Source organism: Enterococcus thailandicus (assembly GCF_001886265.1).
In the GTDB taxonomy this organism is placed as follows: Bacteria; Bacillota; Bacilli; order Lactobacillales; family Enterococcaceae; genus Enterococcus_B; species Enterococcus_B thailandicus.
In genome coordinates this window covers 57,672-112,075 of the sequence record NZ_JXLE01000009.1, presented here as the reverse complement: position 1 = coordinate 112,075, position 54,404 = coordinate 57,672, and the positions used below count along the sequence as shown (strand labels likewise).

At 37.2% G+C, this 54,404-nt stretch carries 51 protein-coding genes, 1 tRNA gene and 1 other annotated feature (1 of these 53 only partly in view); of the genes, 17 read left to right on the top strand and 35 right to left on the bottom strand.

Annotation, left to right across the window (positions count from 1 at the left end; translation table 11 throughout):
• Positions 1-106 precede the first annotated feature (106 nt).
• The 4 genes from RV17_RS08065 to RV17_RS08050 all read right to left on the bottom strand — a co-directional run bounded on the left by RV17_RS08065 (position 107) and on the right by RV17_RS08050 (position 3,456).
• The gene (locus tag RV17_RS08065; protein ID WP_067482903.1) at positions 107-787 is read right to left on the bottom strand and encodes an MIP/aquaporin family protein; all 681 of its coding nucleotides are present in this window, start codon (positions 785-787) and stop codon (positions 107-109) included.
• 84 nt (positions 788-871) lie between these two features.
• A complete protein-coding gene (locus RV17_RS08060; RefSeq protein WP_071868949.1) occupies positions 872-1,732 on the bottom strand; it encodes a DegV family protein in 861 nt (286 codons plus the stop codon).
• Positions 1,725-2,291, bottom strand: coding sequence for a DUF1836 domain-containing protein (locus tag RV17_RS08055; protein ID WP_071868948.1), 567 nt, complete (start codon positions 2,289-2,291; stop codon positions 1,725-1,727). Before RV17_RS08055 ends, RV17_RS08060 begins: the two co-directional genes overlap by 8 nt.
• A gap of 472 nt (positions 2,292-2,763) precedes the next feature.
• Positions 2,764-3,456, bottom strand: coding sequence for a MurR/RpiR family transcriptional regulator (locus RV17_RS08050; protein ID WP_067482909.1), 693 nt, complete (start codon positions 3,454-3,456; stop codon positions 2,764-2,766).
• 44 nt (positions 3,457-3,500) lie between these two features.
• Here RV17_RS08050 and RV17_RS08045 point away from each other — a divergent pair, with 44 nt between their 5' ends.
• The 4 genes from RV17_RS08045 to RV17_RS08030 all read left to right on the top strand — a co-directional run bounded on the left by RV17_RS08045 (position 3,501) and on the right by RV17_RS08030 (position 7,173).
• Positions 3,501-4,118, top strand: a complete 618-nt coding sequence (locus tag RV17_RS08045; protein WP_067482911.1) for an AAA family ATPase — start codon at positions 3,501-3,503, stop codon at positions 4,116-4,118.
• A 12-nt stretch (positions 4,119-4,130) separates the two neighbouring features.
• Entirely contained in the window at positions 4,131-5,429 is a 1,299-nt protein-coding gene (locus tag RV17_RS08040; protein WP_067482912.1) for a PTS sugar transporter subunit IIC, read from the top strand.
• 586 nt (positions 5,430-6,015) lie between these two features.
• Positions 6,016-6,088, top strand: a tRNA-Lys gene (locus RV17_RS08035).
• A gap of 662 nt (positions 6,089-6,750) precedes the next feature.
• Positions 6,751-7,173 carry a VOC family protein gene (locus tag RV17_RS08030; RefSeq protein ID WP_067482913.1) on the top strand — a complete coding sequence of 141 codons (423 nt, stop codon included), beginning with the start codon at positions 6,751-6,753 and terminating at the stop codon, positions 7,171-7,173.
• 109 nt (positions 7,174-7,282) lie between these two features.
• On the opposite strand, the gene RV17_RS08025 is transcribed toward RV17_RS08030, so the two are convergent.
• The 6 genes from RV17_RS08025 to RV17_RS08005 all read right to left on the bottom strand — a co-directional run bounded on the left by RV17_RS08025 (position 7,283) and on the right by RV17_RS08005 (position 13,848).
• The gene (locus RV17_RS08025) at positions 7,283-9,010 is read right to left on the bottom strand and encodes an ABC transporter permease/substrate binding protein (RefSeq protein ID WP_071868947.1); all 1,728 of its coding nucleotides are present in this window, start codon (positions 9,008-9,010) and stop codon (positions 7,283-7,285) included.
• Positions 9,003-10,196 (bottom strand): quaternary amine ABC transporter ATP-binding protein, encoded by a 1,194-nt coding sequence (locus tag RV17_RS08020; protein ID WP_071868952.1) that lies wholly within the window; start codon positions 10,194-10,196, stop codon positions 9,003-9,005. Before RV17_RS08020 ends, RV17_RS08025 begins: the two co-directional genes overlap by 8 nt.
• 141 nt (positions 10,197-10,337) lie before the next feature.
• Positions 10,338-10,970 carry a GntR family transcriptional regulator gene (locus RV17_RS08015; protein WP_067482918.1) on the bottom strand — a complete coding sequence of 211 codons (633 nt, stop codon included), beginning with the start codon at positions 10,968-10,970 and terminating at the stop codon, positions 10,338-10,340.
• 127 nt (positions 10,971-11,097) lie between these two features.
• The gene (locus RV17_RS13260; RefSeq protein WP_095803826.1) at positions 11,098-11,235 is read right to left on the bottom strand and encodes a FeoB-associated Cys-rich membrane protein; all 138 of its coding nucleotides are present in this window, start codon (positions 11,233-11,235) and stop codon (positions 11,098-11,100) included.
• 1 nt (position 11,236) lies between these two features.
• The gene (gene feoB / locus RV17_RS08010; RefSeq protein ID WP_071868946.1) at positions 11,237-13,378 is read right to left on the bottom strand and encodes a ferrous iron transport protein B; all 2,142 of its coding nucleotides are present in this window, start codon (positions 13,376-13,378) and stop codon (positions 11,237-11,239) included.
• Positions 13,375-13,848, bottom strand: a complete 474-nt coding sequence (locus RV17_RS08005) for a FeoA family protein (RefSeq protein WP_067482922.1) — start codon at positions 13,846-13,848, stop codon at positions 13,375-13,377. Before RV17_RS08005 ends, feoB begins: the two co-directional genes overlap by 4 nt.
• 410 nt (positions 13,849-14,258) lie before the next feature.
• On the opposite strand from RV17_RS08005, the gene nrdH reads away from it, so the two are divergent.
• The 3 genes from nrdH (at position 14,259) to nrdF (ending at position 17,778) form a co-directional block, all read left to right on the top strand.
• A complete protein-coding gene (gene nrdH, locus RV17_RS08000) occupies positions 14,259-14,483 on the top strand; it encodes a glutaredoxin-like protein NrdH (protein WP_067482923.1) in 225 nt (74 codons plus the stop codon).
• A gap of 124 nt (positions 14,484-14,607) precedes the next feature.
• On the top strand, positions 14,608-16,767 hold the full coding sequence (gene nrdE, locus RV17_RS07995; RefSeq protein ID WP_067482924.1) for a class 1b ribonucleoside-diphosphate reductase subunit alpha: 2,160 nt from the start codon (positions 14,608-14,610) through the stop codon (positions 16,765-16,767).
• Between the two features lie 45 nt (positions 16,768-16,812).
• Positions 16,813-17,778 (top strand): class 1b ribonucleoside-diphosphate reductase subunit beta, encoded by a 966-nt coding sequence (nrdF, locus tag RV17_RS07990; RefSeq protein WP_067482926.1) that lies wholly within the window; start codon positions 16,813-16,815, stop codon positions 17,776-17,778.
• Positions 17,779-18,392: 614 nt separating this feature from the next.
• On the opposite strand, the gene RV17_RS07980 is transcribed toward nrdF, so the two are convergent.
• The 4 genes from RV17_RS07980 to RV17_RS13130 all read right to left on the bottom strand — a co-directional run bounded on the left by RV17_RS07980 (position 18,393) and on the right by RV17_RS13130 (position 21,749).
• On the bottom strand, positions 18,393-19,103 hold the full coding sequence (locus tag RV17_RS07980; RefSeq protein ID WP_067482927.1) for an MgtC/SapB family protein: 711 nt from the start codon (positions 19,101-19,103) through the stop codon (positions 18,393-18,395).
• Between the two features lie 112 nt (positions 19,104-19,215).
• A complete protein-coding gene (locus tag RV17_RS07975; protein WP_067482929.1) occupies positions 19,216-20,022 on the bottom strand; it encodes a PTS system mannose/fructose/sorbose family transporter subunit IID in 807 nt (268 codons plus the stop codon).
• Positions 20,009-20,803, bottom strand: coding sequence for a PTS mannose/fructose/sorbose/N-acetylgalactosamine transporter subunit IIC (locus tag RV17_RS07970; RefSeq protein WP_067482931.1), 795 nt, complete (start codon positions 20,801-20,803; stop codon positions 20,009-20,011). The genes RV17_RS07975 and RV17_RS07970 overlap by 14 nt, the downstream gene beginning before the upstream one ends.
• A gap of 19 nt (positions 20,804-20,822) precedes the next feature.
• Entirely contained in the window at positions 20,823-21,749 is a 927-nt protein-coding gene (locus tag RV17_RS13130; RefSeq protein WP_075491273.1) for a PTS sugar transporter subunit IIAB, read from the bottom strand.
• Positions 21,750-21,978: 229 nt separating this feature from the next.
• Here RV17_RS13130 and RV17_RS07955 point away from each other — a divergent pair, with 229 nt between their 5' ends.
• The 3 genes from RV17_RS07955 to RV17_RS07945 all read left to right on the top strand — a co-directional run bounded on the left by RV17_RS07955 (position 21,979) and on the right by RV17_RS07945 (position 25,832).
• On the top strand, positions 21,979-22,686 hold the full coding sequence (locus RV17_RS07955; protein ID WP_067482933.1) for a GntR family transcriptional regulator: 708 nt from the start codon (positions 21,979-21,981) through the stop codon (positions 22,684-22,686).
• Between the two features lie 128 nt (positions 22,687-22,814).
• On the top strand, positions 22,815-24,020 hold the full coding sequence (locus tag RV17_RS07950) for a glycoside hydrolase family 88 protein (RefSeq protein WP_071868944.1): 1,206 nt from the start codon (positions 22,815-22,817) through the stop codon (positions 24,018-24,020).
• Positions 24,021-24,032: 12 nt separating this feature from the next.
• Complete coding sequence (locus tag RV17_RS07945; RefSeq protein WP_071868943.1) at positions 24,033-25,832, top strand: glycoside hydrolase family 35 protein; 1,800 nt, start codon at positions 24,033-24,035, stop codon at positions 25,830-25,832.
• Positions 25,833-26,376: 544 nt separating this feature from the next.
• Here the strand turns inward: RV17_RS07945 and RV17_RS07940 are convergent.
• From RV17_RS07940 to nagB, 3 genes are all read right to left on the bottom strand, one after another.
• Positions 26,377-27,210, bottom strand: a complete 834-nt coding sequence (locus RV17_RS07940; protein WP_067482936.1) for a hypothetical protein — start codon at positions 27,208-27,210, stop codon at positions 26,377-26,379.
• Complete coding sequence (locus RV17_RS07935) at positions 27,197-28,939, bottom strand: DUF2264 domain-containing protein (protein WP_071868942.1); 1,743 nt, start codon at positions 28,937-28,939, stop codon at positions 27,197-27,199. Before RV17_RS07935 ends, RV17_RS07940 begins: the two co-directional genes overlap by 14 nt.
• A 692-nt stretch (positions 28,940-29,631) precedes the next feature.
• Positions 29,632-30,333 carry a glucosamine-6-phosphate deaminase gene (gene nagB / locus RV17_RS07930; RefSeq protein WP_071868941.1) on the bottom strand — a complete coding sequence of 234 codons (702 nt, stop codon included), beginning with the start codon at positions 30,331-30,333 and terminating at the stop codon, positions 29,632-29,634.
• Positions 30,334-30,569: 236 nt separating this feature from the next.
• Here nagB and RV17_RS07925 point away from each other — a divergent pair, with 236 nt between their 5' ends.
• The gene (locus tag RV17_RS07925) at positions 30,570-32,126 is read left to right on the top strand and encodes an ABC-F family ATP-binding cassette domain-containing protein (protein ID WP_071868940.1); all 1,557 of its coding nucleotides are present in this window, start codon (positions 30,570-30,572) and stop codon (positions 32,124-32,126) included.
• Between the two features lie 89 nt (positions 32,127-32,215).
• Here RV17_RS07925 and RV17_RS07920 read toward each other — a convergent pair whose 3' ends face one another.
• The 6 genes from RV17_RS07920 to rplK all read right to left on the bottom strand — a co-directional run bounded on the left by RV17_RS07920 (position 32,216) and on the right by rplK (position 37,341).
• Positions 32,216-33,397, bottom strand: coding sequence for an MFS transporter (locus RV17_RS07920; RefSeq protein WP_071868939.1), 1,182 nt, complete (start codon positions 33,395-33,397; stop codon positions 32,216-32,218).
• Positions 33,398-33,465: 68 nt separating this feature from the next.
• The gene (locus RV17_RS07915) at positions 33,466-34,161 is read right to left on the bottom strand and encodes a TVP38/TMEM64 family protein (RefSeq protein WP_071868938.1); all 696 of its coding nucleotides are present in this window, start codon (positions 34,159-34,161) and stop codon (positions 33,466-33,468) included.
• 710 nt (positions 34,162-34,871) lie between these two features.
• The gene (gene rplL, locus RV17_RS07910) at positions 34,872-35,240 is read right to left on the bottom strand and encodes a 50S ribosomal protein L7/L12 (protein WP_067482950.1); all 369 of its coding nucleotides are present in this window, start codon (positions 35,238-35,240) and stop codon (positions 34,872-34,874) included.
• A gap of 50 nt (positions 35,241-35,290) precedes the next feature.
• The gene (gene rplJ, locus RV17_RS07905) at positions 35,291-35,794 is read right to left on the bottom strand and encodes a 50S ribosomal protein L10 (RefSeq protein ID WP_067482952.1); all 504 of its coding nucleotides are present in this window, start codon (positions 35,792-35,794) and stop codon (positions 35,291-35,293) included.
• Between the two features lie 118 nt (positions 35,795-35,912).
• Positions 35,913-36,038 (bottom strand) — a sequence feature (ribosomal protein L10 leader region).
• Positions 36,039-36,120: 82 nt separating this feature from the next.
• Positions 36,121-36,810: a 50S ribosomal protein L1 gene (gene rplA, locus RV17_RS07900; RefSeq protein WP_067482954.1), complete on the bottom strand. Its 690-nt coding sequence runs from the start codon at positions 36,808-36,810 to the stop codon at positions 36,121-36,123.
• A 108-nt stretch (positions 36,811-36,918) separates the two neighbouring features.
• Entirely contained in the window at positions 36,919-37,341 is a 423-nt protein-coding gene (gene rplK / locus RV17_RS07895) for a 50S ribosomal protein L11 (RefSeq protein WP_067482956.1), read from the bottom strand.
• A 326-nt stretch (positions 37,342-37,667) separates the two neighbouring features.
• On the opposite strand from rplK, the gene sdaAB reads away from it, so the two are divergent.
• Together sdaAB and sdaAA are read left to right on the top strand one after the other, a co-directional pair.
• A complete protein-coding gene (gene sdaAB, locus RV17_RS07890; RefSeq protein WP_067482958.1) occupies positions 37,668-38,336 on the top strand; it encodes an L-serine ammonia-lyase, iron-sulfur-dependent subunit beta in 669 nt (222 codons plus the stop codon).
• Positions 38,337-38,353: 17 nt separating this feature from the next.
• Positions 38,354-39,226: an L-serine ammonia-lyase, iron-sulfur-dependent, subunit alpha gene (gene sdaAA / locus RV17_RS07885; RefSeq protein WP_067482964.1), complete on the top strand. Its 873-nt coding sequence runs from the start codon at positions 38,354-38,356 to the stop codon at positions 39,224-39,226.
• Positions 39,227-39,468: 242 nt separating this feature from the next.
• Here sdaAA and RV17_RS07880 read toward each other — a convergent pair whose 3' ends face one another.
• The gene (locus RV17_RS07880) at positions 39,469-39,936 is read right to left on the bottom strand and encodes a helix-turn-helix transcriptional regulator (protein WP_071868937.1); all 468 of its coding nucleotides are present in this window, start codon (positions 39,934-39,936) and stop codon (positions 39,469-39,471) included.
• 134 nt (positions 39,937-40,070) lie between these two features.
• On the opposite strand from RV17_RS07880, the gene RV17_RS07875 reads away from it, so the two are divergent.
• Positions 40,071-40,616 (top strand): hypothetical protein, encoded by a 546-nt coding sequence (locus tag RV17_RS07875; protein ID WP_071868936.1) that lies wholly within the window; start codon positions 40,071-40,073, stop codon positions 40,614-40,616.
• Between the two features lie 480 nt (positions 40,617-41,096).
• On the opposite strand, the gene RV17_RS07865 is transcribed toward RV17_RS07875, so the two are convergent.
• The 5 genes from RV17_RS07865 to rpmG all read right to left on the bottom strand — a co-directional run bounded on the left by RV17_RS07865 (position 41,097) and on the right by rpmG (position 44,340).
• Complete coding sequence (locus RV17_RS07865; protein WP_067482971.1) at positions 41,097-42,197, bottom strand: lactate oxidase; 1,101 nt, start codon at positions 42,195-42,197, stop codon at positions 41,097-41,099.
• A 151-nt stretch (positions 42,198-42,348) separates the two neighbouring features.
• The gene (locus RV17_RS07860) at positions 42,349-43,182 is read right to left on the bottom strand and encodes an alpha/beta fold hydrolase (RefSeq protein ID WP_083571973.1); all 834 of its coding nucleotides are present in this window, start codon (positions 43,180-43,182) and stop codon (positions 42,349-42,351) included.
• Positions 43,183-43,350: 168 nt separating this feature from the next.
• Positions 43,351-43,896 (bottom strand): transcription termination/antitermination protein NusG, encoded by a 546-nt coding sequence (gene nusG / locus RV17_RS07855; RefSeq protein ID WP_067482980.1) that lies wholly within the window; start codon positions 43,894-43,896, stop codon positions 43,351-43,353.
• Positions 43,897-43,995: 99 nt separating this feature from the next.
• Positions 43,996-44,166, bottom strand: coding sequence for a preprotein translocase subunit SecE (gene secE / locus RV17_RS07850; RefSeq protein ID WP_067482982.1), 171 nt, complete (start codon positions 44,164-44,166; stop codon positions 43,996-43,998).
• Positions 44,167-44,187: 21 nt separating this feature from the next.
• A complete protein-coding gene (gene rpmG, locus RV17_RS07845) occupies positions 44,188-44,340 on the bottom strand; it encodes a 50S ribosomal protein L33 (RefSeq protein ID WP_067482984.1) in 153 nt (50 codons plus the stop codon).
• Positions 44,341-44,499: 159 nt separating this feature from the next.
• Between rpmG and cbpA the strand changes: the two genes are divergently transcribed.
• Positions 44,500-45,138: a cyclic di-AMP binding protein CbpA gene (gene cbpA / locus RV17_RS07840; RefSeq protein ID WP_067482986.1), complete on the top strand. Its 639-nt coding sequence runs from the start codon at positions 44,500-44,502 to the stop codon at positions 45,136-45,138.
• Positions 45,139-45,424: 286 nt separating this feature from the next.
• On the opposite strand, the gene RV17_RS07835 is transcribed toward cbpA, so the two are convergent.
• Positions 45,425-45,922 carry a QueT transporter family protein gene (locus tag RV17_RS07835; protein ID WP_067482987.1) on the bottom strand — a complete coding sequence of 166 codons (498 nt, stop codon included), beginning with the start codon at positions 45,920-45,922 and terminating at the stop codon, positions 45,425-45,427.
• A 488-nt stretch (positions 45,923-46,410) separates the two neighbouring features.
• Between RV17_RS07835 and RV17_RS07830 the strand changes: the two genes are divergently transcribed.
• Positions 46,411-47,388, top strand: coding sequence for a diacylglycerol/lipid kinase family protein (locus RV17_RS07830; protein WP_071868933.1), 978 nt, complete (start codon positions 46,411-46,413; stop codon positions 47,386-47,388).
• Between the two features lie 93 nt (positions 47,389-47,481).
• On the opposite strand, the gene recD2 is transcribed toward RV17_RS07830, so the two are convergent.
• The 4 genes from recD2 to RV17_RS07810 all read right to left on the bottom strand — a co-directional run bounded on the left by recD2 (position 47,482) and on the right by RV17_RS07810 (position 52,377).
• Positions 47,482-50,052, bottom strand: a complete 2,571-nt coding sequence (recD2, locus tag RV17_RS07825) for an SF1B family DNA helicase RecD2 (protein ID WP_071868932.1) — start codon at positions 50,050-50,052, stop codon at positions 47,482-47,484.
• 18 nt (positions 50,053-50,070) lie between these two features.
• Positions 50,071-50,727, bottom strand: coding sequence for a histidine phosphatase family protein (locus RV17_RS07820; protein WP_071868931.1), 657 nt, complete (start codon positions 50,725-50,727; stop codon positions 50,071-50,073).
• Between the two features lie 57 nt (positions 50,728-50,784).
• The gene (locus RV17_RS07815) at positions 50,785-51,288 is read right to left on the bottom strand and encodes a tRNA (cytidine(34)-2'-O)-methyltransferase (protein WP_067482996.1); all 504 of its coding nucleotides are present in this window, start codon (positions 51,286-51,288) and stop codon (positions 50,785-50,787) included.
• A 231-nt stretch (positions 51,289-51,519) separates the two neighbouring features.
• A complete protein-coding gene (locus RV17_RS07810; RefSeq protein WP_071868930.1) occupies positions 51,520-52,377 on the bottom strand; it encodes a methyltransferase domain-containing protein in 858 nt (285 codons plus the stop codon).
• A 103-nt stretch (positions 52,378-52,480) separates the two neighbouring features.
• On the opposite strand from RV17_RS07810, the gene RV17_RS07805 reads away from it, so the two are divergent.
• Positions 52,481-53,119: a copper homeostasis protein CutC gene (locus RV17_RS07805; protein WP_071868929.1), complete on the top strand. Its 639-nt coding sequence runs from the start codon at positions 52,481-52,483 to the stop codon at positions 53,117-53,119.
• Positions 53,120-53,339: 220 nt separating this feature from the next.
• Here the strand turns inward: RV17_RS07805 and mgtE are convergent, their stop codons facing one another.
• Positions 53,340-54,404: the 3' portion of a magnesium transporter gene (mgtE, locus tag RV17_RS07800; protein WP_071868928.1), read on the bottom strand. Its footprint extends 297 nt past the window's final position; only the last 1,065 of its 1,362 coding nucleotides appear in the window; its start codon lies beyond the right edge, outside the window — the gene reads right to left on this strand; the stop codon is at positions 53,340-53,342.

Sequence of the window (54,404 nt, the reverse complement as noted above, 5' to 3'; positions counted from 1 at the left end):
AACACCCTACGAAATATTTTTTGGAGTAACGCTGCACTTAATTTGACAATTCAAGCTACTAAAAAAAGCCAGAACATTTCTGTCCTGACTTTTCTTTTAAGAAGGCTTAAGCTTCTACGCTATCGTTTTCAGTATTTAATAGATATTTTGCAACAAGTGCTGCAAGAATCCCACCTACGATTGGCGCAACGATAAATACCCAAACTTGTTCTAACGCTTGACCACCAACTAAAACAGCTGGTGCTAAACTACGTGCTGGGTTAGCTGACATTCCTGTTAATGGAATCCCAACGAAGTGAATCAATGTTAATGACAAACCAATCACTAGACCAGCTAAGCTGCTGTTTCCTTTTGTTTGGCTGGTAACAGTCATGATAACTAATACAAAGATAAAAGTTAAAATAATTTCAACTGATAATGCACCTACTGTACCCATTTCAAAAACATTTTGTCCTAAGTTTTCAACACTTTTACCTGCTGAGTCAAGCAAACCAGATAATGTTAATGAAGCTGCAAATGCCCCAACAACTTGACCTACGATATAATAAACTAATTCAGTAACTGAAATTCTTTTATTCATCCACATTGCAATCGAAACAGCTGGATTCAAATGAGCGCCAGACACAGTACCAATACTGTAAGCTGCTGCAACAATTGTTAAACCAAATGCTAACGCGATGCCAGCAATCCCAACAATCCCTTCTGCTCCTCCGCCTAGTACAGCTGCGCCAGTCCCAACAAAGACTAGAATATAAGTGCCAATAAATTCTGCGATACCTTTTTTCATAAAAAAATACATCCCCTCTCCTTGCAATTATATCATTTTCTTGAAAATTTCCAAGGATTTACATTTCTGAGACATATTTTTCAATCAGGCTCCCAAAATTTGAACACCTACACCTAATAAACCAGGTCCAGTATGAACTACGAGAGCCGGTGAAATTTGGCCAAAATACATTTGTTGCACTTGTGGAAACTCTTGGCGCAACCTTGCTTCCATTGCATGTGCTTCCTCTTCCGCAGCTCCATGTGCGACAGCCAAATTGAAAACTTTTGCATCTCCTACTCGCTCTTTAATTAACGCTACAGTTTTATCCAGACTTTTTTTGCGACCTCTGGCTTTAGCAACCGTGTAATAGATTCCTTCCTCGTTACATGAAATGATTGGATTCAATTTCAAAGCTGTTCCTAAAATGGATGCAACTAAACCAATTCGACCACCTTTTTGTAAGTATTCAAGTGTCGCTACATTGAAAAACACTTTCGTTTGCTTCACTAGAGTTTCCAATTTGTTAATCAATGTTTGCCAGTTCACTCCCTCTTCAAGCCATTTTGCTGCCTGAATAGCTGAGAAACCCGCACCAATTCCAATATTTTTTGTATCAAGGATATACGTTTCTAACGCCGTTTGTTGTTCAGCAATCAATCGCACAACATTATAGGTGCCAGATAAGCCACTAGAAATTGTAATTGCTAGCACTTTTTCGTACCCATCTGCTTTGATTTGATCAAAAATAGCAGTAATCGTTTCACCATCAGGTAGTGAAGTTCCTGGAATTTCTGTTGGTAACTTTTCATAAATCTCTTCTGGGGTAATGTCTACCTTATCAATATATTCACGATCTGAATAAATAATTTTCAAAGGAATCATATACATCTGATATTGTTCCATCAATTCTGCCGGAACATCTGTACCTGAATCGACTAAAATTGCAATTTTTTCTTTATTCATTTGATTTCTCCCCTTTTAGATAATCTGTTTCTAACATAATTGTTTTTTCTGCAAGTAATTTTAAGGCAAAAGATAATGTCGCCGTTTTGACAGCAATCATTTCGACTGCCATTGTTTGATTTAAAATGAGTGGTGCTTGCTCTTTTCCTTGTGCTTGTTGACTGATTAAATGAATCGCTGCTTCTTGTTCTTCACAAAATAAATTATAGGCTTCACGAATACCAATCACTTTTCCTTGAAACAAAATTCCATCTTTGATTTCTGGAATCGTCAAAACTTGTTTCAAAGTTGTAATCGCGATTAAAAAAGCAACATGTCGCTTATTGTAACGTTTTTTGATTGGCGCTGGAATCAAGCCTTGCTTGACGTAATTATTGACCATTGAGGACGTCAATAATGGATGCTTTTCGCCTTGGATAATCGGTGATAGATAACGATCAATCAGAGTGATTACCTGATCCATGTATAATTCTAAATCGGGTAATTCTTCCCAACGCGGCAAACGAAAGGTTTCAATATCTGTTCCCCACGCAACTAATTGTTCACGCATTTTTTCCATTAGTTCGTCTCCTTTTCTAATTTCATCCACATCATATCAAAGTTATCAAAAACATTCAATCTAGTTTTTAAAACTAGATACTTTCTTAATTTTCATTACACAAAAAATTTGAACAACGTGAACCATCGTCTCGAACAGCAAAAATGATTGACCCAAAATCCTTTTCAGAATTTTAGGTCAATCATTTTTATTAATATAGAAAACTTCTAGCCGGACTTCATTGATACTTTCACCAAAATGCGCGAAGAAAGAACATTTTTTTACAAAATATATTTTTAACAGTTGTACATTAAGCACAGTAAATGTATCCGATTTTCATCTATATTAAGCAAATGGACTTTTTGTGATCTACCCGCTTCCTCTAAACACGTTTATAAATTAACAAACATGTTCACAACTCAAGGAAACCCCTTACAATTTCAAGCCCAATATTTATACTAAGAAATGAAGAAACAGTGGCCACCTCGTTCTTCTACTCAAAGATCGATTTTAACGCTTCACTAAGTAATTGTTCGAATTGATTTAATGCTGTTCCAAAGAAAAGATTAGGTTGATATTCTGACAAAACCTGTGCTGTATATGTCTCTGTACTAATTGTTAACGTTGCTAACTGTCCAATTCGAGAATTTTTTTCGCCAACAAAGGCAATTACATCGATTCGATGATTTTTTGCCATTTCTGCAAGTTCTGTTAAACGAAAAGTATCGCCAGAATTCGAAATAATAATAATCAGAACATCTTTTTCAACATTTTCGCGAAGAAATTCTAAGTGACTGTTAGCTGTTGCACGAAATCCATAAAGATTAAATGTTTCAGAAAAATGATTGGCGATATTTTGAGAAAAACCTGATCCTAAAATCATGATTCTTTTTTCGCGATAGGCGGATAGCAAGTGGACGAACGTATCTCTGTCGGCACTTGAGAAAGTACTTGAGAAATTGTTTGAAGACTGCTTGTTTCCATAAGCAAAAACTAGTTCACTATAACCAGAATAACCAATCTTTTTTGCCATATTAACAATCGTTGCAGTTGAGACATACGTTTCTTTTGCTACGTCACGAATACCTAAATTTTTTAATGTTTCACGGTTTTTATCCATAAATCGCAAAACAGCAGCTTCTGAATCATTCAACTGATATTTTTCAATTAGCGTTTCCGTATTCAACAGGTTCACCTCAAATTCAATTCTTTAGTTAGGAGTATTATATTATGACAGAAAAACAGTTTATTCAAGACCCTTGGGCGAAAATGGTTACTAGAAATGGTTTGCGAGGGGACGAAGTTATTTCCGCGTTACAAAAATCTATTCGTAGAGGAAAAGAAAAAGAAGCCTGCGAATTTGCCTATGAGATGTACATCACTTCACCGCAATTTGAAGAAAAATTATGGCGTCGATTATTAGCTATCAGTGTGGAAGATGTTGGAATGGGAAATTCAATGGCTGCAATCATGATTAATAACTTGAACATGATGCGTAAAGAGTTTCAATATAATGAATCAGATCGTGCAATGTTTTTCTTTCATGCCATTCGTTACTTGTGCGAGTCAGAAAAAGATCGTTCATCTGATTTACTCAAAAATATTGTGATAAAGAGTTTTGCCATGGGTTATGTACCTGAAATTCCAGACATCGCACTCGACAAGCATACGACTCGTGGCCAAGAAATGGGACGAGGTTCAGAACATTTCTTACATGAAGCCAGTAAAGTGGTTCCACAAGCAAAAGTAACTAACAACTACAAAGAACAATATGAAGCAATCATAGAGAAATATGATCCAACGCACGTGGTTCCAAGTACCTTTGTTTTTAATCCTTGGCAAGTATAAGGGGGAAATGTTATGGAAAATTCTACGATCATTACAAAACTCAACGACATGCTTAGCCCTATCGCTGCAAAAATTGGGAATCAGCGACATCTTAAAGCAATTTCTAGTGGTATGATGTTTGGTTTACCGTTTATTGTAATTGGTTCTTTTTTTCTGATTTTTGCTAACCCACCTATCAACTTAGATCAATATACTCCCGAAACAGCCAATTTTTTTCTGAAATTTATGGCAGGCTGGAAGGATTTCGCAGTTGCAAATTATGATTTGATTACTGCACCGTACAATTTAACTATGGGACTTATCGGACTAATTAGTGTTTTTGGGATTGCTTTTTCTCTTGCTAGTGAATACAAAATCAATCCATCTATGAACGGTATGGTCGCAACAGTTATTTTTCTAATGGTATGCACACCTGTGACAGACGGAACGATAAATTTAAATTATTTAGGAACAAATGGATTATTTGTGGCTATTATCATTGGACTTCTGGTTGTTGAAATCAATCGATTATTTGAAGTAAAAGATATTAAATTAAAATTACCAGATACCGTACCACCCATGGTAGCAACCTTTATCAACACCTTGGTCCCGCTATTGACGAATATCATTCTTTTTTATGGAATTAACTTACTCTTCTTGAGTACAACTAAAAAGATTTTCCCAGAAACAATTATGAGCGTGCTAACACCTGCAACTGACATTGCTGGGAGTCTTGGCGGGTTCCTGTTAATAGTTACTTTAGGAAATATCTTATGGTTATTTGGAATTAACGGTTCATCAATTATTTTTCCAATCGTCTTTACTTTGGGGATGGCACAAACTGGACTGAATGCCGAGCAAATGTCTAATGGCGAAACGATGACCCATCTTATGAATCTACAAATGTTCCGCATCTCTGTTTTAGGTGGTGCTGGCGGAACACTTGGTTTAGTCATTTTAATGATGCGTAGCAAAGTTTCAGAATATCGTACGATTGGAAAACTATCGATTATTCCTGGAATTTGTTCCATAAATGAACCAATTATTTTCGGTTTACCCATTGTTTTCAATCCAATTTTGGCAATTCCATTTTTAGTTACGCCAATCGTCTCTTTATTACTAACCTATTTTGCTCAAAAACTGGGATTGATTGGTCTAGGATTTATCGTAGATCCGTCCTTCACACCGTTTTTTGCACAGGCGTATCTTTCAAGTATGGATTGGCGAAATATTGTCTTTTGTCTCGTACTAATTCTTATCAGTGCTGTCATCTATTACCCATTTTTCAAAGTGATGGAAAATAACAAGACGAAACTGGTGAATGAAGAATAATAAACAACTTTGTTTACCCGATTTGCTTAACCCTAAAAGATTTCTTTGTATCTTTTGAAATCGAAAATTTATTATGAATTTTACGAGCTATCCTTCCAAACATTCTTTTGAGAGAGGATAGCTCGTGTCACAAAATGAATAACTGCCTTTTTTAGCGTAACTGCTGATGCTGCAGACAAAATGATCTAAGTTTAGGATCTACTGAAGATTAGCATGCCTCAGCTATACTGTTAATTTTGCTAAAATAAGTTTAAAAAAAACTAGCAAATTGGCAGTAATAGTCCAGACTCTTGCTTATTTTCCACAAAAAAACAAGCACGCCAGCCAAAGCATGCTTGTTTTTATTCTCGTTAAGAAATAAGAGGCCCGCCGAAAAATCGGCGGGAAAGGAGTAAAAATGAAAAAGTGTTAGGGTTCGTTCTTTTATTAAGAACTTTCTTTTGTTGGTATGCTTATATAATAGCCAGAAATTATGAATAAACTATGAAAAAAATTCTCTAACCTTGTAAACTTTTCTTTGATTTTTTTCTATGTCTTCTTGCATTTTAAAACGCTTAGTGCTAATATTATTAAGTACTTTTGGTACGGGCCGTTAGCTCAGTTGGTAGAGCAGCTGACTCTTAATCAGCGGGTCGCGGGTTCGAGCCCCTCACGGCCCATTGGGTGCCAAACCCACGAGAATGGTAGTTTGTCGGCGTCTTCGGACGTTTGGAAGACAGACTACGCATTCTCTTTTTTTGTTTTCGAGCATAAAAATCAGATAAGCTACTTACTTTTTTCAACTTAATACTACGCAAAGAATCTAATTCATTAAAACTTCTATTCCTAATTTTCTGCTTATCCTTCCTCATTTTCGCTTTAACTGCTATTCTCATTTTCCAAATAAATACATATTTATAGTAGAAACACCCTGTTCAGCGTTATATTTCTAGCTAATGAAATGACTCTTAATCATCGATCTCAATAAGTATTGATATTTTTCACAGGCCGTTACTAAAGCAATTGTCTTCCAGCGGTTTTCTACTAATTTAAACTGAGTATAGGATAAGAAGATGCGGCATTGATTTAGCGCTCAATTGGTTAATTCTTTTCGTTCCCCAAAAGACTTACCTTCATTTGAATCACTACTGTTTTAAACTAGTTGTTCCTTTTCTTTTTCAGCAGACAGCGTAACGTTTGCTTTCCATTAATAACTCATTTAAGCTTTGAAGTATGAAATACAGACTGTCGCTTTGTCAGCTGTTCGTTGTCACGTAGGCATCCACTTTAAGTAACTCAAACTAGATTTTACTCTGCAGAAAAACCTTTAGGAGGAACCAACATGGACATCTATTTAACCTTTACTAATCAAGCAAAAGAAGTAATCCATTTTTACGAAGAAATCTTCTCAGTGACTTGTACCGACCTGACAACTTTTGGAGATATGCCTAGTTCACCTGATTTTTCTATCCCGGAAGAACAGAAACAGCTTGTTTTAAATGCTAGTCTGATGATTTATGGAACACGAGTTATGTTTTCTGACACACCAGAAGGAATGTCCGCTCCTGTTGTTAACGGTAATAATGTAGCTTTAGTCATTCAGACAACAACCCCAGCAGAAACCAAGCAGCTTTTCCAACAATTAAGTGAGGCCGGAGAAGTCACTATGCCTTTAGAGCCCACCTTTTGGGCAAAACTTTATGGAACATTCACCGACCGCTACGGAATTAACTGGATGGTCAATCTTCCATTAGAGGAGGACTAGTCCATCCATTCAACTAGGTAACTTTCTCTTTGTACGGCAAAAATAACAAAAAGGAGTACAGCCAGACTGGCTGTACTCCTTTTTTGATAAACTCACAAACCAACTTCTGTTAAGCTTTCCAGCTAGCTACCTTGTCTTGGTTATTTTCAATCCAAGTTTTAGCAGCTTCTTGTGGATCTTTTCCATTGTTGATTTCTAGCATAACTTCTTCCATATCTTCTTTGGTCCAATTAAATTGGTCCAATACTTTATATGCTTCAGCTTGATCCTCTTTCAATCCTTTACGAACCATTGTATGGATCTGTTCTTCACTACCCATTCCATTTTTAGGATCTTCTAAATATTTCAACTCATATTTTGCGAACATCCAGTGAGGTGACCACCCAGTGATTACAATAGGTTCTTGCTTTTTAATTGCTTGCCCTAGTGCAACGGTCATTGCCCCTGACGAAGATGTTTCGACTGTCCAGTCCGCTAGATTATCATACGTATTGATTGTATTTTCTGCGGCGTTGACTACACCAGCACCGGGTTCGATCCCAATGATTTTTTTATTTGCTTGATTCGTTAAATCAGCAATTGAATCAACATCCATATAGTCTGGAACAACTAAACCAACTTTTGCGCCTTTTAAATTTGCTCCTAGATCAACGATTTGATCTTTATATTGAGCGTATTGAGAACCATGTGTTTTTGGCAACCAAGCAGAAACCATTCCATCTGATTCACCTTTTGCAATTGATTCCCACATGATTGAATTATCGAGGGGCGTCATCGTCACATCATACCCCATTTGACGTAGCACTTCGCCAACTACATTCGTTGATGCTACTTCTGTATCCCATTCGACATAAGATAAGTTGATTTTTTTCGTTTCTTTACTTGAAAAGACGCTACCGATACCTAATGCACCCAGCAAGATAACTGCTGTTGCAATAATGATGGCTCCACGACGTTTTTTACTTTTAGCTCCTGCTACATCACTTACTTTTTTGGTACGTGGTTGATTCAAGTGTTGTGTGAAACGGTCAATGATAATCGCCAAAATAACTAAAGCAACACCATTAACGAATCCATTCCCAACTTGCGCTCGTTGTAAAGCAGACAGTACTCCACGACCCAGCCCAGGTGCACCAATCATTGAAGCAATAACAACCATAGATAATGAAAGCATCGTTGTTTGGTTGATCCCAGCCATAATAGTATTTTTTGCTAAAGGTAATTCTAGTTTAAATAATTTTTGCCAACCTGTGCTCCCAAATGAATCCGATGCTTCTACTAACTCTTTCGGTACTTGGCGAATGCCTAAATTCGTAAAACGAACAGTTGGCGGTAAAGCAAAAATAACAGAAGCGAACACACCAGGTACCATTCCAATTCCGAAAAAGGCAACTGCTGGAATTAAATAAACAAAACCAGGCATTGTTTGCATAAAGTCAAGAATCGGTTTGATTACACTCTGTGCTTTATCACTTTTTGCCATCAAGATTCCTAAAGGCACACCAATGATAATTGAAATCACACTCGATAATAAAACAAGAGTAACTGTGTTCATCAAATCAGTCCATAAACCTTGATTATAGATAAACCATAAACCAATCAGTGTAAATAAAGTCAAACCTAGACGTTTTTTAGAAATAAAGAAAGCTACTATTGTTAATAGTAAAATGAAAATTGGTGCTGGTATAACCAACAAAATGTTTGTTATACCAGTCATGATTGCTTGCCCGATTGTCTGTAGGAAAGAAAACAAGCCAGAGAATGTCGTTGTGAACCATTCCGTCATTGTTTCGACCCAATCAGCAACGGGAATTTGATAGTTTAATAAATTATTCATGTTCACTCACCTCACTTGTTTCTGCCAACGCTTCAATCACACTTCCACGAATGACGACTCCTCGTAGCTTGCCATTATCAACAACTGCTAGTGGTGTTGGTGAATCATAAATAATATTAAAAATATCATTGACTAGCATATCTTTATCAATTGTTGTCACATTTTCATCTAAGAAATCAGTCAACGGTCGTTTTTGACGACGAGCTTCCAAAGCATTTTCAGCTGTAATGATTCCTTTCAAGTGACGCTTTTTATCCACGGCCATCAGCATACTTACTTCTTCGCTACGCATGCGTGTCAATGCGACATTTGGTCCATCCACTTCAATATTTGTTGTTAAAGCTGGCACCATGATGTTTTGGGCGGTTAAGACTTTCGAACGATCGACTTCTTCCACGAATTCACGGACATATTCATTCGCAGGGTTTGTCAAAATTTCTTCTCCTGTTCCGATCTGCATAATTTCTCCGTCTTTCATTAGTGCAATTCGATCCCCAATGCGTAAAGCTTCATTTAAATCATGAGTGATAAAAATAATTGTTTTTTGAACAGAAGCTTGTAATTCAAGCAGCTCATCTTGCATCTCACGACGAATCAATGGATCCAACGCAGAAAAAGCCTCGTCCATCAACAAAATTTCCGGATCATTTGCTAGCGCTCGTGCTAGACCGACGCGTTGCTGCATCCCGCCAGATAATTGGTTGGGGTATTGATCTTTAAATGAAAGTAAGCCAGAATTTTCTAACGCTTGTTCCGCTTTCTTCTGACGCTCTTCTTTAGGTACGCCACGTACTTCTAATCCATACTCCGTGTTTTCTAAAATTGTTCGTTGTGGAAACAACCCAAAGTTTTGAAAAACCATGTTGATTTTATGACGACGAACTTCACGTAATTCTTCTTTATTTAATTGGGATACATCTTCCCCATCAATATAAATATTTCCAGCTGTTGGCTCAATCAGACGATTCAATAATCGAATCAATGTGGACTTTCCACTTCCTGAAAGTCCCATGATGACGAAAATTTCGCCTTCTTTCACATCGAAATTAACATCATATACGCCAACTGTTGCACCAGTTTTCTTTAAAATTTCTGTTTTTGGTTGATGCTGTTGCATCATTTCTAATGCGGTTTGTGTCTTTTTACCAAAAATCTTTGTTAATTTTTTTACTTCAACTTTTGTCAAACCAATTCTCCTTTTTTTCGCAAGTTTCAAATTTTTTTCATGAAAAAAGTGACCACACAATAGTAACATCATGTAGTCACTTTGTCAAAAAAGAAAAAAAGAGCGAACAATCGCTTGTCCGCTCTGCGTTTTACTCAATTTTTATTCTTCTGGATAGAAAAAATTCATCATTCGTTGCAAGGTATATTCGTTTCCAATAAAGTGAACCGTATCACCTTCGCTAAATTTTGCATACGGCCCCGGGGAAACAAGTAGCTCTTCTTCATGCGAGATAGCAATGACTGTCGCACCAGTGACTTGCCAAATGTTTAATTCACTAATTGATTGATCCAAATGTTCCGCATTTTTGCTTAATTGCAGTTCAAACGGTAACAATGGATTCATTTTGTGGATGCGTTTTGTTTGGTTAACTAATTGATCCAGAAGTTGCGAAAAGTGATCCAACTCTTCTTTTTGTTTCTCAACACTAGCCATAATATCTGCTTTCGTTTCCTGAATGGATTGTACATCTTGATATTGTAATAAAAATTCTTTCGCTTTTTCTTTGGAAGCGACAAATGCACCACTACCATGACGAACTTCCATAATTCCCAAATCGACTAAAACATTGATTGCTTTACGTGTCGTTTCTGGTGAAGCATTATATGTGCTTGCTAAGGTTGAACGGGCATGGATTTTTTCGCCAACTTTGTAACGATTTTCCACAATTCGCTCCGCTAAGTCCACTGCAATTTGCTGGTAACGTGGACGAACAACTTTTTTCTTTTCCGCCATAGCTTATTCCTCTTCCCTTTCAAATCTTGTCAAAATCATCTTACTATGCTCCGTTAAAATAAGCAAAAAAAGCTGAAGTAAAGTGTTGCTCTTACCTCAGCTTTTTATTCGTTCTTACTCAATTTTCTTATTTTTCAGTGTTTGATGCTTTTTTCACTGGACAAGTAGTATGACAATCATCACAATTCTTGCCTTTCTTCACGCGAGAATAAACAATATATCCTGCACTTCCAAAAATCAACACACTTAATAAAAATGTTGCCATCTTACCTTTCTCCTTCCAATGAAAGTGACACAACTGATTCTTTTCGTACCATCGGTTTTTTTATGATGCCATACACTAAAGCAATCAATACTAAGCCAGCTAAATAAGTCATGATTGACAAGTTGCCACCTTCAAAGATCACATGCCCAATTTGATAAATGATAAAGCTGACTAAGTAAGCTAAACCACACTGATAGCCAATCGCAATCCAAGTCCATTTTTTCGAACCCATTTCGCGATGAATTGCACCAATTGCAGCAAAACATGGCGCACACAACAAATTAAATGCAAGCAATGAATAGGCAGCAACTGGTGTATACGTTCCACGGAGCACTTGCCAGATTTCTTGTCCATTTTCGGAAACTTCTGCATTTCCAAACAGAATTCCAAATGTTCCAATCACATTTTCTTTTGCCACTAATCCAGTAATCGTTGCAACGGCACCTTGCCAGTTTCCCCAGCCAAGTGGCTGAAAAACAGGTGCAATGATTCTTCCAAGCCAAGCTAAAATACTGTGGGTTTCTGCTACTGATTGACCACGGAAATTGTAAGAAGATAAAAACCAAACAGCAATACTTGAAACAAAAATAATTGTTCCTGCTTTTTTCACAAATGATTTACAACGATCATACGTTTGTCGTAAAATCGTCTGAAGTTGTGGAAAATGATACATTGGCAACTCCATAATAAACGGAGCTGTTTCACCAGCAAATAAGCGCGTTTTTTTCAACGCAATCCCAGATAAAATAATGGCACTCATTCCTAAAAAGTAGGCAGACGGTGCCACCCATGAAGAACGTGGGAAAAAAGCACCTGCGATCAATGCAATAATTGGTAATTTTGCGGAACAAGGCATGAATGTCGTGACCATAATCGTTAAACGACGATCTTGTTCATTTTCAATTGTTCGGCTCGCCATCACGCCCGGCACACCACAACCCGTTGCAATCAGCATCGGAATGAACGATTTTCCTGACAAGCCAAATTTGCGGAATAAACGGTCCATCACAAAAGCAATCCGTGCCATGTACCCACAATCTTCCAAAAAACTTAAACAGAGAAACAAAACCATCAGTTGCGGTAAAAAGCCTAACACTGCACCAACACCAGCAATGATTCCATTTAAGATAAGTTGCTGCATCCAGTCCGCGACTTGAGCGGCCTGTAACCAGCTTCCAACCGTTTCCGGTACCCATGAGCCAAAGAACGTATCATTGATCCAGTCCGTTCCCATCGTTCCAATTGTTTGAATGGCTAAATAATAGATAAACCACATCACTAACGCAAAGATTGGTAACGCCAACCAACGATTCGTTACGATGCGATCAATTTTGTCACTTAACGAATATTGGAAAGAATCAACAACTACCACACTCAAAGCTGTTAGTTGTGTGATAAATTCATATCTTTCATTGACTAGAATAGTTTCACTTTCTTCTGCAAAAATTTTTTCTGTTAACTGAATCAACTCTTCAATTTCTTTTGTTTGTTGCGTTGTTAGCTCTAATTCAGAACTAGCTAATGTTTCTCGTTCAAAGTACTTTAGAGCATACCAACGCTGATTTTTTATTGTGAAATCAAAATGCAAGACATCTTCAATTTCATTTAATGCTGCTTCCAATCGTGGATCGTATTCGCATGGTTCTGGTACGGTAAAGGTTTCTTGATTGGTTAACAACTTTGAGACACGTTCAAGTCCTTGGTTTTTGACAACGCTCATTGGAATAACTGGCACGCCTAACCCATAAGACAATTTATCAAGGTTGATTGTCTTTCCTTCTTTTTTGACCACATCCATCATGTTTAAGCAGACAACAACCGGAATACCTAAATCAAGTAACTGCGTAGTGAGATAAAGGTTTCTTTCCAAATTAGTCGCATCTACGATATTCAACACAACATCTGGGCGTTCATGAATCAAATATTCTCTAGCAACCATTTCTTCAGGTGTATATGGAGAGAGAGAATAAATGCCGGGTAAATCTTGAATGTGGATTGCTGGATGTTTTTTTAGGTTACCTGATTTTTTTTCGACTGTAACCCCTGGCCAATTTCCAACATATTGATTGGCTCCCGTCAACGCATTGAATAAACTCGTCTTCCCACTGTTGGGATTACCAACTAACGCAACTTCAATACTCATTCACTTCGCTCCTTTTGAACAAGAATCAATTCAGCTTCTTTTTTTCGCAATGTTAATTCATATCCACGTAAAGTAATCTCGATTGGATCGCCTAACGGTGCTAACTTTCGAATCGCTACTCGAACATTTTTCGTCACGCCCATATCCATTAAGCGTCGTTTCACTGCACCTTGTCCATGAAGAGCTACCACTGTCGCGCTTTCGCCAACAGTCAGCTGATCAAGAGATGTCCAGCTTTCTGCTATAGAATCTGGCTTCTTCACAAAAATCTGCGCTAGTAATTCTCGATTTACAGCAATTCGATTGTTCTTTAATAGAAGAATTGCGTTTTCCCCTGACAAATTCACAACCACAATTTTGGTCCCTGGGATGATTCCTAAATTTTGCAAATGATTTTTGACAGACTCTTTTGTCTGGATTTTGACAATTTGGTAAACTAAATTCTGTTTTGCTTGTGCTAAAGTTTCCATCCGAAATCCTTTCTTGTGAAAAAAATCATGTGGGGAAATGATTTCATTCCTTTTTGTTTCTATTTATTTTTGTTGAACAGAACAACGATTGATAATCATTCTCAACAAGAATAACTCCATCAATTGAGAAAGTCAATTAGCATTGTGAAAGATTACACTTTTGTTATAGATTCTTTTAATTTGATGAGAAAAAAAATCTTTTTAAGTGGTTATCCACAGCTTATTTTTACTTAATTATGGGATTTCCCTTACTGATACTTGCTTTCAATTGTTTTTCAAAAAACACAAAACTTAGTATTCCACAGTTTCCACAACACAATATATAGTGTTTCCTGTTTGACTTTTTTACTAAGAGTTTTATACTATTGATTATAGATAACGATGAAATGTGTTACGAGGAGGCACAAACGATGAACGTAAAAATTTTTTCTAAAAACAACTGTATGCAATGTAAAATGGTCAAACGTTTTTTAGCTGATAACGAAATTGATTTTGAAGAAGTAAATATTGACGAAAAACCAGAAGCAATTGATTGGTTGAAAGAACAAGGATTCCAAAGCGTCCCTGTGACAACTTCTGAGATTGAAACGGTTATTGGTTTCCGTCCAGATCAATTACGCAGATTAGCTAGCTAATTTGTTTATCAACTAAAAATAGGTAGTACACTTGGATTTGACGGCTCGACCAAAAGCCCCAAATCCTTTTTTAAAGCACGATTCTCCAAAACTAAACAAAAAGAAAAGAAGGTTGGGCGTACTTATGAGTCTTAAAAATTTAAAAGATGTCAGTTACTTTAAGTTAAACAACGAGATTAACCGACCAGTTAACGGTCAAATTCCTTTGAATAAGGATAAAGAAGCTCTTGCAGCTTTTTTTGAGGAAAATGTACAACCAAATACGATGACATTTCCAACAATCAAAGAAAAAATCGATTATCTGATTGAAAATCAATATATCGAAGCAGAATTTATCCAATTATATTCTGATGAATTTATTGAAAAGTTGTATCAATTTTTAGCAGACCAACACTTTACCTTTAAGTCATTTATGGCAGCTTATAAATTTTATTCTCAATATGCGTTAAAAACAAATGATGGCTCTGCTTACCTTGAATCTTACGAAGACCGCGTAGCTTTTAATGCCTTATATTTTGCAAATGGTGACGAAGCACTTGCGTTGGCTTTAGCTGATGAAATGATCCATCAACGTTACCAACCTGCAACTCCTTCATTCTTGAATGCTGGACGTAAACGCCGTGGCGAATTAGTTTCTTGTTTCTTAACACAAGTTACTGACGATATGAACTCGATTGGGCGCTCAATCAACTCTGCTCTACAACTATCTCGCATTGGTGGCGGTGTCGGAATCACTCTTTCCAACTTGCGTGAAGCAGGGGCTCCTATCAAAGGCTACGAGGGCGCAGCCAGCGGTGTCGTTCCTGTCATGAAATTATTCGAAGATAGCTTTAGTTATTCAAATCAATTAGGTCAGCGTCAAGGTGCTGGTGTTGTTTATCTGAACGTTTTCCATCCAGATATCATTGCCTTTTTATCTGCAAAAAAAGAAAATGCTGATGAAAAAATCCGTGTAAAAACACTTTCTCTTGGGATTGTTGTTCCTGATAAGTTCTATGAATTGACTCGTAAAAACGAAGAAATGTATTTATTTAGTCCTTATAGTGTAGAAAAAGAATATGGTGTTCCGTTCTCTTATGTTGACATCACGAAAGAATATGACAACTTAGTAGCCAACCCTAATATTCGTAAACAAAAAATCAAAGCACGCGATTTAGAAAATGAAATCTCAAAATTGCAACAAGAATCTGGTTATCCTTATATCATCAACATTGATACAGCGAACCGCGAAAACCCAATCGACGGTAAAATCATTATGAGTAACCTATGTTCTGAAATCTTACAAGTTCAAACGCCTTCTGTCATCAATGGCAAACAAGAATACGAAGTGTTAGGAACAGACATTTCATGTAACTTAGGTTCAACAAATATTGTTAACTTGATGGACAGTCCCGACTTTGGAAAATCCATTCGAACAATGACTCGTGCCTTAACCTACATCACTGATGCTTCTGATATTGATGTTGTGCCACCAATTCAAAATGGAAATCAACTAAATCATACCATTGGATTAGGTGCGATGGGCTTACACACTTACTTTGCAAAAGAACAAATGGAATATGGCTCTGAAGATTCTTTGGACTTTACCAATATCTATTTCATGTTACTGAACTATTGGACATTAGTTGAAAGTAATCAAATTGCTCGTGAACGTAAGGAAGTTTTCCATAACTTTGAAAAATCAGACTATGCGAATGGCTCTTACTTTGACAAATATATCACTGGCGAGTTCCAACCAAAATCTGAAAAAGTAAAAGCATTATTTGAAGGTATCTTCGTCCCAACTGCACAAGATTGGGAAGAGTTAAAACAAGCGATTATGAAAGATGGTCTATATCATCAAAATCGTCTGGCTGTAGCGCCAAACGGTTCAATTTCTTACATTAATGATACAAGTGCAAGTATTCATCCGATTACGCGAATGATTGAAGAACGTCAAGAAAAGAAAATCGGTAAAATCTACTATCCTGCACCTTATCTTTCAAATGAAACGATTCCTTATTACACTTCTGCTTACGATATGGATATGCGCAAAGTCATCGACATTTATGCAACTGCACAAAAGCATGTCGATCAAGGAATGAGTTTAACTTTATTTATGCGTTCAGAAATTCCAGAAGGCTTATATGAATGGAAAACAAGTAGCAAACAATCGACACGTGATTTAAACATTTTACGTCACTATGCTTTCCATAAAGGCGTGAAATCAATTTATTATGTACGTACCTTTACCGATGATGCAGAAGAAATCGGTAGCAACCAATGTGAAAGTTGTGTCATTTAACAAGCAAACGAATTTAGAAACGACAATCAATAAAGGAGCAAACTCATGTCAGAAACTTATTATGAAGCAATTAACTGGAATGAAATCGAAGATATTATTGACAAGTCTACCTGGGAAAAGTTAACGGAACAGTTTTGGTTAGATACTCGTATCCCACTTTCAAATGACTTAGATGACTGGCGGACACTTTCTGAACTAGAAAAAGAAACCGTTGGTCATGTATTCGGTGGTTTGACATTGCTTGATACGGTCCAATCAGAAAGCGGAATGGATCAGCTACGAAATGATGTCCGTACACCACATGAAGAAGCTGTTTTAAACAATATTCAGTTTATGGAATCTGTTCATGCGAAAAGCTATTCTTCTATTTTCAGTACATTAAATACCAAAAAAGAAATCGAAGAAATTTTTGAGTGGACCAATACAAACATCTATTTACAACGCAAAGCGGAACGCATCAATGAGATTTATAAAAATGGTACACCTTTAGAGAAAAAAGTAGCGAGTGTTTTCTTAGAAACATTCCTCTTCTATTCTGGTTTTTATACACCTCTTTATTATTTAGGAAATAATAAACTAGCAAACGTTGCTGAAATCATCAAATTGATTATCCGCGATGAATCTGTTCATGGAACGTATATTGGTTACAAATTCCAACTCGGCTACAACGAGTTACCTGAAGCAGAACAAGAACAATTGAAAGATTGGATGTACAATTTACTTTATGAATTGTATGAAAATGAAGAACGTTATACAGAAGAGTTATATGATGAAATGGGTTGGACAGAGGAAGTAAAAACTTTCTTGCGTTACAATGCAAATAAAGCATTGATGAATTTGGGGATGGATCCACTTTTCCCAGATACCGCAAATGATGTCAATCCAATCGTCATGAATGGAATCTCAACTGGTACAAGCAACCATGATTTCTTCTCTCAAGTAGGGAACGGCTATTTACTAGGTCACGTGGAAGCAATGAAAGATGATGACTATTTGATTGGATTAGAATAAGAAAACTTGATAATCTTTGAGAGAAAATTATCAAGACTTTCTCTCAGCAAACAAAGGTTTCCCAAATAGAAAAAACCGCCTAAAATTCGTTTTAAAAAACGGTGATTTTAGGTGGTTTTTTTATTTAATCATGTGTTAAAAATGACTGGGTCTTTCGTTTTGTCCCCGTCTCTTTTTGTAAGTAAACGGTGTTCCCAAAGCAACTTCTTCGGCAATAAGTCTTTTTTCATAAAAATATGCGAAACTATTTTCAGAAAAATTTCCTTATTGCTTGAAGCTAAACGCTTTGCGCCACAACCTCTTTCCACGGTGTTCTCAAAATAATTCCTCACAATAACGCCCAATTGTCCCAAAAATATGGACAGCTATNTTCCCAAAGCAACTTCTTCGGCAATAAGTCTTTTTTCATAAAAATATGCGAAACTATTTTCAGAAAAATTTCCTTATTGCTTGAAGCTAAACGCTTTGCGCCACAACCTCTTTCCACGGTGTTCTCAAAATAATTCCTCACAATAACGCCCAATTGTCCCAAAAATATGGACAGCTATTTTTTGTCAGTTGCTCATTATTTTGTCAGAGCTGAACGCTTTGCGCCACAACCTCTTTCCTGCTCATCAAGAAAGACTAACTAGTCGCAACTTAGTAATATTTTTATACGTGGAAAGTTCCTCAATCACGTCCGTGTAAGTCATTCCTTTTGGTAAATCAATCGTGTAAATATTCGTGTAAATGCGATAATCTTCGACAAATTTAACATCAAAATTCACATCTTCAATTTTAATTTTTCTCGCTTCAAAATAATCAGACAAAAAATCTTTGGTCTCCTGTCGGTGAATAAATTGGATCTCTAATTTTTTTGTCGTTGGAACGTGAATAATTCGCTTAACCATTGTCAAAGCAATCATCACACCAATGAAACTAATAATCGCAATCGAATAAAAACCCATCCCGATTGCAATCCCTAGGCCGGCTCCTGCCCAAAGAGAGGCCGCCGTTGTCAATCCAGTCACCGAGCGCTTTGTTACAATAATTGTCCCAGCACCTAAAAAACCAATCCCACTAACAACTTGAGCAATCAATCTCGCTTCATCTGAACGAATCACACCTGAAAGATCTGGATGTTGCATTGCGTCTTGCACTGCCCCACCAGCTATTTCCACTTGGATCAAAGCAATAATACATGCACCCATGCAAACTAAAATATGTGTGCGCATTCCCGCTGGACGATTTTTATATTGTCTTTCAAAACCAATCGCGCCCCCAAATAACATCGCCAAGCCTAAACGCAAGGTAATCTCTGGAATCGTTAATACCATATCTGCCATTTCAACATCTCCTCCCATTCAATATAGCACATTTTTTATGGGTAAGAAAAAAGAAGACAGCCAAATACTCATTGATTTGGTCGTCTTCTTTTCAATCATGTCTTCTTTACGATTAGCCCAAAATTCCTAGTGCACTTAACGCAATCGATAAAATCAAGATAATCCAGATAACGCGTGTGGAATTCAATTTCTTATGGCCTAACATCCAGTAAGTTAATAAAACTAGCAACACTGGTACTAGTGCAGGTAAAATAGCATCCAATGTATCTTGAATCACTAGTTCTACGCCATCTTTTTTATAGACAAACGGTACAGTTGCTTTCACAACGGAAGGAATCAATGCCCCGATAACCGTAACTCCTAAGACAGTCGCTGCATTCGTAAAAGCAGATAACTTATCTTTTAAGGTCGTAACTAACTTCACCCCTTGTTTATATCCCAATGGCAATAAAGCCGCTCGACCAAATAACAAAGCAATATTGGCTATAATCCAGATGACACATCCCACAATTGAACCACTCTGAGCTAAGGTACCCGCAATTGAGCCAAAAATTGTTCCCCAAATCACGTGGAATAACGAGTCCCCAACACCTGCAAGTGAGCCCATCAACGCTGTTTTTAACGCAACGATTGTATCTTTTGCTCGATAGCCATCTTCTTCTTCAATTGCGACATCAATCCCCATAATCAAATTCCCAAAAATCGCGTTTGTGTTAAAAAACTGATTATGTGTTCGTAACATATCTTGCAATTCCAATGGATCTTCACCATAAAACTTTTTCAAGACAGGCAACATTCCGTATAAATATCCGGAACTCATCATCCGTTCATAGTTCCAGTTCAATTGACTTCCTAAAATGTAACGCCAACTAATTGCGTTTAATTCTTTTTTTGTTAGTTTTTGATTATTCATCACCATCAAATCCTCCCTCGAAAGTTCCAGTATTTGCTACTGTTTGAACACTTGCTGCTTTTTCGCTATCACGTTTAAAGACAATCATTGCTGCAATCACACCCACAATTGAAATACCTAACATTGGGACTTGCAAATAAGCAGCTAAAAAGAAACCTAAAAGCAAATATGGAATATATTGTTTTGTAGGAAGATAATGTAGCAAGATTCCGATACCAACTACTGGCAATACACCACCAGCTGTTTTTAGTCCATCCATCAACCAAGCAGGCGTATTTTCAGTAATTGTTGAAACAGCAGCATCACCGACAAGTAACATCAACAAGATTGGAATCGCACGTGATAATCCCCATAGGAAAGAACCTGATAACACAAGCCGAGGGATTCGACTAATCTTCATATCATCAATTGCACGATCAATGCGGTGTAGCAAGAAAACATTACAAAAGCGGGCTACTACATCAAGCTGCAGCATCAGTAAAGAAACTGGAACAGCTAACCCAATTCCATACTCTGCCCCTTTACCTGAAATCACCGCAAAAGCAGTTCCTAGCACGGCTCCCGTAAAGTAATCAGGAACTGAAGCGCCACCAAATGCTGCGATACCTAAACGCATCAATTGTAGCGTCCCACCGACCATTAATCCGGTTTTTAAATCGCCCATAATCATTCCGGAAATCATTCCGGCAATTGCCGGTTGCGTTAGTGTATTTGAAATAAGTGAATCATTAATGGCAATAAAAGCATAAACAGTAATAAGAATAATTTGATATATTTCTAAATGCATAGCTGTCTTCCTCCTAATATTAGCTTCTTAATTTTTCCATAAAGTCGATAACTGGATCATTTGGTACCAATTGCGCAGTTACTTTCACTTTTTTTGCGGCAATCGCTTCAAAAACTATTTCTTCTTCTTTCAATACTTTGATACTCTTCGTTACATCTCTTGCGCCTTCCTTATAACTCATGTTTCCAACATTGACCGTTTCCAATTGACCACCAGCTTCTAAGTATCTCAATACATCAGTTGGATTTTTAAAGACCAAGAATATTCTTTGCTTACCGTACTTACCTGATTGGATATTTTTAGCTGCAGTAGCAACATCTAAAACTGAAAGTCGCATAGATGTAGGCGCTGCCATTCTTAGTGAAGATTTTTGTAAAGAATCTGTAGCTGCTTCATCGTTAATCACAATGATTCGCTGTGTATTCAAGCTAGGTGACCAGATACCTGCAACCTGTCCATGAATCAATCGTTCGTCGATGCGGACATTCACGATGTTGGCTTTGCCTTCATATTCTTTGTATTTTTCTAAATCTTCATTGGAAACAACCGGATCTTTTTCTACTTCGGCTTCCAGCATTTTCTTTTTAACATTTGTAATCCCACTTATCGATAGCTGAATCAACTCACTAACACTAGCATGGCTATTCAATGTAGCTTCAATGACTAATGGTAAAGACATTCCCGCAATGATTTCTACCTCGTCATTTTCAAGATAGTTAGTCAATGCAACATTGCACGGTGTTCCACCCAATAAATCGGCAATGATCAAAGTCTCGCCGTTAAGGGCTTTCATTTTTTCTTCTAATTCATTTTCAAATTGTAGATTATCCCCGTCTGGTTTCAAAGAAGCTGTGTGAACATGTGCCTGCTTACCGACAATCATCTCCAAACTTGCTTTGACTCCTTCCGCCATATTCCCATGGCTAATCAATAGGATATTTCTCATCTGTCTTCCTCCCCCAAAATTGAATATTCAACTTAACATATTATGTTTTGCTTACCCATACTATATCACACCACTTTCTCCACGTAAACCTAACATCTTAACATATTATATTTTTTTCGATAAAAATCACATTTTGTGAATTGGCCTAGCGATAATCAATTGCTAAACTAAAGTTAACATGTTATGCTACTAGTTAGTATTTACCGCAGAGAATGGAGGGTATAATCGAATGATTCCCAAATATGAACAAATTAAGCAAGATTTATTAGCGGAAATAAAAAAACATAAATTTATTCCTGGCGATAAATTCTATTCAGAAGCTGACATCAAACAAAAATATTCTGTCAGCTCAATCACAGCTGTCAAAGCATTAAATGAGTTGACGACAGCTGGCTATCTTTACCGTATTCAAGGAAAAGGAACTTTTGTTTCTAAATCAAAAGTCTCCCAAAGTGTGAAATTCTCTGATATTGAACTTCATTCTTTAGATAAAGAGAAAGTCAAAGTTTTAGCTATTGAAGAAGAAAATCACCCTACTATTTTAAAGGAACTGGGCTTACCTGCCAATGCTTCCTACTATAAAATCAAACGTGTTCGTTTTTTTGAAGACGTCCCTTTTCTTTTACATATCACTCATCTACCTAAGAAGTTAGTAAAAGAACCACTGACAAAAGATCTCTCAACCTACGCAAGCATTTATGAGCGAGTACGTAAAGACTTTGATATTGATTTATTCTCTTTGTCTTCTGTTGAAACAGACGAAATTATTTTTTCTGATAACTCAGAATTATTGAATTTATTACAGTTAAGTTTTAGAGAACCTGTCGTCAAACAAGTCAAACATTCTTACTTAGCTGATCAAAGTGTTGCAGAATATATCGTCAGTTATAAACATTGGAAATATTTCAAAACAAAAATCGAAGTGGAAGCTGAGTAAGCGACCACTTTTTTTGCGTTTCTATCCTTTTTTTAAATAAATAAAAAGAAATGGAATATTCGCTTTTTGTAGTTAAGTACGGTATACTAATCTAAGTTAATATGTTAACAAGTTAAAAGGAGGCTCTCATGAAACTTCAAGATAAGAAACAGGAACTGATTCAACTCGGTAGCAACGTACAACAAGACTGGTTGACACAACAATTAGATTGGTGCTGTCAAACAATCGAAGCCAACATGCAACGTTATGGGTTAGATTTCCCTTCTGCCTGTGCAACAAACGGAAACTATCGAATCAAACCAAATGATGATTGGACAAATGGTTTTTGGACTGGGATGCTTTGGCTCGCTTACGAATGGACTGGGAGAGAGACATTTTTAGTTCGTGCGATGGAAAATATCCATAGCTTTCAAGAGCGATTAGAAAATCATTTTGTTTTAGATCACCACGATATCGGCTTTTTATATAGTTTATCTGCCGGCGCGGGCTATACTGTTACCGACAGTTTGTTATGTCAGCAACAAATTTTACAAGCTGCAGATGTTTTAATGGCACGTTTTCAAAAAAAAGGACAGTTTATTCAAGCTTGGGGAAAATTGGGTGACCCCAAAGAGTATCGACTAATCATTGACTCACTAATTAATTTGCCATTGCTCTTTCGTGCAACAGAGATTTCTGGAGATATGCGCTATCAAGAAGTTGCCCAAAAGCACTATCAGACTTTACTAAAAACGGTTATTCGAGAAAATGCGACAACTTTCCATACTTATTATTTTGATCCGCTAACCGGCAAACCCAGCCACGGTGCCACTCATCAAGGAAACAGTGATGATTCGATTTGGGCACGTGGACAAAGCTGGGCAATTTTGGGTATCCCATTAAACGAAAGCTATTCACAAAATAAGCAAGAAAATGGGGCACAGAAAGATACGTCGTTAACAAATGCTGGCTTTCCACAAAACTATAACGAAATCGTTGATGTCTTTCTAACTAACTTGCCTCAAGATCTCGTTCCTTACTGGGACTTTGATTTTAATGACCAAGTCCCTTCAGACAAAGACAGTTCTGCCCTAGCAATTACTGCATGTGGCCTGCTGGAAGCAGAAAAAAGTAACGCCTATCCAGCCGCGAAGGAATTAGCTCAAGGAATGATTTATCAATTAGGAGAAAAGTATTCAGCCAAACATGAAACTGTAAACGAAGGTCTTCTACTACACGGTGTCTACGCACACGCCGAAGGAAAAGGCATTGATGAACCAAATCTTTGGGGCGACTATTTTTATTTCGAAGCACTCATGCGTTTAGCAAATCCCGAGTGGAAAAAATATTGGTGAGGAGAAAAAAAGATGCAGACATTTGAAATCAAAGAAGATTTTTTACTTGATGGAGAACCCATCAAATTAATCAGCGGAGCAATTCACTACTTTCGACTAGCACCTGCTCAGTGGGAAGACAGCCTGTATAACTTAAAAGCTTTAGGCGCCAACACGGTAGAAACTTACATTCCATGGAACATCCATGAACCTAAAGAGGGAACTTTTGATTTTGAAGGAATGAAAGATGTTGTCGCTTTTGTTAACTTAGCACAAGAATTAGGTTTGATGGTCATTTTACGTCCTTCTGTTTACATCTGTGCTGAGTGGGAATTTGGTGGTTTACCAGCTTGGCTTTTGAAAGAATCTGGTATAAGATTACGTTCGACTGACCCTCGATTTATGGAAAAAGTCAAAAATTATTACACTGTTTTGTTACCAAAACTAGCACCCCTTCAAGTTTCTCAAGGTGGTCCTGTTATCATGATGCAAATCGAAAATGAGTATGGTTCTTATGGCATGGAAAAAGAATATCTTCGACAAACAAAGCAATTGATTGAATCTTTTGCAATCACTATTCCGTTATTTACCTCCGATGGTTCTTGGCCTGAAGTTTTAGATGCGGGTACATTGATTGAAGATGATGTATTTGTCACTGGAAACTTTGGTAGCCATTCAAAAGAAAATGCAAACGTTTTAAAAACATTTATGCAACAACATGGAAAAAATTGGCCCATCATGTGTATGGAATACTGGGATGGCTGGTTCAATCGTTGGAACGAACCTATTATCAAACGAGATGCCCAAGATTTAGCAAATGAAGTCAAAGAGATGCTGGAGGTTGGCTCGCTTAATCTGTATATGTTTCATGGCGGTACAAATTTCGGTTTCTATAATGGTTGTTCAGCTCGAGGAATGTTGGACTTACCACAAGTCACAAGCTATGATTATGATGCGTTGTTAACTGAAGCTGGTGAACCAACTGAAAAGTACTATCTTGTGCAACAAGCAATCAAAGAGGTCTGTCCTGATGTTTGGCAAGCAGAACCAAGAACGAAAAAAATAAGTGCTCTTGGGAACTATCCAGTGACAGAAAGTGTTTCTTTTTTCAAAACAAAAGATCAAATGATGGCAGGAATTGCTTCGCCTTACCCACTAACCATGGAAAACATCAGTACAGGTTACGGTTATGTGCTGTATTCTGCTCAGTGGAAAAATTATCAGCACAAAAATAAATTACGACTTGTCGAAACCAGTGATCGCGCACATATCTATAGTGATGGCGAACATCAGGCTACACAATATCAAGAAACACTTGGCGAAGAAATTATGATTGCTGGTCAAAAAGAAAACGAAGTAATCCAAATTGATGTATTAGTAGAAAATTTAGGTCGAGTAAATTACGGAGCAAAATTAAACGGCCCCGAGCAATCAAAAGGTATTCGTGGAGGAATCATGCAAGATATCCATTTTCATCAAGGATATGTTCACTATCCATTGACGTTGGAAAAAGAACAACTCGAAAAAATTGATTATCAAGCTGGAAAAGTGCCAGAGCAACCTTCATTTTATCAATTTAAGTTTGATTTAGCAGAAACAGCTGATACCTTTATTGATTGTTCTCGTTATGGTAAAGGCGTTGTGGTCGTTAACGGAATCAATCTAGGACGTTACTGGAATCAAGGACCACTTCTAACTCTATATTGTCCAAAAAGTTTCTTGAAGCAAGGAGAAAATAAACTTGTGATTTTTGAGACGGAAGGTATTGAAATCGAGGAGCTTTGCTTCGTTGATATGCCGAAAGAAAAGGTTATTGATCGGCCAAACCTGTAAAGGTTGTGAAAGAAGTGCCCAGCTCCAATAAATAAGCATAAATTAACGAAAATTGCTTCTCAAATTTTTGAGTAATTTATGCTTGTTTTGAAGGAGTTACTTTTTGAACACCGTGAATGAGGTTGTGGCTCCAAGCGTTAAACTTCAAGCAATAAGGAATTTTTCATAGAAATAGTTTCTCATGTTTTTATGAAAAAAGACTTATTACCGANCTCCAAGCGTTAAACTTCAAGCAATAAGGAATTTTTCATAGAAATAGTTTCTCATGTTTTTATGAAAAAAGACTTATTACCGAAGGAGTTGCTTGGGGAACACCGTGAATGAGGTTGCGGCTCCAAGCAGCTTTCGAGCAATAAGAACATCTTTTTAAAAATAGCTTCTCCTATTTCTATGAAAAAAAGGGATTGCCAACGTGGAGAGACTTTGGCAATCCCTCTTTTAATTTATGGCTTAAAACATCAATTTCGATGAATAGCATACATTACTAGAATAAATCACAGAAGGCTGAATCAGTTACTTCAGCCTTCTGTGATTTATTCTTTTGTTATTCATGACTATTTCGTCCAAAGACTTCGATTTGTGTCAATGCAGGAAATGGTGAATCATCATTTGCTTTTTTCAAGTTTTTGATTGTTAGTTTGCTTGTCTTTTTCATGGGGAAAGTAATCTCTTGAAATGACAAAGTATTTGTTGTTGGTACAACCAACGTTTCGCCATCTGAAAAAAGTAAAGTGATCTCTGTCCAAAAACTATCATGTGGATAATCGCCACGAAAGAGTACTTGTACCCGGTCTGTCTCAATCACTCGTCCAAAATCGATAACTAACTCTGCATCTGCTTGTTGATTGATCCCCCATGAAGCAAATGGATAGGAACCATGAGAAAGGTTTCCATATTTACCATCAATTGCATTTTTAGCAAAAAAGACAGAATCATTTCGTGTTTCTACATTTGCAAAAGCATGTGGGTAAGCACCTGAATCATTTTTTTGGTCGTGTGTGTTGATGGACAAGTTTTGATAGTTAGTGATTTCAAACTCATAAGCTTTGCGAATCATCAACTGATGGCGAGCTGATTGAAATCCAGTTTCTACACTTGATTTCGTCAAGGACTCCTCCAATGGAAAATGATATTCCCATTCTTCTTCGGGCAAATAGATTAAATTTGGTGCTAATGTTTCATCTAACTGAACGACAAAATAACTTTCATTTGCCTCTGTAGTCACTACGACTTTATCTCCCAACTGATAACGGTAATCTTTGATTGCCAAGACAGCCATTTCTTCTCCTCTTGCTTCAAATGGACCTGTCTCTTTGTCATGATCGATTTTTCCAATAATTGGTTGATTGTATTGATCCTTCAAACTAATTTTCAGCATGTTTCTCTCCCTCTCCTGTTATGCCACCAACTAAACAAATCAAGCGATGCGTTCCTGGTTGCAACTGATTTTTTAAATACGGTAAACTAGTTCGTGGAAAAAACAAAGAAGTATTTGCTTCCAGTTGCGTTATCTTTGCTTTCTCATATCCTTCAATCGCTATAATTTGCGAACATAGTTCTTCTGAAATGATTTTCGCGGATAATGGTTCAACTATCCCCCCAATGTTTTTCCCTTTTAACGGCAAACTAAATCCACCTTCTCTGATTTCGATTGGGATTGTCGTTTTGATTTCATGCACTCGCACATGCCATTCACCAAATGGATAAATTTCTGTCTGAATTTCTACTTCTCTAAACGGTCGCCAGAGATAACTTACACAATTGTTATCTGCGTGATAATCAATGACTTCTCCTTTCACTCGGTAATACTGACCATCTCTAGAAACTGCCAGAACATTATCAAACGCACCTGCTTCATACTCAGAACTAGCTTTTGGAACACTGAACCCAAACTTGGTCGAATAAACAAATTTACTGTACTTTGCTTCAGCATGAGCTTGGTTATGCACTAGATTTCCAAATGGATAGCCCAGGACATGTTGCCCATTTTTTGCCTGAACGACGAACATATTCCCCGCAGTAACTATCTGATTTTCTTTTTTTACAATTGATTCTGGCTCTGCTTGCCAAAATGGATGTGCTGGTTCCGTGGCTAATAACAAGAAAAATTTAAATGCCCAATAAGGCGATCCTGGTGCATTATATCCTTCCGCCATCACAAGATTCTCATAGTGATAACCAATTGACAAACGGCCATCAAAAGTAAAGATATCATGTGCCAACCAGGTCTGTAGATGATTCGATAAAAGTGTTTTTATTTGTCCCCAAGGAATTGCTTCCACTTCTGCAAAAATCAGTGCCGAAAAAAATGCACCTTGCGCAAATCGATAAGTCAGACTTCGTCCGTAAGGTAATGCCTCGCCAGCTGAGTCAAAAAAATAAATAAATTCTTGTGTAAACCGTTTAGCTCGATCAATAAATTTATCTGCCCATTCTGGTAGTTCTTCCTTCATAAATTTCGCAAAAATCAACCCATAATAATGAAAAGCAAAAGGTACATAATAATCTTTTTGCGTTGGTTTACCATCTACATACCAACCATTTTCAATCGCCATTGTATCAATTAAAGTCAGCTCTTCAATTAACTTTTCACGATTCAACTTTTCTCCACAATGAGCTAATGCCAAACGAATCAATACTTTGAAAAAAGTCCAATTATTTTTCGGAATTTTTTTATCCAAAGCTTGTGCTAGCCAAGCAACAAGATTGCGTTGACTCGTTGTAGACATTTCTACCCAAAAAGAATCTTTGTTTAATAATAAATTTAGCGAAAGTGCCGCCATTTCAACAATATATTGATCGTAGTCTTCGACTGTCCCCCAGTAGTATGGACTATCTGGGTCGGTTCCGTTTGAAACTTTTTGGATATAAACATCTCTTAATTCATCCTCTTGATTCATCGTCCAGTATGGTCCTAATCCCCAAAGCACGCGGATAAGCGCTTCCATATCCGCGCGTTTTTGATCGTATACTGCTCCGCTACTCCCCAAATGTAATCCGGCCAATTCCGAATGAATCATCTCATTTCGTAAAGGCTGAATCATCTCTTCCAATGCATGTTGAAAATCTTCGCGCGTAAAAAAATGATGGCTCTCTTGCTGATACATCCAAGCTCCCCCCTTACCTCTTTCAGTCAAGAATAACAAGGCATCACTGCTTTTTCAACCCAACATTTCTTTCAAAATGAATGTTAGATGAGAAAAAAATTTTTTAGCTACTAACTTAACCTATTAACTTAGCACTAAGCATTTTCAACCTCAAGGATTCAGCCAGCTTTTCTTTTTTACTTAACCTAAAACAAATGAAAAAAAATTTATCAAATAATTTTACCCTTTTAAAAATAAAACTGGCTACCACGAATCGTTCGTTTCATCTAAGTTCATACAACAAAACAGGAGGCATGACAAAAGTTTTGTCATGCCTCCTGTTTTCGAGCAAATGGTGTTCCCAAAGCAACTCCTTCGGCAATAAGTCTTTTTTTCATAAAAACATGAGAAACTATTTCTATAAAAAATTCCTTATTGCTTGAAGTTTAACGCTTGGAACCACAACCTCATTCACGGTGTTCCCCAAGCAACTCCTCGAAATAATTCGTAACTGCCTAAAAATATGGAATGCTATTTTTGTCAGTTGCTCATTATTTTTTCGAAGCTAAACGCTTTGCGCCACAACCTCATTCACGGTGTTCCCCAAGCAACTCCTCGAAATAGCTCACAGTCTCACCAAAATATGAAGAGCTATTTTGTGCGCCTGTTTGCTATTTTTTCGGAGCTAGTCGCTTGGAACCACAACCTTTTCTTTACAGTTTACTTGCAGCTTCTTCGTCGATGATTACAACAACGTCATCATGGTTTTGCAATGCACTTGCTGGCATTTCTGTCGTCACAGGTCCATCCACCATTCCTTTGATTGCATCTGCTTTGTTTTCGCCATAAGCCATCAAGACGATTTTCTTACCTTTAAGAATTGAACCAATTCCCATTGAAACAGCTTTAGTTGGTACATCTTCCACTTTATCAAAGAAACGTTTATTTGCATTGATTGTTGATTCAGTTAAGTCAACGACAGAAGTTGTTCCATCAAGTGGCGCACCAGGTTCATTGAAACCAATGTGTCCATTTTGACCAATTCCTAAGATTTGAATATCAATTGGATTTTCATCAATTGTTTTGTCATATTCTTTACATGCAGCACCTAAATCCTCCGCTTTACCATTTGGTACATAAGTTGCTTTGAATGGTTTTTTATCAAATAATTGAACATTCATAAAATGACGGTAGCTTTGTTCATCTGATCCGCCTAGTCCAACATACTCATCTAAGTTAACAGAAGTCATGTCACTAAAATCAATGTCGCTTGAAGTCATTTCTTTATATAAAGTAATTGGTGTACTACCTGTTGCCAAGCCTAAAACCTTTGCCCCATTTTCCATGCCGTCTTTGATTATTTCAAAAGCTTTTTTGCCGCCTTCTTCAGCGTTTTTCACACGAATGATTTCCATAGTGATTACTCCTTTGTGTTTTGGTATAGCCCAATTATAGCACCCTTTTTTTGGAATTACAATAATTAGTATAGACCAAATTCGTTTTTTTTCGTTTTCTTGACATTTTTCATTCATCTGTGTTAGTTTGCATAAGACGAGATAATTAAATTGATTTTTGCTGCACTTTAACCAGGATACTTGATGACTGCGGACACAATTGTCTGCAGTTTTTTTACTATTAAGAAGGAGAAATTATGAGTATATTAACACTAACAAATATCACCCAACAATTCGGTGATAAAATTCTTTATGAAGATGTCCAACTGCAATTAAATGCTGGTGAACATTTAGGACTGATTGGTCAAAATGGTGCGGGTAAAAGTACCCTGATTAAAATTATCACAGGGGAAATTTTGCCAGATAACGGTCATATCCAATGGCAAAAGAATATTCATCGTGGCTATTTAGACCAGTATGTCGAAGTTGACGAACAATTGACAATCCAAGAGTTTCTGAAAACTGCTTATGCCGATGAATTTGAAAAAGAACAAAAAATTGGCGAGCTTTATACCCAATACGGTGAAACTTTTGATGATTCACTACTTGAAAAGGCAGGAAAATTACAAACCGAACTCGATCAAGGAATCTTTTATCAAATTGATACATTTGTCGCTGAAATGAGTAGCGGACTTGGCTTAGATGTGTTGGGAGCCAACACATTGTTAAAAGAACTAAGCGGTGGACAACGTTCAAAAGTGATTTTAGCTAAATTACTTTTAGAAAATCCTGATGTTTTAATCTTGGACGAACCCACGAACCATTTAGACGATCAACACATTCAATGGCTGACACAATTTCTGCAAAGCTTTCAAGGTGCGTATATCGTGATTTCCCACGATCAAGAATTTTTAGACCAAATCACTACACACATTGCTGATATTGAATTCGGTCAATTAACGAAATACACTGGCCATCTAAAACAGGCTTTGAAACAAAAAGAACAAAACCGAGAAAGTTATTTACGTCAATATCATGCGCAACAAAAACAAATTGAGAAAACAGAAGCCTATATTCGTAAATACAAAGCCGGTTCTCGCTCGACAATGGCAAAGAGTCGCCAAAAACAATTAGATAAAGTTGATCGATTGAAGCCACCAACCAACACAGCAACTGCAGTATTTGATTTTCCTTTCACACCAATCGTGACAACATTAGCACTAGAGACAACCGATTTAGTCATTGGGTATGAACGACCTCTACTAGCACCTATCAACTTGACTATTCGCTTTGGGGAAACGGTTGCGATTCGTGGCTTTAACGGAATCGGAAAATCAACACTGCTTAAAACCTTAATTGGTGAAATCAAACAGTTAGATGGTGATTTTCATTTTCCAGAAAACACCAAAATCAATTATTTTTCGCAAGACCTAACTTGGGAAAACCCATTAGAAACACCTTTGCAATATTTAAGTGGGCACTTTCCAAAAGCAACGATCAAAGAATTACGTCGTCAATTAGCCAAAGCTGGCTTAGTTAACCAGCTGGCAAGCGAACCACTAGCTACGCTAAGTGGTGGTGAGCAAACAAAAGTAAAACTTGCACAGATGACTATGAACAGTGGCAATCTCCTGATTTTAGATGAGCCCACTAACCATATTGATCACGAAACAAAAGCAAGCTTGCAAAAAGGAATACAACAATTTACAGGAACTGTCTTAGTTGTTTCCCATGAACAAGAATTTTATCAAGAACTGGTTGATCGAGTGATTGAGATCGAAACGAATGAAGCAACGTACAGCAGCAAGCACTGAGCAAATGACAGGTGTCAAAACAAAAAAGGTGAAGCAAAACGAAAATACGTTTTGTTTCACCTTTTTTGTTTTTGATTATTACTAACTTTTTATTTCTTGCGGAATAAAACCAATTGACAGAAGTAGGCACATGCTTGAAAAGCGAGCCCTGCAAGTGTGACACCCATCCAGCCAAAATGTTCCCACATCGTTGTTCCTACTAACGAACCTGTTGCTCCCCCGATAAAATACATAAACATGAAAATCGTATTATTCCGGTTACTTGCTTCTTCACCAAGACCTTGAACACGTGCTTGGTTAGAAACTTGACCAAATTGATTACCAACATCTAATAAAATAATTGCAAATAATAAAAGTGTTAGATGATTTCCACCAATCAAAAGTAAGACAAAACTAAGTGTTTGCATCCACAATCCCATCGAAATAATCTTTCTTTCGGAATAGGAATCTGCTAAACGCCCAACAATCGGTGCTGCAACAGCTCCCGACAAACCAAAAATCGCTAAGATCCCTGCTTCAAATGTGCCCCAATGATAAACAGGACTGCTAATATAAAAAATCAAAGTTGACCAAAAAATAGAAAACGTTCCAAACATAAAAAAGCCGTTGAATGCTGATTCACGTAATAAACGTTGAGATGTAAATAAATGCGGTAAGCTCTTCAAAGAATCGATATAAGAAACTGATGCTTTTCGACTTTCTTGCGTCCTCGGTAATTTCACATAAAGCAACGCTGTTAACAGCCCCACAGCAAGCAACGCAAATAAATAGACCATTCGCCAAGAAAACACGCTGGCAATAATTCCTGATACTGTTCTCGATAATAAAATCCCAATCAATAAACCACTTAATAATTGGCCCATTACTTTTCCGCGTGCGGCTGAGCCCGCTAGGACAGCGCCATACGGAATAATGATTTGTGGCACAATAGACAGTAAACCAATTAAGAAAGATGCACATGCAAATAACGTAAACGATGGCGCAAAAAAAGCAGCCAACAACGAAATAGCAGACAATGCAGCCATTCGAATAATCAATTTAGGTCGATTTACCACATCGCCCAATGGCACTAAGAATAATAAGCCTAAAGCATAGCCGAGTTGCGTCAACATGGTTAAAATACCAATTGCACTCGTACTAACTGAAAAACTTGTTGCTACTTTTGTTCCAATCGGTTGGATATAATACATATTGGCAACCACTACACCACAAGTAGTTGCTAGTAAAGTCGTCAATGCTCCTGTTAGTTGAATTTGGTTTTTTTGTTCCATTCTTTCCCCTCACTTCCAACTAATAGTGTAGCTCTTTCATAAAAAAAATGAAATCATCTAAGAACATTTTATTCACTTTTCTTTTCCTTATCTAGACGATGTTTTTCACGGTCCTTATAAATAATAACAACTAACCCAATCAGTAGAAGTACACTAGCAATAATTCCTACTGCTGTTTTGTTATAGCCATGGAACAAGGCTTCGCCCCCACAAGCATATAAGATTGATGACGGTAATACACCTAAAATCACCGATAACGCTACTTGTTTTAAAGATAGATTCAGTGTATAGGCTGTAAAACTGACAATGGAAGAAGGAATCACTGGTACCATGTAGCCAATCATCACACCTATTTTAGGATGCCTCATTCGAGTAATTGCTTTCACCCAGCGATTTTCTTTGGTTGACTGATCCAAAAAAGTTAAGTGATGTAATAAAAAAATAGCGAATAAGTTTCCCAAGGCATTCCCACTAATATTGATGAGACTTCCAAGAATTGGACCATAACTAACCCCCACCAAAACGCCAACAATTGATGTCGGAATCCCTGGAACAACACACATCACTGTTGTTAATAAAATCAATAACGCCGCAGTAATTACCCCATGGGAACGTACTGTTTTTTGTAATAACGCCTGACTTGCCTTTGGATTTAACAAAATATCAATATCCTTTGCATATTGCAAATAGACATGATAACCAATAAAAGAAATCAATCCGATACCACATAGAATCAAAATGATTTGAACTATTCTCTTTTTCATTGATACTCCTTTTCTCAAATACTCCCTATTTATATCTTATTTTAGCATAGGTTTCTCTTTCTTTGTTTCCTCCTTAATCTAATCATACTTTCTAAACAACATTTGGAATAAAAAATCAAAACCACGTCCAATACCTGTTCACCTATATCTTTTATACAGCTATTAACTACTAACCAACATAAAAAGCACCTGAATCCGATCATATCAAAGATTCTGGTGCTTTATATTCAGCAAAGTTGATTCAATTTTGTGGTTATACCCATATGTTTTATCAATCAAATAATGCCTTTCTTTTCTTGGCTATTACTGCAACAAACAGTAACAATATTCCTGAAAGGAAAAAACAATTCTAGTTCCAAAAATGTCTGAAATGATTCCGACTTAAAGATATACCTATCTTCAAACAGCTCTAAAAATGATATTACCCAGAATATGTAAAGAAAATATTTTTAATGATCTAAGTGTTCACGAATTTCATCCTACCGACTACAGTTATTATTGAAGCTAGCTAGTTCACTGAATAAGTTCAAGAACTGGGTCACCCAAACCATCATCCTACTATCTATGAACATCTATACTCATACAAAAAAAGATTAGTCCGTAAACAAGTTTGCAAAGTATATCAATTCTTAAAAAGTATGGTCAAAGAACAAAAAAAGCACCAAAATCCCATCATATCAAGGATTTTGGTGCTCTATAATCAGCAAAAATTATTTAACTGTTACTGATGCGCCAACTTCTTCAAGTTTAGCTTTTAATTCTTCAGCTTCGTCTTTAGACACGCCTTCTTTAACTGGTGCAGGAGCGCCGTCAACTACAGCTTTAGCTTCTTTCAAGCCTAAGCCAGTTGCTTCACGAACTGCTTTGATAACTTTAACTTTTTGGTCTCCAGCTGCAGTTAATTCTACAGTGAATTCAGTTTGTTCTTCAGCTGCAGCACCTGCTACAGCACCAGCTGCAGCTACAGGAGCAGCAGCAGATACGCCAAATTCTTCTTCAATAGCTTTAACTAGGTCGTTAAGTTCTAGGATAGTTGCTTCTTTTAACTCAGCAACGATGTTTTCAATGTTCAATGCCATGATAATTTCCTCCATTAAATGTTGTTTGTTTTATTTATGCTATGCGGCTATTAAGCTGCATCTCCATCTTCTTTGTCTGCGACTGCTTTGACAGCGTAAGCCACGTTGCGGACTGGCGCTTGTAGTACAGATAGCAACATAGAAAGAAGACCTTCGCGGTTTGGCAATTTTGCCAAGGCTGTAATTTCTTCCAATGAAGATACTTTACCTTCGATGATACCGCCTTTGATTTCTAATGCTTTTGCTTCTTTAGCAAATTCATCCATGATTTTTGCTGGTGCAACTACATCTTCGTTACTAAATGCAACGGCTGTAGGGCCAGTAAATACTTCGTCCAAGCCTTCTAATCCAGCTTGTTTTGCAGCACGTGAAAGGATAGAGTTTTTGATAACTTTCATTTCTACGTTTGCATCACGAAGTTGTTTACGTAAGCGAGTTACTTCATCAACAGTTAGTCCACGGTAGTCAACGACTACTACAGATGCTGCTGCTGTAAATTTTTCACTTACTTTATCAACGATTTCTGCTTTTTTTGCGATTGCTGCTTCACTCATTTTGAGTTTCACCTCCTGAATTTTGATGGAAGAGTTTTTAGTTGCCTCATTATGCTGTTCAAAAGAAATCCTTTTTACTTCGCTTAGCGAGTATTGTTCATCAGCTAATTTCTTAGTAATTCACAATAAAAAAACCCTATGCCACCGTAGACATAGAGGGACTATTGAAATTATTCAATAAACGTCCTCGGTAGGAAATTAAGGCTAAGCCACCTACTGTCTTCGGTACAAGTTAATTATTAACCTCAACTAGCTTAGCACGCTAAACTAGTTGAGTCAAGAATTATTTTTCAGTTGGATCAATCAACTATCTAACTTAATTAAAATTAGAAAGAAGCTTGGTCAACGTGGATACCAGGTCCAAATGTTGTTGTTACAGTAACATTCTTCATGTATTGACCTTTAGCTGCTGATGGTTTAGCTTTCACTAATACATCATGGATTGTTTGGAAGTTTTCGATAAGTTTTGCGTCATCGAATGAAACTTTACCGATTGGAACATGTACGTTACCAGCTTTGTCAACGCGGTAAGTTACTTTACCAGCTTTTACTTCGTTAACAGCTTTTGTTACGTCCATTGTAACTGTTCCAGTTTTAGGGTTAGGCATTAAGCCTTTAGGTCCTAATACACGACCTAATTTACCAACAGTTGCCATCATATCAGGTGTTGCAACAACTACGTCAAAGTCAAACCATCCACCTTGGATTTTTTGAACCATGTCGTCGTCACCAACGAAATCTGCACCAGCTGCTTCAGCTTCTTTTGCTTTTTCGCCTTTAGCGAATACTAAAACAGATTGTGTTTTACCAGTTCCGTTTGGTAATACAACAGCACCACGAATTTGTTGGTCTGCTTTTTTAGGGTCAACATTCAAACGGTAAGCAACTTCAACAGTTGCGTCGAATTTTGCAATGTTAGTTTCTTTTGCCAAAGCTACTGCTTCTGCAACAGGATAAACTTTACTTGAATCAACTTTTTTTAATGCATCTTGCATTTTTTTGCTCTTTTTAGCCATTTTGTTTCCTCCTTGATTGTGGTTATAACGGTTGTACCTCCCACGTGTTCTATATCTTTCAATACAGAGCCAACTGAGAAGCTACTTTCTTGGGGACGGTAGAATAAATTATTCTACAACGATACCCATGCTTCGTGCAGTTCCTTCAACCATGCGCATTGCTGATTCAACGTTAGCAGCGTTTAGGTCTTCCATTTTCAATTCAGCGATTTCTCTTACTTGATCGCTAGAAATTGTAGCAACTTTATTTTTGTTTGGTTCACCTGAACCTTTTTCGATTTTAGCTGATTTTTTCAATAAAACTGCAGCTGGTGGTGTTTTTGTAACAAAAGTAAATGAACGATCTTCATATACTGAGATTACAACTGGGATAATCAAGCCTGCTTGATCAGCTGTACGAGCGTTGAATTCTTTAGTGAATCCCATAATGTTGATACCCGCTTGACCTAGTGCAGGACCTACTGGTGGTGCTGGAGTTGCTTTACCTGCAGGAATTTGCAATTTAACGATTTTTTCTACTTTCTTTGCCACGAGACATACCTCCTTAAGTCCGTGATGTGGTTAATTGGAGATACATATTTCTCCTCCCACGTTTTCATCTATCAATTTAAAAAAGTTAGATAAAAATGTGCATTTCAATGCACACTGATACATTATAGCAAATCCAATCATATTTTCAAGAATTTTTTTGATTATTTTTATAGTTATCAGCAAAAAGTGCTAAAAATTTTCTTATAAAGGAAAGATTTTTTTCTTTCTTTCGTCCTTTTGTGCTAAACTTACGCCAGAATAATTAAATGTACGAAAAATGAAGTTTGTAGAAACTTTTTTCCTTAAGAATTTGACGAGGTGAAAAAATGAAAGAGTTAAAGTATAGAAGCGTCTTTGATATTATCGGGCCAGTGATGATTGGTCCAAGCAGTTCTCATACAGCTGGAGCAGCTAGAATTGGCAAAGTGATTCGCAGTATTTTTGGTGAGCAACCAGATTCTGTTGATATTTACCTTTATGAGTCATTTGCGAAAACTTATCGTGGCCACGGTACCGACATTGCTTTGGTTGGTGGTTTGTTGGGAATGGAACCTGATGATGAACGTTTAGCTGATTCACTAAAATTAGCGTATGAAGCTGGGATGGAAGTTTTATTCGTACCAAAAAGTGAAAAAGCAGAACATCCAAACTCAGTCAAAATGCTTTTATCAAAAGGAAAACGGAAATTGTCAGTCACTGGTATCTCGATTGGTGGCGGAAATATTCAGATTTCCGAACTCAACGGTTTCAAGATTTCTTTAAGTATGGGAACACCAACACTGATTGTTGTCCATCAAGACGTTCCTGGAATGATTGCCAAAGTGACCAATATTCTTTCCGAAACAAACACAAATATCGGAACGATGACCGTGACAAGAGAGTCAAAAGGTGAAAATGCCATTATGATTATCGAAGTGGATGATCCACAAGTCGAAGAAACTGTCCGAAAACTACAACAGCTACCACATATTGATAGCGTGAATTACTTTGATTAAAGGAGTCTGCAAAGCCTATGTTTTTATCAATTGAAGAATTAGTCGAACAAGCAAAAGACTACTCATCTGTCGCAGAGCTAATGATTGCAACCGAGATGGAAATGAGCGGCCGTTCGCGCGAACACATCATTCAAATCATGGAAAAAAATCTAGCAGTCATGGAGCAATCAATCACTGAAGGAAAAGCTGGCGTTACTTCTGTCACAGGAATTACTGGTGGAGATGCAAAACGTTTAGATACTTATTTAGAACAAGGTGATTTTTTGAGCGGTGATACGATTTTAACAGCAGTAAGAAATGCCATCGCAGTGAATGAAGTCAACGCCAAAATGGGACTCATCTGTGCAACACCAACTGCTGGAAGTGCGGGCGTTGTCCCCGGTGTATTAATGGCCGTTCGTGAACGTCTTTCTTTGACACACGAGCAACAACTAGACTTTTTATTCACAGCAGGAGCATTTGGATTAGTCATTGCAAACAATGCTTCAATCAGCGGTGCCGAAGGCGGTTGTCAAGCGGAGGTTGGTTCCGCTAGCGCAATGGCAGCTGCGGCTTTAGTTTGTGCTAAAAATGGCACACCTCATCAAGCTGCTCAAGCAATTGCCATTACTTTAAAAAATATGATGGGACTGATTTGTGATCCTGTTGCAGGACTAGTAGAAGTTCCTTGTGTGAAACGAAATGCTTTAGGTTCCTCACAAGCTTTTATTTCAGCAGACATGGCACTTGCAGGAATCGAAAGCGTCATTCCACCAGACGAAGTAGTTGCTGCTATGTATCAAGTTGGTCGTCAAATGCCATCGATTTTCAAAGAAACGGCTGAGGGTGGTCTAGCTACTACGCCAACTGCACAACGCTTAACCAATGAGCTGTTAACTAAACAAGCTTAAAAAGGTCGGGGCAGATAATTCCGCCTCGACCAATCTGAAGACAACAATCCTTTCATGGTTGTTGTCTTCAGGTTTTTTATTTTCTTTACCTATGTATTTGTTAACCGATAAATTCATGCATCCTATCACGGCCAGCCTACTACTATGTTGAAATACATTGTTGCTTCAGAAAAAGTTCTTAGCTTAATAATTGACCTTTTACTATAAACGAATGAATTATTTTTATTTATTATCTGCTCTATCTATTTATACCCTACAAAATAAAGGAACACTATAAGCATCGCTGAAATATCAAACGAAACGATCACAATTATCAGTGCAGCCGCCCGTTTAAATTGTTTTGGAGTAATTTTATTCTTCCACGTAAAAATCATGGAAAGAGCAATCGGCGCGGAGTAAGGAATAAGTAGCGCAATTACTAAAAGAATAATCAAAGCAAGGTTCCATAATTTCAAATCTTGCATTTCAAATAATCTATTTTTTCTCACTCGTTTACTCAGATATTCTGAGTCCATCACTTCATTTTCAGAATAAAAATAGTCAACTGGCAAATCAAACAATTGAGACAATAGAATAATATTATCCGTAGTAGGAATCGCTCGTTGATTTTCCCAATTAGAAATTGTTTGTCTAGAAACTAAGATTTTTTCTGCTAATTCTTCTTGTGTTAGTTCTTTTTTCAATCTTTCTGCTTTTATTTTTTGGTACATAGCTATCAAACAAACCCCTTTCCTATATAGTTTTACGAATGTAAAGCCTTATGTAAAACACCTTTGATAGTTAATTACATCATTACGTAGTAAGTTATTTTTGTAAAGAAAAATTTTAGAAAGAAGTGTTGAGAATGTTGGCAAAAAATTTAAAAGTTGTTACAGGTTTATTATCAGTTATTACAATTTCTGGAGCTCTTGCCCCAACAGTTACTGTCTTAGCTGAAGAAAACAATCAGATTAAACTGACTAATGAACAAACAAGCACACAAGAAACATACGTCCTTAATGAAAATAATCAAAACTATAACCAAGCTGTGACATACTTAAAAGAAAATGCTAGCAGCTTTTCCGTAAAATACTTTGAAGCATATTTTTATGGAAAAACTGTCACTTCTGAAAATCACGATGAATTACTGAATGGTTATCTTGAGTTTTTAAGTACCAAGCCTCATTCCAGAGTTGGTATTGAAGTCATTTTAGGGATTATCGCCTCGGCTATTGCAATTATTCAAGGAATGTACAATGTTGGTAGATACGCTGCTAAGCAATGTGTATCTCGTGGTATTCTTTCTAAAAAAGAATATAAACCTAACGGTGGTTGGATAATGGCTGGAATTACAGCCTCATTTGGCTTTCCAGCAGCACTAGGTTTTGATGATTACATGTACAATCGTTAATTTGTCTTACGAAAGGAATAGAAATGAACATATTTAGGGATATTTTTAAATTTTTTATTGATCACTATGATTTCATCGCAATCTTATTACTCTCAGGAGCCGTAATATCTTTATCTATCAAATCCGCTAGACAGCAAGATGAAATTGACCAAATTAAGCAGCAACTTCACACTTACGAAGTACAAGATCTTTTATCAAGAAAAAAATAATTAGCCGAATTCACTAAATTGATTGTTCTTACAAAAATCTTGATAATAAAGTGGCTGTAACAAAGGTGGGCACCTTCAAAAAAATAAGAAGGACTTTCTAAAAATCTCTTCTCAAATGTTTGTGACACTTCGACTTATTTACGAAGGAGTTACTTCTTGAACACCGTTTATTCAGAGAAAGAGCAGTGACAAAAATTTCGTCACTGCTCTTTCTTCATTTTATTAGTGTATTTAAATGTAGATAGAAAGTTTTTGACTACAACTCCCTCACCTAATCCAACAATGTTGTATTTTTTACTTCTTCAATTGTTTTTGTTCCAGCCAATTGCATAGTAATTGATAGTTCTTTATTGAAATGTTCAAAAACAGAAGTTACGCCTTCTGCTCCGCCTAAATTCAACCCATAAATCACTGGACGACCAATTGCTACTAAGTCCGCACCACTTGCCAATGCTTTGAAAACATGTTCACCACGACGTACGCCTGAATCAAAAACAATTGGTACACGTTTATTAACTGTTGCAGCAATCATTGGTAATACTTCAAATGAGGCAGGACCACCATCTAATTGACGTCCACCATGATTTGAAACCCAGATACCATCTGCTCCAGCAGCAATTGCAACTTCGGCGTCTTCTGGTGATTGAATTCCTTTTACAAAAACAGGAAGATGAGTAAATTCTTTGATTTTTTTGATATCATCCGGAACTAGCCCTTGTTTAGCAGCAGCATAAATTTCAGCAATTCCTTTTCCTTCACCACTTCCACTAGCACTTTGCTCGCTATAAGCAGCTAAGTTAGGCATTGGTAATGGGAATTGGAATTGATTGATGACATCTTCTTCACGATAACCACCTAATGTTGAGTCCGCAGTAAGAATAATTGCTTTTGCTCCGGCTTCCATCGCTTGCGTCAAAATAAATTCATTGAAACCATCATCTTTACTCATATATAGTTGGAAAAATTGTGGCGCATTTGGTGCTGCTGCAGCGGCGTCTTTAATTGTTGTATTCGCATACGTACTGATTGAAAAAATTGAACCAGCTGCTGCTACACCTTTTGCAGTATCCGCCTCACCTTTTTCATGAGCTAATCCTTGCGCAGCTGATGGTGCTTGAATAATTGGTGTATCTAAATCAATACCAAAAACAGACGTGTGTAAATCAGCATGATCAATCCCGCGCAAGACGCGTGGCATAATTTTTTTAGTATTGAATGCAGAAGTATTTTCTTTCATCGTCCATTCATCTTCAGAACCGCCACGAATATAACCGAAAGCCCCCGCTTCCATACGTTCTTTCACGCGGTCTTCTAGTGATGCAATGTTTACGATTTCGATTGGATGTTCTTCATTACTTGTATGATAAGTCATTTTGACTCCTTCTTTCTTTTCAACTTTACGAAATTAAGTATATTACTCTTACAAAAAGTAAGCAAATATTTATACTCGACAAAAAGAGCGCTAGCTTAAAATAGCTAACGCCCAATATATTTCAACTAAAAGTTCTTGCTTTATCAATTTTTTAACTAGCTGCATTCTCTTCCCAAATAAATTTCTGCACAAGTTGATCTACTTCTTGATTTTCATGAAGCATACTATGGGAAGCGTTATCTCCTTCGATGACTTTTTCCTTCACTTGGTTTCCGTGCTGGGTTAGCAAAGCAAATACAGCTAACGCACTATTGAGTGGCACCGTTCCATCACTTAAATCGGTTTGACTTAACTGCCCCGCAATTAATAACACCTTTGTCTGTGTAGGAACATTGTCAATCATTTGCTGATAGTCTTGATAGCGACTGGAAGTGACTGCCGGACCATTTGCTCGTTCATCTGTTAAAGTTTGCGCACTATCATCTGTAAAGTCATTAAATGGCGCACCAATCGCTACAAATTTTTCGACTTGAGGTAACGAAGTCTCTTGGCCATAAGTTACCAAGTAGCGCAATGCACTTACGCCACCCATCGAATGCCCAACAACATTCACTTTTTCCACACCATACGTTGTTTGTAAATAGGTTAAACAGTTTTTGATCCACTCCGTCTGATTCCACTCATTGTTGACATTATCAGTAAACAAAACTTGAATCATTGGATTTTCTGCCTGCTGACTTAACTTGCCTGTTGCTTGAACCGTTCCATCTGGACTGACCGTCAACTGAAGCGATTGCTTTGCTAGTTGCGTTTCTTCTAACCGTTGCAACATGCCCTTAAAAGAATTGACTGTTCCACTGTAGCCGTGAAAAAAAAGTGTTGGTGTCGTTGACTTCTTTGGCGCATCGCTCGTTTGCGTCGTTTTTTCAGTTTGTGTAGACGCATTGGAACTAGATTTATCATTTGTTCTTTGACAACCAGCCATGATGACCAGCCCTAATAAAAGTAAACTGATGATCAAAGCAGGATTGATTTTCTTTGAGTTAAATTTTTTCAATGACCTGATTCCTCCTTTTCACACACGATCCGTCTTATCTACTAAAAAAACCTGAAGCGCCAATCACTAGGATTAGCATTTCAGGTTTCTGTTTAATTAGTCAATTTTATCTACTTGATCGAAGTCAAGCTCAGTACTTGTTTCACGACCAAACATATCGATATTTACTTTTAGTTTTTCTTTTTCTTCATCGACTTCAGTTACGTGTCCTTCAAGTCCAGCAAATGCACCTTCAATAATTTTCACTGTTTCGCCAACGCCAACTTCTAAATCATTTTGGCGTACGCTCATACCGATTGAACGTAAAATGTGATTTGCTTCTTCAGGTAACAATGGAGCAGGTTTACTACCAGCACCGTGAGATCCTACAAAACCAGTTACTCCTGGAGTATTACGAACAACATACCAAGAACCGTCGGACATAATCATTTCAACTAGGACATAACCAGGAAATGTTTTATGAACCGTTTCTTTTTCTTTGCCATTTTTCACTTCAGTCTCTGTTTCTTCTGGGACAACGACACGGAAAATATAATCAGCCATTTTCATGCTTTGCGCACGAGATTCAATGTTTGCCTTTACCTTATTTTCATAACCAGAATACGTGTGCAGCACGTACCAATTTTTTTCAAAAGATTCCATTTACGGCTCCTCATTTCGTTGTAAAATAAAAAAACCTCAGTCACCCGAAGTTTTTCTTCCATCCAATTATAGCACAAATCACGCTCGTTTACTAGCGTCTTATTTAAGAACTAATGCAAACAAGCTTTGGATTGCTGTGTCCATAATGAAAAACATCAAAGCAAAAATAATTGATGTTTCAATGACAACTAAAGTGTCACGACGTAATTGTCTTTTTGTTGGCCAAGTAACTTGTTTCATTTCAGCCAATACACTTTTAATAAATTTCACCGTTGTGTCCTCGTTTCGTTCTTATTTTGTTTCTTTATGTAATGTGTACTGATTACAATATTTACAAAATTTATTGATTTCCAAACGCGCGCCACTTTTTCCTTCACTAACCGATTTGGTGTAGTTTCGAGAGCCACAAACGGAACAAGCTAATGCTGCTTTTTTCTTTGCCATCCGTGTCTACCTCCTAACTGAAAATCAAATTTATACATTCTAACAGTAGCATGGAAATAAGTTCTTGTCAATTTGTGATGAGTACTAGCTATTGTTTTATAAATACTTATGATATGATTAGTAAGAAATGAAGTAAAAATGAGATATGGGGGTATTATTATGCTACTTAAAACGCTTGTATATAAGAAAAAAGATCTAACAACTGTAACAGAAACAAATACATTAGAAGAAGCACTTGAAATCTTAGAAACATCTGGTTATCGTTGTGTGCCAATCTTAGATGAATCCGGAAAAATCTTCCGCGGAAATATCTACAAAATGCACATCTACCGTCATAAAGCAAACGGCGGAGACATGACTTTGCCAGTCACTCACCTGTTAAAAAATGCGACAAAGTTTATTTACGTGAATACTTCATTCTTTAAAGTGTTCTTCACAATTAAAGAGTTACCTTATATTGCTGTTCTCGATGATGAAAATCATTTCTATGGCATCTTGACGCATAGCACATTGCTAAACATGTTGTCACAATCTTGGAGCGTTGAGCAAGGAAGCTACGTTCTAACTATTGCTTCTACGGGTAAGCAAGGTGACTTAGCAGCCATTTCTAAAATTATTTCTAAATACAGCAGCATTGCCAGCTGTATCACATTGGATATTGGCAAAGACGAATTTATTCGTCGCACATTGATTACCTTACCAGCTGACACAGACCAAAAACTTTGCGATACAATTGTTGAACATTTGGAACGTAAAAACTACAAAGTTGTCGAAATCGAAAATTTAAGAGATATGTAAGTAACAAAAAAAGTTACGCTAAATTGGCGTAACTTTTTTTCGTATAAGATTCTATTTTCATCTCTTTTAGGCAAACTCTCAAAAATACAAAAAGAACTAGCCCTCACTCTAACAAGAGAGTTGGCTAGTTCTTTTTAACTTCATTGACTCACTTACCACCCATTTTGGCGGTGCTGTTTAAGCTGTTACTCGCGCAACTGCTTTGTTTATTGATTATTCATTAACCAGCTGACACAAGCGAACGCCAAATAATTTTTTAGTCGGCTATTGCTCGTGTTAGAAAAATCTATACTCTTTTATCGAATCCAATTGCTCGATTCAAGTAATACATAATTGGTGCCGAGATTGCCATTGTCACGAACTCACTCAACGCCAATGTTCCATATGTGATCCAAAAAGGTTTCCCGCCTGTTGGCACTAGCATATACGCAATCAAGATCATACTCACTGTGAAAAATAGCGTATTTAATGCTAAGCGAACTTTGACATTTTTTACTTTATTATACAATAGAGCTGTAATACCTAATGCAAGCAATGTTTGTCCACCACCGAACAGGACATCTAAAATACCAAAGCCAAAAAATGCATTATATACAACTACACCACCCAAGACACCCCATAATAATTTTCGGTTGAAGACGACTAAATGGTTCAAGCTTTCCGAAATCCGAATTTGAACGGGACCTGATGAAAGTGGTGTAATAAAAGTTAACGCCAAATATAAAGCCATCACAATTCCGTTAATCATTACTACTCTTAAACGCTGATTACTCTTTGTTTTCATTTCCTTTTCCTCTTTTCTCCTAGTTTTGTTAACGCGGGATGGTCGACGAACCGCAAAGGGTATTATAGCAGATGTCTTTTACTTTTCAACCATACTTTTGCTTTTTTAGTAGCCAGCACCAGTGCAAACGCTTGCAAAAACGTACGTTTTATGGTATAAAGTAAGTGTAAGAGGACATAGGAATTCCCCGTCACGCAAACGAAGTAGGTTTTGCACGCAGAGAATTGTTATGAACTTAAATAAACAACAGAAAGGTGTGGGAATTTGAGCTACCTCTTACTATTACCAGGGTCTAGCAAGCAGCGGAAGAACTAAGTGGACATTTCGAACCTTAGAATTCTTCTCCTTACGCAGTTAAGGATTAAGCACTTGCTAGACTTTTTTTGTTTTTTTCGTGTAAGTTCTTTTTTATTTCGGATTTCCTCTGCTATAATAACTAGGAATCTGCAAAAAAAGATCTTTTTTTGCGTTAGCCACAGGAGGCACACATGAATTTTCATTATCATCTTTTAATCAACCGAGCTGCTGGAAGTGGCAATGGACAGAAAGTCGCCGATAAAATGTTACCTATCTTCGATCAGTATCGAGCTACCTATTCTGTCTACTATTCAGAATATCCCGGACATGATGCAGAGCTAGCGGAACAACTTGCCAAAGCTACACTGGTGCCATGGACTACTGAAAATCAAGAAACATTGACTACCTTTCCACTCCTAGTTATCGTCGGTGGTGACGGTACGCTACACCAAGTTTTAAATACCTTTTACCAATTAGATTTGGAATTCCCCGTTGCTTATGTTCCAGCTGGTTCTGGAAATGATTTTGCTCGAGGAATTGGCTTATCTCGCAATACAGAACAAGCGGTCACTAATTTATTGAACACAACCGAGCCACAGGAAATCAATCTGCTGACTTATCAAGAACAAGTGACCGATACTAAAGGGGTTTTAGTCAACAATTTGGGAATTGGTCTTGATGCAGCAATCGTTCATGCAACAAACCATTCTGCTACCAAAGAGCGCTTAAATAAATATAATTTAGGCTCACTTTCCTATATTTTATCCATTTTACGTGTCTTTTTTACACAAAAAGGATTCCCAATTTTGGTAGATGTTGGCGGGAAAACAATAAATTTTGAAAAAGCTTTTCTTTGTACTACAACCAACCATCCTTATTTTGGGGGCGGCGTTGCTATTGCACCAACTGCTGAGGCATTTAAGCCAACGATTGATTTCGTTGTGGTTGAAAGAATTAATTTATTCAAAATTATTTGGATCGTGATTTTATTACTACAAAAGAAACAATTGAAATCAAAAAATTTCCATCACTTTACTACAAGCAAACTACGCATCGTTTCCACGACTCCCCAGTTTGGTCAAGCAGACGGTGAAGACATTGCACCTCAATCATTTGATTTACAGTTTGGAACAAAAAACCAGTCATTCTGGTGCCAGACGAAAAAATAAGGTCATGTTTCTAAAACAATTAATACATGCTAAAAAGCAATTAGCGGGTAAAATCAACGATGGTTGATTTTACCCGCTAATTTTAGTATTTTTTCATTGCAAACGAATCTTTTCCATCCCAATCATTGGATCGATTGTTTGATTTTCAATTGCTTCACTTGTTAAAATATACGTTTTAGGTTGTTCGTTTGATGCCACTTCTTTTTCCGTTTCGATCGTTTGTGTTTCAAACAAAGGAACTTCTTCGACAATAAATTCATTTCTTACTTCTTTTTTGTTGGAAACAGTACGCTCTTCTTTTTTGGCTGTCTTTACTACTTTTTCTGATACTTCACTTGTATAGGAGCCATCTTCAAAAGGATCATTTCCAGCTAACGAATCTTCATAAGCAGTCAACTTCGTCCGTGTCACAAGCGTCATGCTATCATTTTCTTCAATTCTTCGCTTCAAGGTTGTCATTCGACTAGCAGTTTCATTTTTCACACAAGTCAGGTAAGCTTGTTCTTCTCCAAGCAAAATCAACAGGTCTTTACTTCGGGTAACTGCCGTATACAATAAATTACGTTGCAACATTCGTTGATACTGATGCACCATTGGCAAGATAACCATCTTAAATTCACTACCTTGTGATTTATGGATCGAGCAACAGTAAGACAAAGTAATTTTATTCCACTCGTTTCGCTTATACGTTACCTCATTTGCATCAAATTGAATGACTAATTCATCCACTTTATCGTCAGAATCCTTTGCTAAAATAATTCCCGTAATCACACCCATATCACCGTTGAAAACATTCAATTCTGGCGTATTGACTAATTGTAATACTTTGTCGCCAATTCGATAAACTGTTTCATTCCATCGAACTTCTTTTTTATTTGGTCCACCTGGATTAAAAATTTCTTGCATCATTTTATTCAGTGCATCAATTCCTGCTGCCCCTCGATACATCGGAGCTAATAATTGAATATCTTGCGCAGTAAATCCTTTATTTTTAGCTTTTTCTACGATCTGCGAAATCAAAGGTTCGATTTGGTACGCATCACTTCTAAAAAAAGAGCGATCTTTTTGATTTTTCGTAAAATCACTAGGCAAGCGCCCTTCCTTGATTTCATGTGCTAACGGAATAATACTGGATCCGTCGCCTTGGCGATAAATCTCATTGAGCTCCATTTTTGGAATCTGTTCGATGTTTAGCAAATCATGTAAAACTTGCCCAGGACCAACAGATGGCAGCTGGTCTTTATCTCCAACTAAAATCACCTGCATATTTGTTGGAATTGCTTTAAACAAAGTATTTGCTAACCACGTATCAACCATCGACATTTCATCCACAATTAATAAACCGCCTTCTAATTCCTTGGTACTGACAGAAGGTGTTTTTTCACGCCCATTCAAGCCAAGTAGACGATGAATCGTACTTGCCGGTAAACCCGTTGTTTCATTCATCCGTTTAGCTGCCCGACCTGTTGGTGCTGCCAATAAAATAGGAAATAGTTCTTGCGTATATTTATTGGGATCTAGTTCAATTCCATTTAGTTCAGCAAACAAATTGACGATTCCGTTGATGACTGTTGTTTTCCCCGTTCCCGGCCCACCAGTTAAAATAAATAAAGGCGAGCGAATCGCTTCAGCAATCGCTTTTTCTTGTGAATCACCATATTGAATTCCAAAGATTTTTTCGACGCGTCGAATGTTCTTAGTGACTTCTTTTTCAGGATAATGAATTTCTTTTTTACGACTTAACAATCGTTGAATTGAATTGCCGATCCCCCACTCTGAAAAATACAAGCTGTTTTCATATAGGTTAGTTTCCTCTTGCTGGATTTTTCCTTCTTCGACTAGCTGAATAATGACTGTGGCAACTTGATCGGGTTCAATCTCAACTGGACGACTGGTTTCTAAAATCCGGATCGTTTGCTCCAATAGTGTGTCAGCGGGAACATAAGTATCACCTGTTTGGACACTGTGTTGAAAAATTTGATGTAAAATAGCCGCACGGATTCGTCTTGGCGAGTCAGAAGCAATCCCAATTTGTTCTGCCAAATTGTCCGCTCGTTTAAACCCGATTCCTTCGATATCTTCGACTAATTGATACGGGTTTTCTTGAATAATATCTAACGCTTCATTTTTGTATGCTTGATAGATGCTGAAAGCCAATTGACTACCGAAGCCATAGCGATTCAATCCCATAATGACTTGATCCATTCCGTGATTCAAGCGAATCGTTTCAGCAATCATGTCACGCTTTGGTTTCGTTAAACCAGAGATTTGTCGTAAAAGAGAAGGATCTTCAATGATTTTTTCAATGGCATCTTCCCCCAGCATCTCAACAATTTTTTCAGCTGTTTTTTTACCAATCCCTGGAAATTTTTCACTTGAGAGATACGAAACAATCCCATTAGCCGTTGTTGGTTTTTCTTGCTCATAACGTTCAACTTTTAACTGACGGCCGTATTTAGGATGGTCAACTAGTTCACCATAGAAACGATACGTCTCATTTTCTTGGATTTCCCCGAAACTCCCCGTAACGACAATTTCTTTTTCTCGATAATCTGCACTCGTTTCATTCACATGGACTAAGAGAACTTTATAAAAATTACTTGGATTTTGAAAAAAAATCGCGGCAACTGTCCCAACGAAATATGGCATTTCTTCTGGCTGCATCGAAGCCGCCTCCTTCATCTATAGTAACGGTTCTGGTTTATTCTCCAAGCCTAAAAAATCGACTTCATTCCAAACTTTTAGTTGGTAAGGTAATAAGTTATTTGGCTCTTCTGTCTCTAGTATAGTCAAACTGCTATTAAATAAGCCACCCATTTCACGTAATTGGCTCAGTTCTTTTCCTGTCATCCATTGAATTGCAGCCGTCAGTGACGCACCATGTCCCACGAATAAAATGGGACCATCATGTTGCGCCACTGCATCTGCTACAACCGTTTCAATTCGCGTAATCGCAGCCGTAATTGGCTCACCATTAAATGGTGTTGGATCATATTTATCTAAATGATTACGCAAATTAGGTAGATTTTCCGGGAATCTTTCATACATTTCTTCGATTTTTTGACCTTCCAGCAAACCTAGTCCTAGCTCACGAAGTTTATCCGTAAAAATAATTTCAACTGGGTGTGCCAGCATTTGATTGATTCCTTCAGCTGTATCACGTGCTCTCTTCGCCGTGCTTGCGTAAATGACTTCAAAAGGAACGTTTTTCACTTTTTCCCCTAGCGCTTTGATTTCTTTATAACTTTGTGGGAGTAAAGGTGAATCTCCATTACTTCCTTGGAAGCGACGTTCTTGGTTCCACTCTGTTTTACCATGTCGGGTAAAATATAAATCCATTTTTCCTCACACCTCACTCATTTATCTAGCATTCTTTTTACTATTTTTTATCAAAGATTAGTCTAGTTTATCATGTTCATAGTGGTGTGTTAATTCTAACGCAGGAAATCCTTGTTGGCGCAATGCTTCATATACGATCATCGCTGCCGTGTTTGATAAATTTAGTGAGCGTACATGTTCATCATTCATTGGGATGCGTAAACATTTTTCTTCATTATTACGCATAAATTCTTCAGGCAATCCTGTCGTTTCTTTGCCGAATAAAAAGAAATGTTCTTCACCATCTGCAAAGTTTTCATCACTATAGATTTTATTGGCAAATTTTGAGATTAAATGTAATTTTCGATCCCCCAAAAAATCTAAAAATGCTTCAAGATTTGGATAATACTTGATATTAACGTCATTCCAGTAGTCCAACCCCGCACGTTTTAAATGTTTATCATCTGTCGAAAAGCCTAAAGGTTCGATCAAATGTAAAGGTGTGTTCGTTGCAGCACATGTTCGTGCGATATTTCCAGTGTTCGCTGGAATCAAAGGTTCAAATAAAACGATATGATTCATCTGTTGCTCATCCTCTCATGGTAATGTTCATTTTTTATAATAAATACGATTGAATTTTGGCATAAAAAAAAACGTATCAACTCGGTGTTAGTCACTGCGAGTCGTTACGTTAGTGAAGCTCTTCTCACTATCTTTTATCAGAACAGGAACCTGATAAAAACCAATGAAAAAACAACTTGTTGCTACTATATCACCATTAAATTATTTTTGCAACCACTTGTTAATAAAAACTCAATGTAAACGGTTTTTCTTAGTGCCTTTTAATAATTCAACATCGATTGTAATTTTTTCCAGCGGATGCTTGTACAAATTCTCTTTTATTTCTGGCGCAACTTGCCATTCCAAAGGTGACATCGCCAAGAGATCTTGTCGATTTTTTTTGGGGATTTCAAATTCATACGTGACACGCTGACGTTCAATCAAGTCTAATGATTCAGTAAACTTTGTGACAACTCGCTCATTTGAATAATTTTGTTTTTCTGGTTGATCCGGATAAAAAGCTTGTCGTAATTCTTTCAAATAGTTCTCTTGAGGTACAATTTTTAAAACCGTGCCATCATCTGTTAACACACGTTGAAATTCTTGATAGTGTGACGGCGAAAAAATATTTAAAATCGTTGAAAACTGTTGTGATGCAAACGGCAGGTTCGTCAAATCTGCCACACACCAGAATGCAGGGATTTCTTGTTCCGTTGCAGCATACACGCCTTCTTTAGAAATATCAAACCCAACTGCTGTATTTATTTTTTGCAATTCATTGATTTCATTTAAAAAACTACCTTCTCCGCAACCAACATCTAAAACACTCGCTCCTTCTGGTAGTTTTTTTGCAAGCAATTCGATTACCGGTTGGTACATTCCTGAACGAATCATTCGGCGTCTAGGAGCAAACATTTCTTGGTCATAGTCCGTTTTCACTGCATGTGATAAAAAATAAAGTGTTCCTTTTTTGGATAAATCAAAACGATGGCTGTTTTGACAAACTAAACCTTGTTCTGTTGCAACAATTGATTCCTGACAAACAGGACAACAAAACAATTGCTGATGTTTCAGTAAAAACTGGCGTCCACGGTCAATTTTTTTTAGCATATATTTCCCTCATTTCATTTTTATCTTACCTGTTGGCGAAAACTTTAGCAACCGGAAAAAATGTGTTACAATGCCCAAGAAGAAGAGCAAAGGAGTGCTGTTTATGATTAAAGAATTTTGTGCCGAAAATTACACCTCGATCCCTTTAGCGATTTCCCGCGGCGCGAACCGGATTGAGTTATGCGACAATCTTGCTGTGGGAGGAACCACACCAAGTACTGGCGTAATTGAAGAAGCTTTAAGTTACGCTGGTGAAAAAGAAGTCCCCGTGATGACGATTATTCGTCCGCGTGGAGGCGACTTTGTTTACAATGATATTGAATTAAAGATTATGCACACTGATTTGATTGAAGCAAAGAAATTAGGAACAGATGGTGTTGTTATTGGCTGCCTGACTCCTTCCGGTTGGCTGGATGAAGAGGCTTTAGAGTTGTTGATTGAAACAGCAAAAGGTCTACAGATTACTTTCCACATGGCATTTGACAGTATCCCCGAAGAGCGTCAATTTGCAGCGATTGATTGGCTAGTTGAACACGGTGTTGAACGAATTTTAACCCATGGTGGCACAGCTGGTACACCAATTGAAGATAACTTTGCACATTTGAAAAAATTAATTGCTTATGCAAATAATCGTTTGATTATTTTACCCGGTGGTGGTGTATCTGATAAAAATGCAGAACAAGTTGCAAAAGAATTAGGTGTCACTGAAGTACATGGAACAAAAATTATTCCACTGGATTAACCACAAAAAGGGAGTGTGGCCTGATTAGGTCACACTCCCTTTTGATTATATAAATAATTGCTCGCTAATTTGTTGAAGCTGAACGCTTTGAGCCACAGCCTCATCCACGGTGTTCTCAAAACAGCTTCTTCGGCATAAGCCAATCTCTCATAAAAATATGAGAAGCTATTTTTAGAAAGAATGTCTTATTGCTTGAAGCTGAGCATTTTGAGCCACAACCTTACATAAAATACCCCATAAACAAAGAAGCAATATTAAAATAAATCAACACACTTGTCAAATCACTTAAAGTGGTAATAAAAGGCCCACTCGCAACTGCCGGATCAAATCCCAAACGATCCATCAACATTGGAATCAAACTTCCCGCTAGGTTAGCAACTGTAATCGCAAATAACATTGCCATACCAATAACAAAACCTAAAATAAAATTATTCTTCCAAAAACCAACAATCAAGAAAATAGTCAGACCTGTCACAGCTCCAGTAACTAAACCTGTGAAAACTTCCGCTAGAATCAATCGTGTAAAACTATTTTCTTTTTCATCCGAGATAGCCAATCGTCGCACGGCAACCGCCAATGATTGCGTACCCGCATTCCCAGCTGTCCCCGTAATTAGTGAAATAAACACCGCTAAAATACTCGCTTCACTCACAAGGTCTTCGTAATGACTAATCAATGATGCTGTTGACATTCCTAAAAACAATAGCGTAATCAGCCACGGTAGTCGCCTGGATGCAGCCTTGATTGGATTTTCATTGACTTCTTCTACATTGACCCCAGCCAAACCAGAGTAGTCACTTGCTGCTTCATCATCAATAACGTCAATAATATCATCAACCGTTACGATTCCTAACAAATGATCATCATAGTCAGTAACTGGTAATGCTAGAAAGTCATAGTCCCGAAATGTTTGCGCCACGTCTTCTTGGTCATCACCCACATGCACTGAGATAATTCGTTCACTCATTAAGTCAGCGATCATTGTATCGTCATCGTTGACAATCAAATCGCGCAAAGAAATAACACCAACTAGTTTTCCTTCTTGATTGACCACATAAATGTAGTAAATCGTTTCAGCCACATCTGCCTCATTTTTCAACACATACATCGCTGAACGGACGGTTTGATTTGCAACGATTGAAACAAATTCCGTTGTCATGATAGCGCCGGCTGTTTCATCTTCATAGTGTAACAATTCTTTGATTTCACTGGCATCTTCAGTGGACATCAAACTTAAGTATTTAGCTATTTGTTTTTTATCTAACGTATTTAACAAATCGACCGC

Bases quoted from the DNA above. Each gene is read 5' to 3' on its own strand.
- RV17_RS08065 (WP_067482903.1), bottom strand. From the start codon at position 787: ATGAAAAAAGGTATCGCAGAATTTATTGGCACTTATATTCTAGTCTTT.
- RV17_RS08060 (WP_071868949.1), bottom strand. From the start codon at position 1,732: ATGAATAAAGAAAAAATTGCAATTTTAGTCGATTCAGGTACAGATGTT.
- RV17_RS08055 (WP_071868948.1), bottom strand. From the start codon at position 2,291: ATGGAAAAAATGCGTGAACAATTAGTTGCGTGGGGAACAGATATTGAA.
- RV17_RS08045 (WP_067482911.1), top strand. From the start codon at position 3,501: ATGACAGAAAAACAGTTTATTCAAGACCCTTGGGCGAAAATGGTTACT.
- RV17_RS08040 (WP_067482912.1), top strand. From the start codon at position 4,131: ATGGAAAATTCTACGATCATTACAAAACTCAACGACATGCTTAGCCCT.
- RV17_RS08030 (WP_067482913.1), top strand. From the start codon at position 6,751: ATGGACATCTATTTAACCTTTACTAATCAAGCAAAAGAAGTAATCCAT.
- RV17_RS08025 (WP_071868947.1), bottom strand. From the start codon at position 9,010: ATGAATAATTTATTAAACTATCAAATTCCCGTTGCTGATTGGGTCGAA.
- RV17_RS08015 (WP_067482918.1), bottom strand. From the start codon at position 10,970: ATGGCGGAAAAGAAAAAAGTTGTTCGTCCACGTTACCAGCAAATTGCA.
- RV17_RS13260 (WP_095803826.1), bottom strand. From the start codon at position 11,235: ATGGCAACATTTTTATTAAGTGTGTTGATTTTTGGAAGTGCAGGATAT.
- feoB (WP_071868946.1), bottom strand. From the start codon at position 13,378: ATGAGTATTGAAGTTGCGTTAGTTGGTAATCCCAACAGTGGGAAGACG.
- RV17_RS08005 (WP_067482922.1), bottom strand. From the start codon at position 13,848: ATGGAAACTTTAGCACAAGCAAAACAGAATTTAGTTTACCAAATTGTC.
- nrdH (WP_067482923.1), top strand. From the start codon at position 14,259: ATGAACGTAAAAATTTTTTCTAAAAACAACTGTATGCAATGTAAAATG.
- nrdE (WP_067482924.1), top strand. From the start codon at position 14,608: ATGAGTCTTAAAAATTTAAAAGATGTCAGTTACTTTAAGTTAAACAAC.
- nrdF (WP_067482926.1), top strand. From the start codon at position 16,813: ATGTCAGAAACTTATTATGAAGCAATTAACTGGAATGAAATCGAAGAT.
- RV17_RS07980 (WP_067482927.1), bottom strand. From the start codon at position 19,103: ATGGCAGATATGGTATTAACGATTCCAGAGATTACCTTGCGTTTAGGC.
- RV17_RS07975 (WP_067482929.1), bottom strand. From the start codon at position 20,022: ATGGTGATGAATAATCAAAAACTAACAAAAAAAGAATTAAACGCAATT.
- RV17_RS07970 (WP_067482931.1), bottom strand. From the start codon at position 20,803: ATGCATTTAGAAATATATCAAATTATTCTTATTACTGTTTATGCTTTT.
- RV17_RS13130 (WP_075491273.1), bottom strand. From the start codon at position 21,749: ATGAGAAATATCCTATTGATTAGCCATGGGAATATGGCGGAAGGAGTC.
- RV17_RS07955 (WP_067482933.1), top strand. From the start codon at position 21,979: ATGATTCCCAAATATGAACAAATTAAGCAAGATTTATTAGCGGAAATA.
- RV17_RS07950 (WP_071868944.1), top strand. From the start codon at position 22,815: ATGAAACTTCAAGATAAGAAACAGGAACTGATTCAACTCGGTAGCAAC.
- RV17_RS07945 (WP_071868943.1), top strand. From the start codon at position 24,033: ATGCAGACATTTGAAATCAAAGAAGATTTTTTACTTGATGGAGAACCC.
- RV17_RS07940 (WP_067482936.1), bottom strand. From the start codon at position 27,210: ATGCTGAAAATTAGTTTGAAGGATCAATACAATCAACCAATTATTGGA.
- RV17_RS07935 (WP_071868942.1), bottom strand. From the start codon at position 28,939: ATGTATCAGCAAGAGAGCCATCATTTTTTTACGCGCGAAGATTTTCAA.
- nagB (WP_071868941.1), bottom strand. From the start codon at position 30,333: ATGGAAATCATTCGTGTGAAAAACGCTGAAGAAGGCGGCAAAAAAGCT.
- RV17_RS07925 (WP_071868940.1), top strand. From the start codon at position 30,570: ATGAGTATATTAACACTAACAAATATCACCCAACAATTCGGTGATAAA.
- RV17_RS07920 (WP_071868939.1), bottom strand. From the start codon at position 33,397: ATGGAACAAAAAAACCAAATTCAACTAACAGGAGCATTGACGACTTTA.
- RV17_RS07915 (WP_071868938.1), bottom strand. From the start codon at position 34,161: ATGAAAAAGAGAATAGTTCAAATCATTTTGATTCTATGTGGTATCGGA.
- rplL (WP_067482950.1), bottom strand. From the start codon at position 35,240: ATGGCATTGAACATTGAAAACATCGTTGCTGAGTTAAAAGAAGCAACT.
- rplJ (WP_067482952.1), bottom strand. From the start codon at position 35,794: ATGAGTGAAGCAGCAATCGCAAAAAAAGCAGAAATCGTTGATAAAGTA.
- rplA (WP_067482954.1), bottom strand. From the start codon at position 36,810: ATGGCTAAAAAGAGCAAAAAAATGCAAGATGCATTAAAAAAAGTTGAT.
- sdaAB (WP_067482958.1), top strand. From the start codon at position 37,668: ATGAAAGAGTTAAAGTATAGAAGCGTCTTTGATATTATCGGGCCAGTG.
- sdaAA (WP_067482964.1), top strand. From the start codon at position 38,354: ATGTTTTTATCAATTGAAGAATTAGTCGAACAAGCAAAAGACTACTCA.
- RV17_RS07880 (WP_071868937.1), bottom strand. From the start codon at position 39,936: ATGTACCAAAAAATAAAAGCAGAAAGATTGAAAAAAGAACTAACACAA.
- RV17_RS07875 (WP_071868936.1), top strand. From the start codon at position 40,071: ATGTTGGCAAAAAATTTAAAAGTTGTTACAGGTTTATTATCAGTTATT.
- RV17_RS07865 (WP_067482971.1), bottom strand. From the start codon at position 42,197: ATGACTTATCATACAAGTAATGAAGAACATCCAATCGAAATCGTAAAC.
- RV17_RS07860 (WP_083571973.1), bottom strand. From the start codon at position 43,182: ATGGCTGGTTGTCAAAGAACAAATGATAAATCTAGTTCCAATGCGTCT.
- nusG (WP_067482980.1), bottom strand. From the start codon at position 43,896: ATGGAATCTTTTGAAAAAAATTGGTACGTGCTGCACACGTATTCTGGT.
- rpmG (WP_067482984.1), bottom strand. From the start codon at position 44,340: ATGGCAAAGAAAAAAGCAGCATTAGCTTGTTCCGTTTGTGGCTCTCGA.
- cbpA (WP_067482986.1), top strand. From the start codon at position 44,500: ATGCTACTTAAAACGCTTGTATATAAGAAAAAAGATCTAACAACTGTA.
- RV17_RS07835 (WP_067482987.1), bottom strand. From the start codon at position 45,922: ATGAAAACAAAGAGTAATCAGCGTTTAAGAGTAGTAATGATTAACGGA.
- RV17_RS07830 (WP_071868933.1), top strand. From the start codon at position 46,411: ATGAATTTTCATTATCATCTTTTAATCAACCGAGCTGCTGGAAGTGGC.
- recD2 (WP_071868932.1), bottom strand. From the start codon at position 50,052: ATGCAGCCAGAAGAAATGCCATATTTCGTTGGGACAGTTGCCGCGATT.
- RV17_RS07820 (WP_071868931.1), bottom strand. From the start codon at position 50,727: ATGGATTTATATTTTACCCGACATGGTAAAACAGAGTGGAACCAAGAA.
- RV17_RS07815 (WP_067482996.1), bottom strand. From the start codon at position 51,288: ATGAATCATATCGTTTTATTTGAACCTTTGATTCCAGCGAACACTGGA.
- RV17_RS07810 (WP_071868930.1), bottom strand. From the start codon at position 52,377: ATGCTAAAAAAAATTGACCGTGGACGCCAGTTTTTACTGAAACATCAG.
- RV17_RS07805 (WP_071868929.1), top strand. From the start codon at position 52,481: ATGATTAAAGAATTTTGTGCCGAAAATTACACCTCGATCCCTTTAGCG.